Source organism: Acidovorax sp. FG48 (assembly GCF_057809085.1).
On the sequence record NZ_JBMDJH010000002.1, the window covers coordinates 335670 to 392930 of the forward strand.

At 66.1% G+C, this 57261-nt stretch carries 48 protein-coding genes (2 of these 48 running past the window's edge); 23 read left to right on the plus strand and 25 right to left on the minus strand.

What is annotated here, in order from left to right:
- Both ACODSU_RS04590 and ACODSU_RS04595 read left to right on the plus strand, forming a co-directional pair.
- Window positions 1-278, plus strand: the 3' portion of a protein-coding gene (locus ACODSU_RS04590) for a rhodanese-like domain-containing protein (RefSeq protein WP_015014056.1). 64 nt of this gene lie to the left of the window's left edge; the window shows 278 of its 342 coding nt (coding positions 65-342); its start codon lies beyond the left edge, outside the window; the stop codon is at window positions 276-278.
- Between the two features lie 102 nt (window positions 279-380).
- Window positions 381-1715, plus strand: a complete 1335-nt coding sequence (locus ACODSU_RS04595; protein WP_488840446.1) for a TolC family outer membrane protein — start codon at window positions 381-383, stop codon at window positions 1713-1715.
- Here the strand turns inward: ACODSU_RS04595 and ACODSU_RS04600 are convergent.
- Window positions 1693-2364, minus strand: a complete 672-nt coding sequence (locus ACODSU_RS04600; RefSeq protein WP_488840448.1) for a TetR/AcrR family transcriptional regulator — start codon at window positions 2362-2364, stop codon at window positions 1693-1695. The two genes, ACODSU_RS04595 and ACODSU_RS04600, sit on opposite strands and share 23 nt — an antisense overlap.
- 79 nt (window positions 2365-2443) lie before the next feature.
- Between ACODSU_RS04600 and ACODSU_RS04605 the strand changes: the two genes are divergently transcribed.
- A complete protein-coding gene (locus ACODSU_RS04605; protein ID WP_488840450.1) occupies window positions 2444-3175 on the plus strand; it encodes a DAPG hydrolase family protein in 732 nt (243 codons plus the stop codon).
- Window positions 3176-3230: 55 nt separating this feature from the next.
- Here the strand turns inward: ACODSU_RS04605 and ACODSU_RS04610 are convergent, their stop codons facing one another.
- Genes ACODSU_RS04610 through ACODSU_RS04620 form a run of 3 tightly spaced genes read right to left on the minus strand, consistent with a single transcriptional unit; the run spans window position 3231 to window position 6786 of the window.
- Window positions 3231-4601: a 3-deoxy-D-manno-octulosonic acid transferase gene (locus ACODSU_RS04610; protein ID WP_488840452.1), complete on the minus strand. Its 1371-nt coding sequence runs from the start codon at window positions 4599-4601 to the stop codon at window positions 3231-3233.
- On the minus strand, window positions 4598-5377 hold the full coding sequence (locus ACODSU_RS04615; RefSeq protein ID WP_488840454.1) for a carbon-nitrogen hydrolase family protein: 780 nt from the start codon (window positions 5375-5377) through the stop codon (window positions 4598-4600). The genes ACODSU_RS04610 and ACODSU_RS04615 overlap by 4 nt, the downstream gene beginning before the upstream one ends.
- 20 nt (window positions 5378-5397) lie before the next feature.
- Window positions 5398-6786 carry a phosphomannomutase/phosphoglucomutase gene (locus tag ACODSU_RS04620; RefSeq protein ID WP_488840456.1) on the minus strand — a complete coding sequence of 463 codons (1389 nt, stop codon included), beginning with the start codon at window positions 6784-6786 and terminating at the stop codon, window positions 5398-5400.
- 163 nt (window positions 6787-6949) lie between these two features.
- Between ACODSU_RS04620 and ACODSU_RS04625 the strand changes: the two genes are divergently transcribed.
- From ACODSU_RS04625 to ACODSU_RS04645, 5 genes are all read left to right on the plus strand, one after another.
- Window positions 6950-8578 (plus strand): DNA-3-methyladenine glycosylase 2 family protein, encoded by a 1629-nt coding sequence (locus ACODSU_RS04625; protein ID WP_488840458.1) that lies wholly within the window; start codon window positions 6950-6952, stop codon window positions 8576-8578.
- Between the two features lie 58 nt (window positions 8579-8636).
- A complete protein-coding gene (locus tag ACODSU_RS04630; RefSeq protein ID WP_488840459.1) occupies window positions 8637-9188 on the plus strand; it encodes a methylated-DNA--[protein]-cysteine S-methyltransferase in 552 nt (183 codons plus the stop codon).
- Window positions 9185-10111, plus strand: a complete 927-nt coding sequence (locus ACODSU_RS04635; protein WP_209819615.1) for a DMT family transporter — start codon at window positions 9185-9187, stop codon at window positions 10109-10111. Before ACODSU_RS04630 ends, ACODSU_RS04635 begins: the two co-directional genes overlap by 4 nt.
- Before the next feature lie 169 nt (window positions 10112-10280).
- The gene (locus tag ACODSU_RS04640; RefSeq protein ID WP_488840461.1) at window positions 10281-14099 is read left to right on the plus strand and encodes a sensor domain-containing protein; all 3819 of its coding nucleotides are present in this window, start codon (window positions 10281-10283) and stop codon (window positions 14097-14099) included.
- A gap of 97 nt (window positions 14100-14196) precedes the next feature.
- Window positions 14197-14643 carry a GNAT family N-acetyltransferase gene (locus ACODSU_RS04645; RefSeq protein ID WP_488840463.1) on the plus strand — a complete coding sequence of 149 codons (447 nt, stop codon included), beginning with the start codon at window positions 14197-14199 and terminating at the stop codon, window positions 14641-14643.
- Window positions 14644-14694: 51 nt separating this feature from the next.
- Here ACODSU_RS04645 and ACODSU_RS04650 read toward each other — a convergent pair whose 3' ends face one another.
- Window positions 14695-16680 (minus strand): propionate--CoA ligase, encoded by a 1986-nt coding sequence (locus tag ACODSU_RS04650; protein ID WP_488840465.1) that lies wholly within the window; start codon window positions 16678-16680, stop codon window positions 14695-14697.
- Between the two features lie 185 nt (window positions 16681-16865).
- Here ACODSU_RS04650 and chrA point away from each other — a divergent pair, with 185 nt between their 5' ends.
- The gene (gene chrA / locus ACODSU_RS04655) at window positions 16866-18218 is read left to right on the plus strand and encodes a chromate efflux transporter (protein WP_488840467.1); all 1353 of its coding nucleotides are present in this window, start codon (window positions 16866-16868) and stop codon (window positions 18216-18218) included.
- Window positions 18219-18304: 86 nt separating this feature from the next.
- Here the strand turns inward: chrA and ACODSU_RS04660 are convergent, their stop codons facing one another.
- The 4 genes from ACODSU_RS04660 to ACODSU_RS04675 all read right to left on the minus strand — a co-directional run bounded on the left by ACODSU_RS04660 (window position 18305) and on the right by ACODSU_RS04675 (window position 22813).
- Window positions 18305-18907 carry an isochorismatase family protein gene (locus ACODSU_RS04660; protein ID WP_137745505.1) on the minus strand — a complete coding sequence of 201 codons (603 nt, stop codon included), beginning with the start codon at window positions 18905-18907 and terminating at the stop codon, window positions 18305-18307.
- An 85-nt stretch (window positions 18908-18992) separates the two neighbouring features.
- Complete coding sequence (locus tag ACODSU_RS04665; RefSeq protein ID WP_488840470.1) at window positions 18993-19904, minus strand: ribose-phosphate diphosphokinase; 912 nt, start codon at window positions 19902-19904, stop codon at window positions 18993-18995.
- 2 nt (window positions 19905-19906) lie between these two features.
- A complete protein-coding gene (locus ACODSU_RS04670; RefSeq protein WP_309828836.1) occupies window positions 19907-21436 on the minus strand; it encodes a thymidine phosphorylase family protein in 1530 nt (509 codons plus the stop codon).
- Window positions 21437-21640: 204 nt separating this feature from the next.
- A complete protein-coding gene (locus ACODSU_RS04675) occupies window positions 21641-22813 on the minus strand; it encodes a PQQ-dependent sugar dehydrogenase (protein WP_488840472.1) in 1173 nt (390 codons plus the stop codon).
- 196 nt (window positions 22814-23009) lie between these two features.
- Here ACODSU_RS04675 and ACODSU_RS04680 point away from each other — a divergent pair, with 196 nt between their 5' ends.
- The gene (locus ACODSU_RS04680) at window positions 23010-23597 is read left to right on the plus strand and encodes a C40 family peptidase (RefSeq protein WP_488840474.1); all 588 of its coding nucleotides are present in this window, start codon (window positions 23010-23012) and stop codon (window positions 23595-23597) included.
- Window positions 23598-23641: 44 nt separating this feature from the next.
- Here ACODSU_RS04680 and ACODSU_RS04685 read toward each other — a convergent pair whose 3' ends face one another.
- Window positions 23642-24091 (minus strand): hypothetical protein, encoded by a 450-nt coding sequence (locus tag ACODSU_RS04685; protein WP_488840475.1) that lies wholly within the window; start codon window positions 24089-24091, stop codon window positions 23642-23644.
- Between the two features lie 160 nt (window positions 24092-24251).
- Between ACODSU_RS04685 and ACODSU_RS04690 the strand changes: the two genes are divergently transcribed.
- From ACODSU_RS04690 to ACODSU_RS04700, 3 genes are all read left to right on the plus strand, one after another.
- The gene (locus ACODSU_RS04690) at window positions 24252-24959 is read left to right on the plus strand and encodes an adenylate/guanylate cyclase domain-containing protein (RefSeq protein ID WP_488840477.1); all 708 of its coding nucleotides are present in this window, start codon (window positions 24252-24254) and stop codon (window positions 24957-24959) included.
- A gap of 83 nt (window positions 24960-25042) precedes the next feature.
- On the plus strand, window positions 25043-25294 hold the full coding sequence (locus ACODSU_RS04695) for a GlsB/YeaQ/YmgE family stress response membrane protein (RefSeq protein ID WP_015014032.1): 252 nt from the start codon (window positions 25043-25045) through the stop codon (window positions 25292-25294).
- A 96-nt stretch (window positions 25295-25390) separates the two neighbouring features.
- Window positions 25391-25906: a hypothetical protein gene (locus tag ACODSU_RS04700; protein ID WP_110958627.1), complete on the plus strand. Its 516-nt coding sequence runs from the start codon at window positions 25391-25393 to the stop codon at window positions 25904-25906.
- A gap of 79 nt (window positions 25907-25985) precedes the next feature.
- On the opposite strand, the gene ACODSU_RS04705 is transcribed toward ACODSU_RS04700, so the two are convergent.
- The 3 genes from ACODSU_RS04705 to ACODSU_RS04715 form a co-directional block, all read right to left on the minus strand.
- The gene (locus ACODSU_RS04705; protein WP_488840480.1) at window positions 25986-27665 is read right to left on the minus strand and encodes a DUF6351 family protein; all 1680 of its coding nucleotides are present in this window, start codon (window positions 27663-27665) and stop codon (window positions 25986-25988) included.
- 168 nt (window positions 27666-27833) lie between these two features.
- Entirely contained in the window at window positions 27834-28871 is a 1038-nt protein-coding gene (locus ACODSU_RS04710) for a Bug family tripartite tricarboxylate transporter substrate binding protein (protein ID WP_488840482.1), read from the minus strand.
- Window positions 28872-28941: 70 nt separating this feature from the next.
- Window positions 28942-29418, minus strand: coding sequence for a DUF3237 domain-containing protein (locus tag ACODSU_RS04715; RefSeq protein WP_056062938.1), 477 nt, complete (start codon window positions 29416-29418; stop codon window positions 28942-28944).
- Window positions 29419-29584: 166 nt separating this feature from the next.
- Between ACODSU_RS04715 and ACODSU_RS04720 the strand changes: the two genes are divergently transcribed.
- The 5 genes from ACODSU_RS04720 to alkB all read left to right on the plus strand — a co-directional run bounded on the left by ACODSU_RS04720 (window position 29585) and on the right by alkB (window position 36147).
- The gene (locus tag ACODSU_RS04720; RefSeq protein WP_295938949.1) at window positions 29585-30457 is read left to right on the plus strand and encodes a helix-turn-helix transcriptional regulator; all 873 of its coding nucleotides are present in this window, start codon (window positions 29585-29587) and stop codon (window positions 30455-30457) included.
- A gap of 39 nt (window positions 30458-30496) precedes the next feature.
- Complete coding sequence (locus ACODSU_RS04725) at window positions 30497-33307, plus strand: DEAD/DEAH box helicase (RefSeq protein ID WP_488840485.1); 2811 nt, start codon at window positions 30497-30499, stop codon at window positions 33305-33307.
- A gap of 227 nt (window positions 33308-33534) precedes the next feature.
- Window positions 33535-34668: a bifunctional DNA-binding transcriptional regulator/O6-methylguanine-DNA methyltransferase Ada gene (gene ada, locus ACODSU_RS04730; RefSeq protein ID WP_488840552.1), complete on the plus strand. Its 1134-nt coding sequence runs from the start codon at window positions 33535-33537 to the stop codon at window positions 34666-34668.
- Complete coding sequence (locus ACODSU_RS04735) at window positions 34665-35429, plus strand: 2OG-Fe(II) oxygenase (protein ID WP_488840487.1); 765 nt, start codon at window positions 34665-34667, stop codon at window positions 35427-35429. The genes ada and ACODSU_RS04735 overlap by 4 nt, the downstream gene beginning before the upstream one ends.
- Before the next feature lie 64 nt (window positions 35430-35493).
- Window positions 35494-36147, plus strand: coding sequence for a DNA oxidative demethylase AlkB (gene alkB, locus ACODSU_RS04740; RefSeq protein ID WP_488840489.1), 654 nt, complete (start codon window positions 35494-35496; stop codon window positions 36145-36147).
- A 25-nt stretch (window positions 36148-36172) separates the two neighbouring features.
- On the opposite strand, the gene ACODSU_RS04745 is transcribed toward alkB, so the two are convergent.
- Window positions 36173-37285 (minus strand): DUF3592 domain-containing protein, encoded by a 1113-nt coding sequence (locus tag ACODSU_RS04745; protein ID WP_488840491.1) that lies wholly within the window; start codon window positions 37283-37285, stop codon window positions 36173-36175.
- Window positions 37286-37599: 314 nt separating this feature from the next.
- Here ACODSU_RS04745 and ACODSU_RS04750 point away from each other — a divergent pair, with 314 nt between their 5' ends.
- A complete protein-coding gene (locus ACODSU_RS04750) occupies window positions 37600-38115 on the plus strand; it encodes an EVE domain-containing protein (protein ID WP_488840493.1) in 516 nt (171 codons plus the stop codon).
- A 31-nt stretch (window positions 38116-38146) separates the two neighbouring features.
- Here the strand turns inward: ACODSU_RS04750 and ACODSU_RS04755 are convergent, their stop codons facing one another.
- Window positions 38147-40951 (minus strand): PAS domain S-box protein, encoded by a 2805-nt coding sequence (locus ACODSU_RS04755; protein WP_488840494.1) that lies wholly within the window; start codon window positions 40949-40951, stop codon window positions 38147-38149.
- A gap of 122 nt (window positions 40952-41073) precedes the next feature.
- Between ACODSU_RS04755 and ACODSU_RS04760 the strand changes: the two genes are divergently transcribed.
- Window positions 41074-41577, plus strand: coding sequence for a flavodoxin family protein (locus ACODSU_RS04760; RefSeq protein ID WP_488840554.1), 504 nt, complete (start codon window positions 41074-41076; stop codon window positions 41575-41577).
- 111 nt (window positions 41578-41688) lie between these two features.
- On the opposite strand, the gene ACODSU_RS04765 is transcribed toward ACODSU_RS04760, so the two are convergent.
- On the minus strand, window positions 41689-42654 hold the full coding sequence (locus ACODSU_RS04765; RefSeq protein WP_488840496.1) for a class I SAM-dependent methyltransferase: 966 nt from the start codon (window positions 42652-42654) through the stop codon (window positions 41689-41691).
- Window positions 42655-42811: 157 nt separating this feature from the next.
- On the minus strand, window positions 42812-43909 hold the full coding sequence (locus ACODSU_RS04770; RefSeq protein WP_488840498.1) for a GlxA family transcriptional regulator: 1098 nt from the start codon (window positions 43907-43909) through the stop codon (window positions 42812-42814).
- Window positions 43910-44079: 170 nt separating this feature from the next.
- On the opposite strand from ACODSU_RS04770, the gene ACODSU_RS04775 reads away from it, so the two are divergent.
- Window positions 44080-46419 (plus strand): penicillin acylase family protein, encoded by a 2340-nt coding sequence (locus ACODSU_RS04775; RefSeq protein ID WP_488840499.1) that lies wholly within the window; start codon window positions 44080-44082, stop codon window positions 46417-46419.
- A 24-nt stretch (window positions 46420-46443) separates the two neighbouring features.
- Here the strand turns inward: ACODSU_RS04775 and ACODSU_RS04780 are convergent, their stop codons facing one another.
- Window positions 46444-47076 carry an NUDIX domain-containing protein gene (locus tag ACODSU_RS04780; protein ID WP_015014015.1) on the minus strand — a complete coding sequence of 211 codons (633 nt, stop codon included), beginning with the start codon at window positions 47074-47076 and terminating at the stop codon, window positions 46444-46446.
- Window positions 47077-47243: 167 nt separating this feature from the next.
- On the opposite strand from ACODSU_RS04780, the gene ACODSU_RS04785 reads away from it, so the two are divergent.
- Entirely contained in the window at window positions 47244-48005 is a 762-nt protein-coding gene (locus ACODSU_RS04785; RefSeq protein ID WP_488840501.1) for a DeoR/GlpR family DNA-binding transcription regulator, read from the plus strand.
- Between the two features lie 16 nt (window positions 48006-48021).
- Here the strand turns inward: ACODSU_RS04785 and ACODSU_RS04790 are convergent, their stop codons facing one another.
- A complete protein-coding gene (locus ACODSU_RS04790; RefSeq protein ID WP_015014013.1) occupies window positions 48022-48927 on the minus strand; it encodes a LysR substrate-binding domain-containing protein in 906 nt (301 codons plus the stop codon).
- A 149-nt stretch (window positions 48928-49076) separates the two neighbouring features.
- Here ACODSU_RS04790 and ACODSU_RS04795 point away from each other — a divergent pair, with 149 nt between their 5' ends.
- Window positions 49077-50042, plus strand: a complete 966-nt coding sequence (locus ACODSU_RS04795) for a DMT family transporter (protein WP_488840503.1) — start codon at window positions 49077-49079, stop codon at window positions 50040-50042.
- 114 nt (window positions 50043-50156) lie between these two features.
- Here the strand turns inward: ACODSU_RS04795 and ACODSU_RS04800 are convergent, their stop codons facing one another.
- The 6 genes from ACODSU_RS04800 to ACODSU_RS04825 form a co-directional block, all read right to left on the minus strand.
- Complete coding sequence (locus ACODSU_RS04800; RefSeq protein WP_488840504.1) at window positions 50157-51578, minus strand: aspartate kinase; 1422 nt, start codon at window positions 51576-51578, stop codon at window positions 50157-50159.
- Between the two features lie 165 nt (window positions 51579-51743).
- On the minus strand, window positions 51744-53351 hold the full coding sequence (locus ACODSU_RS04805) for a type I restriction-modification system subunit M (protein WP_488840506.1): 1608 nt from the start codon (window positions 53349-53351) through the stop codon (window positions 51744-51746).
- Entirely contained in the window at window positions 53348-54358 is a 1011-nt protein-coding gene (locus ACODSU_RS04810) for a virulence RhuM family protein (RefSeq protein ID WP_488840508.1), read from the minus strand. The genes ACODSU_RS04805 and ACODSU_RS04810 overlap by 4 nt, the downstream gene beginning before the upstream one ends.
- A gap of 11 nt (window positions 54359-54369) precedes the next feature.
- Window positions 54370-55434, minus strand: a complete 1065-nt coding sequence (locus tag ACODSU_RS04815) for an AAA family ATPase (RefSeq protein WP_488840510.1) — start codon at window positions 55432-55434, stop codon at window positions 54370-54372.
- Window positions 55431-56726, minus strand: coding sequence for a restriction endonuclease subunit S (locus tag ACODSU_RS04820; RefSeq protein ID WP_488840512.1), 1296 nt, complete (start codon window positions 56724-56726; stop codon window positions 55431-55433). The genes ACODSU_RS04815 and ACODSU_RS04820 overlap by 4 nt, the downstream gene beginning before the upstream one ends.
- Window positions 56719-57261, minus strand: the final stretch of a protein-coding gene (locus tag ACODSU_RS04825; protein WP_488840515.1) for a type I restriction endonuclease subunit R. 2556 nt of this gene lie beyond the right edge of the window; the window shows 543 of its 3099 coding nt (coding positions 2557-3099); its start codon lies off the right edge, out of view; the stop codon is at window positions 56719-56721. Before ACODSU_RS04825 ends, ACODSU_RS04820 begins: the two co-directional genes overlap by 8 nt.

Genomic DNA, 57261 nt, shown 5'->3' on the forward strand with positions numbered 1-57261 from the left:
GGCCCCTGGTGCTGGACGTGCGTGAGCCCTGGGAGCTGCAGACCGCCAGTGTGCGCGCCGACGGGTTTGAGCTGGTGGCCATCCCCATGGGCGAGTTGCCCGCGCGCCTGGCTGAGCTGGACCCCGCGCGTCCCATCGCCTGCCTGTGCCACCACGGCGCCCGCAGCCTGCGCGTGGCCTCGTTCTTGCAGCACCACGGGTTCGAGCATCTGGCCAATATCACCGGTGGCATCGACGCCTGGTCGCACGAAAGCGACCCGGCGGTGCCGCGCTACTGATGCCATGGGGTTGTATGGACCGCACTTTTCACCTTGTGGCCCCATGCTGCCCGCCGTTGCCCGCCCTGATTCGATTCGCAGACTCTTCCGAAGGACCCCCCGATGACACCGTTTAGGCCCCTGTCCCTGTCCATCCTGTCCCTGGCGCTGGGCGCAGCGCTGTGTGCGCCGGCCCAGGCGCAGAGCCTGCTGGAGCTGGTGGAATCCGCCCGTACCTATGACACGGCCTGGCAGTCGGCGCGTGCGCAGCTGGACGCCGCCGCCCGCAAGGCCGACCAGGCCCGCGCCGGCCTGCTGCCTTCGGCAGCACTGACCGGGGGCCTTACCCGCTCCGACGTGGAGCTGAGCAGACCCAAGATCGAGAACACCGGTACGGCGCAGACGGTGGGCATCAACGCCTCGCAGCCGCTGTACCGCCCCGCCAACCGCATCACGCTGGAGCAAGGCCAGCGCGGCGTGGACGTGGCCCAGGCGCAGCTGGACGCAGCCACGCAAGACCTGCTGGTGCGGGTGAGCCAGGCCTACTTTGATGTGCTGGCGGCGCAAGACACCCTCACCTTTGTGCAGGCCCAAAAGGCTGCCGTGTCCGAGCAACTGGCTGCCGCCAAACGCAATTTTGAAGTCGGCACCACCACGGTGACCGATTCGCGCGAAGCACAGGCCCGTTACGACCTGGTGATTGCCCAGGAGATCGCTGCCGAAAACGATCTGCGCGTGAAACGCCTGGCGCTGGACCAACTGGTCGGCATCACCGGCACCAAACCCCTGCCCCTGGCCCTGCCCGTGCAACTGCCCAGCGTGGTGCCTGACAACCTCACCACCTGGGTGGATACCGCCCGCGACCAGCAGCCCGGCGTGCGCCAGGCTGCCATTGCCCTGGATATTGCGCGACTGGAAACCAAAAAGGCCGAAACCGGCCACCTGCCCACGGTGGACCTGCAGGCGGGCTACAACGTCACGCGCAACCTGCACGGCACCATCACCTCGCCCGGCGTCACGGCCCGCAGCAATGCCGCCAGCGTGGGCGTGGCGCTGAACATGCCCCTGTTTGCCGGCTTTGCCGTGCAAAACCGCGTGAAGGAAACCCTGGCGCTGGAAACCAAGGCCGAAGCCGACCTGGAGACCGCCCGCCGCAACGTGGCCCAGGCCACGCGCGCCGCGTTCTACGGCGTGCAGTCCGGCCAGGGCCAGGTGCGGGCCCTGGAAGCAGCCGAAGCCTCCAGCCAGAGCGCGCTGGACGCCAACAAGCTGGGCTACCAGGTGGGTGTGCGCATCAACATCGACGTGCTCAACGCCCAAAGCCAGCTCTATCAGACCAAGCGCGACCTGGCCCAGGCCCGCTACAACGTGCTGCTGGGCACGCTCAAGCTGCGGCAGGCGGCGGGGACGCTGACGCAGGAAGACATCGAGGCCATCAACGCGCTGCTGGTGCGCTGAAACCTCCTGCCGGTGCAGCACCGGCGCCAAAAACTGCGGCCACAGCCGCGATTTCGCTCTTGTCATCCCAGGCGATGGTGGGGGCCACCACCACACGGGCGATCAGCAGCCCCAGGTTGAGCGACAGAAACTGGCGCACCAGCGCGGCAGCCTCCACGTCGCGGCGCAGGCGCCCTTCGTCCTGCAACTGCGTGAAAAGCGTATGCAGCGGCTCCCACACCGCATCCCGCCACGTGACGGCAAAGCGGCTGCGTGCCGCCTCGCTGCGCAGCACCTCCACAACCAGCAAGCGCACCAGGTCCGGTGCCTCTGACAGCATACGCAGGCGCTCGGTCAGCAGCGCGCGGTGCCAGGCCTGCAGGTCGTCGCCGCAGCGTGCGATGGTCGTGCGCAGATCAGCAAGCGACAGGGGGGCCAGGTGGGCCAGCACCACCTCATCCATGACTGCCTGCATCAGACCCTCCTTGGACGCGAAATGCTTGAACAGCGTGCGCTCGGTGGTGCCCGCCTCGGCGGCCACTTCCCGCGTGGTGGTCTGCGCCACACCCTGGCGCCCAAAGAGCTGGGCAGCCGTCCACAGGATGTGACCATGCAGCGCCTCATTGCGCGGGCGGCCCCGGCGCGGGGGAATGGGGAGTTCGGTGCTCATGCACATAAGTATTGCACACGCTTTACTTAATCATTGGAATTAAGTATAGTTTTTGCTATACCAATTTGAAAGCCATTCCATGATCTCCAGCTACCAGGCACTTCCCCTACCCCGCAGTCTTGTCACCGCCCTGCCTGCTGTGGTGCCGTCTTACCCTGTGCACAGGCGCATTCCCGCCGAGCCGCTGCGCCTGCCCTGGCCGCTCAAGGCGCTGGGTTCTGCCGATTCGGGCATAGACGTGCTGCCCGACGGGCGGCTGCGTTGCTGGATCCGCCACGAGGTGCTGCGCGGGGTCACGCCCACCATGCTGGCTTGGTGGTTTGCGCATCTGGAGGGCGATGTGGAGGTCTGCGGGCGGTGCATTGCCCGCTACCGGGTCTGGCACCCCTACGACCACGTGCACGCGGGCTATGCGCGTCGGCTGCCGGACGGCAGCGTGGGGCCGGGGGCCGTGTTGCGCATCAAGGAGTTTCTGGGCGGCGATCCCCGGTTCCTGGTCGATGTGGAGAGCGAGATCGAAAAGCTCGACGAGGAAGGCTTCATCCACAACCCCATCGTGCATGGCCTGCGTGGCATTGCACGCATGGAATACAGCTTCCGCGCCGTGCCCGGCGGCACGCAATATGAGAACTGCCTCATCGTCGGCCCGGACGCCCGCTGGGGCCGTGCGGGCCAGTGGCTGCAGCCGCTGGCGCAGCGGCTGGCCTTTCCGCCGGGCAAAGGCGACGCCTGGTTGCGCCACAACATCGAGGAGGTCGGGATGTTCGAGCACTTCCTGCCCGCGCTGTACCAGAGCGAGATGGAGTGTTGATGGACTATGTTTTTGATAGCTTTCAGCGCTTACTGAATAATCCCTGGAGGCTGATTTACCGGCCAGCGCCCTGCACCAGCAACTCCACCACTGCGGCTGCCGTTGCGGCAGCGCCACCGCGGTGTGTGGCGGCAAAATCCAGGGCCTGCGTGCGCGCCTGCGCCCGGCGCTCCGCATCCCCTACCAGCGCGCAAGCCGCTTCCACGCCCTCTGCCATGTCCCCCACCCGCTGCGCCGCCCCCGCCGCACAGGCCAGCTCCGCTGCCTCGGCAAAGTTGAAGGTGTGCGGGCCCAGCACCACAGGGCAACCGCAAGCGGCCGCCTCGATCAGGTTCTGGCCGCCCAGCGGGGCGAAACTCCCACCCAGCAAGGCCACATCGGCGAGGCCGTAATACAGCGCCATTTCACCGATCGAGTCCCCCAGCCACACGTCAGCCGCCCCAGGCGCTGCCGCCCAGGTGCTGCGGCGCGACACCGACAAACCTGCGCGCTGCAGCAGCTGGTGCACCTCGTCAAACCGCTGCGGGTGGCGCGGCACGATGAGCCACTGCACGGCGGGCAGATCATCGCCAGGCGCTTCACTATTGATAGCTGCCGAGGCATGATCCACTGGCGCTTGGGACGATTTTTGCCGTATTTTCTGGATCTGCTCCAGCCACATGGCCTCTTCGCCCTCGCGGCTGCTGGCCAGCAACACCACGGGGCGGCCGGTGCGGGTGCGCCACTCGCGGCCCCGCTCCAGCAGTTGTGCGTCGGGCACCACGTCGAACTTGAGGTTGCCCAGCACGCCACGCACCGGCGCGCCAATGGCTGCGAGCCGCGTGGCGTCCTCCTGGGTCTGGGCCCAGACGGCCGCGAGCCCTCCGTAGGCGGGTCGCGCCAGGGCCGACAGGCGCTGCGCCTTGCGCAGCGATGTTTCGTTGAATCGCGCATTCGCCAGCACCAGCGGAATGCGCCGCTGCCGGCAGCCCGCCACCAGGTTGGGCCACACCTCGGTTTCCATCAGGATGCCGATGGCCGGGCGGAACTTGCGCAGGAAGCGCCCCACCGCACCCGGCGTGTCCCAGGGCTGCCACACCTGCACGTCACCGGGCAGCAGCAGCTTTTCGCCCTCGGCCCGCCCCGTCGCGGTGCCGTGGGTGAGCAGCAGGCGCATGCCCGGCAGTTGCTCGCGCAACTGGGCCAGCAAGATGGCGGCGGCCCGGGTTTCGCCCAGCGACACCGCATGCACCCACACAAACCGGCCCAGCGGGTCGGTGCTGCTGTGGGGCATCAGGCTGTCGATGGGGGCCGGGTACCGGCCAAAGCGCTCGCCCACCGCGTGGGCGTACCCTGGCTCGGCCACCGCACGGCGCCGCAGCTTGCGGCGCAGCAGCGGCTGCGCGCTCCAGGTCAGCAGCGAATACAGGGCCCGCGCGACGTTCATGCGGGCACAGACACGCTGAGCACACCACCCGCCCAGCCGCTGTCGCTGCGCGCGGCCCAGACGATGCAGGGCGCGTCATCCGGCGCAGCCACCACACAGCGGCCACCGGGCGCCCAGAAGGTGCTGCGCCCCGCACTGACGTAGCCGCCGGAGGTGCCGCTGTAGTTGGCCGCGAGTACGGCCATGTCGTGGTCGCGCGCGTAGCCTTCCAGCAGGGCCGATTCCGCTGCGTAGGCCTTCTCAGAAATCAGCACGCCCGCCGCATACAGCGCTGCGCCAGCGCCACGGGCGGCCTGGGCATGCTCGGGGTGGGTGATGTCGGCGCACACGGCCAGTGCCGTGGGCTCGCCCGCCACCAGCTGCACCTGTGCGTCGTCCGAGCCCGCGCTGGCAAATTGTTCTTCGCTGTCGTGCAGATGGCGCTTGCGGTACAGCGCCACGCTGCCGTCCGGCCCCAGCAGCCAGGCTCCAATGGCGGGCCGTGCGCCTGCCTGCACCGGCGCTGCCGGAGCCCCCACCACCAGCGCCATGCCATGGCTCTGGGCCGCCTGGCGCAAGGCTGCCAGCACGGGGTGGTCGGCCGTCAGCACATGGTCGGCCATGAGCGAAGGCTCGTAGCCGATGAGCGACAGCTCCGGGAACTGCAGCAGTTGCACGCCCTGATGGGCAGCGGCCCGCACGCAGGCCAGGTGCGTTTGCAGGTTGCGCTGAAGATCGCAAGGCGCCGACGGCGTCTGGGCGGCTGCGACACACAGGGGGGTGGAGAGCGAGAGCATCGGGCGTGCGGCAGGCAATGTCAGTGGCTGGCTGCGCCCACATGGGCGTCGGGCTTGACCCGGTGCAGCAGCGCCAGCATGGCAGCCTCGATGCGGGCCAGGGCTTCGGGGGTGTGGCCCTCAAAGCGCAGCACCAGCACGGGCGTGGTGTTGCTGGCGCGGATCAGGCCAAAGCCATCGGGCCAGTCCACGCGCAGGCCATCGATGGTGCTGATGGCGGCGGGGGCGGCAAAGGTCTCTGCGGCCAGGGCCTGCAGCTCAGCCGTCAGGCGGTGTGGCTCGCCTTCTGCACAGGCCACGTTCAACTCGGGGGTCGAAAAACTGGTGGGCAGCGCGTTCAGCACGGCGCTCGGGTCGCTGCTGCGGCTCAGGATCTCCAGCAGGCGGCAGCCCGCGTAGGTGCCGTCGTCAAAGCCGTACCAGCGTTCCTTAAAGAAAATGTGGCCGCTCATCTCGCCACCCAGGGGAGAGTTCGTCTCCTTCATGCGCGCCTTGATCAGCGAGTGGCCGGTCTTGAACATCACCGGCACGCCGCCGGCCGCCGCAATCGCAGGCGCCAGGCGCTGGGTGCACTTCACGTCGAAGATGATTTCGCCACCCGGCACGCGGGAGAGCACGTCTTGCGCAAACAGCATCATCTGGCGGTCGGGGAAGATGTTGGTGCCGTCCTTGGTCACGATACCCAGGCGGTCGCCGTCGCCGTCAAACGCCAGGCCCAGTTCGGCGTCGCTGGTCTTCAGGGCCTCGATCAGGTCGCGCAGGTTTTCGGGCTTGCTCGGATCAGGGTGGTGGTTGGGGAAGTTGCCGTCCACCTCGGAGTACAGCTCGGTTACCTCGCAGCCCAGCGCCCGGAAGATGGCGGGCGCCGAGGCGCCCGCAATGCCGTTGCCGCAGTCCACCACGATCTTGAGGGGGCGGGCCAGCTTCACATCGCCCACAATGCGCTCGCGGTACGCGGGCAGCACATCCACATGCCTCACCAAGCCGCCGGGCACCAGCTGCCAGCTTTCTTGCTCCATGGTGCGGCGCAGGGCCTGGATCTCGTCGCCATAGATGGCGCGGCCGTTCAGGACCATCTTGAAGCCGTTGTAGTCCTTGGGGTTGTGGCTGCCCGTGACCTGGATGCCACTGCTGCACAGCGTGCTGGCCGCAAAGTAGAGCAACGGCGTGGTGACCAGGCCCACGTCGATCACCTCGATGCCCGCCTCCACCAGCCCCCGGATCAGCGCCGCCGACATCGCGGGGCCGGACAGGCGCCCATCCCGCCCCACCGCCACGGTGGTCTGCCCTTCTGCACGGGCTGCCGTGCCAAAGGCCCGGCCCAGGCCCAGGGCCACGTCTTCGTTCAGGGTGGACGGCACGATGCCGCGGATGTCATAGGCTTTGAAGATGGCGGGGGTCGGTTGCACGCAGGGGGGCCTTTCGCAGAGGGGTTGAAAAGTCCGCTGCATTGTAGGCGGCGGCCTCGCCGGTATTTGTCAGTCGATGCCGCAGGCGCCAGCCCCACACCCTCCCAAGGCACAGGTCCGAAAACGGCCAGTGGCCGGGCGCCAGACTCCTATGATCTGGCCCATGACCTCCACCGCCCTGCCCTCTAGCTCCATCGCCGACACGGCCGCCGACGAAGGCCGCTACCTGGCACTGCAGGCGCGCGACGCGCGGTTTGACGGGCATTTTTTCACCGGGGTGACGTCCACCGGCATCTACTGCCGCCCTGTCTGCGCCGTGCGCACGCCCCGGCGCGAGAACTGCCGGTTTTTTGCGCTGGCGGCGCAGGCCGAGAGCGCCGGGTTTCGCCCCTGCCTGCGCTGCCGGCCGGAGCTGGCCCCGCAGGCTATGGCGTGGTCGGTGCAAGACGCCAGCGGCATCCTGGTGCAGCAGGCCGTGCGCCTGCTGGATGCCCCCGACCTCTGGCCCACACCGGCTGTACCCGGCGAGGGCAGCGCCACCGTGGCCCGCCTGGCCGAGCGCTTGGGCGTGAGCGACCGGCACCTGCGCCGCATTTTTGAAGCCGCCTTGGGCGTATCGCCACTGCAATACCTGCAGACGCGGCGGCTGCTCACGGCCAAGCAGCTGCTCACCGACACCGCGATGCCCGTGACGCAGGTGGCACTGGCCAGTGGGTTTGCCAGCGTGCGGCGGTTCAATGCAGCCTTTGTGGGCCACTATGGCCTCAACCCCACCCAACTGCGCCGCCGTGGAGCCGCGCCAGTCCGCACAGACGGGCCTGGAGCCAGCAGCACGCTTCGCCTGGCGTGGCGGCCACCGTTCGATGTGGGAGCGCTGCTGGCGTTTTTTGAGCGGCGCCAGTTCCACGGGGTGGAATGGGTGCTGCCCCAGGAGGCCACCTTGCGCCGCACAGTGCGCCTGCAGCATCCGGCATCGGGCAGCGCAGGCCTCGCCCCGGAAACCACGGGCTGGTTCAGCGCCCGCTTTGACGTGGCGCGCAACCAGGTGCTTCTGCAAACCAGCGACAGCCTGTACCCAGTGCTGCCGCTGGTCATCCGCCGGGTGCGTGCCATGCTGGACCTGGATGCCGACCCGGCGGCCATCAACGCCGTGCTGCACACGCATTTCCCGGACGGCGACGGCCTGCGCGTGCCCGGCGCGTTTGACGGCTTTGAGCTGGCCGTGCGCGCCGTGCTGGGCCAGCAGATCACCGTGGCAGCCGCGCGCACACTAGGCCAGCGGCTGGTGGAGCGGCTGGGCGAGCCCATCGCCACGCCCTGGCCCGAGCTGCACCGGCTGTTTCCCACCGCAGCCACCCTGGCCCGCGCCGACGGCGACACGCTGGGCCAACTGGGCATCGTGCGCCAGCGGCAGGCGGCCATCGTGGCGCTGGCCCGCGCGGTGGACAGCGGCGCCCTCGCCCTGCATGCGGGCGCCGACGTGCCCAGCACCACCGTCGCCCTGTGCGCCCTGCCCGGCATTGGCGACTGGACGGCGCAGTACATCGCCATGCGGGTGCTGCGCTGGCCCGACGCCTTTCCGGCCGGTGACGTGGCGCTGCACAAAGCGCTGGGGGTACAGCAGCACAAAAACCCGGCACGCGCGGCGCAAGAAGCCTCGCAAGCCTGGCGCCCCTGGCGCAGCTATGCCGTGTTGCGCGCCTGGGCCGCTGGCAGCAGCGGTGCCGGCACGCCTGCACCTGCAGACGCCCAGAACTATCAAAACCATAGCGCCTCAGGCAATAGGCACTAGCGCATGGTGCCGATTTCGCCCCAAAACGTCCCCCATCACCCTCTAGCGACCGCTCCATATGCAGTTTCACCCCCTCACCGTGCAGGCACGGGCCGACACCCCGCTGGGGCCCGTGCGGCTGGCCGCCTCCCCCACCGGCTTGTCGGGCGTCTGGTTTGAAGGCCAGCGCCACGAGCCCACCGCCCAACTGCACGGCCCTAGCGCCTGGGCGTTGGGGCCAGGCCATCACCCCGTGTTGCAAAAGGCCGCGCACCAGCTGCAGCAGTACCTGGCCGGAGAGCGCCAGCACTTCGACCTGCCGCTGGATCTGTCCGGCGGCACGGCATTCCAGCAATCCGTGTGGCGCGCGCTGCTGCAGATTGGCCGGGGCCAGACCACCAGCTACGGCGCGCTGGGCCGCCAACTGCGCAACCCCAGCGCCGTGCGGGCCGTGGGCGCGGCGGTAGGCCGCAACCCGCTGAGCGTGGTGGTGCCCTGCCACCGCGTGCTGGGCGCCGATGGCAGCCTGACCGGCTACGCGGGCGGCCTCGATCGCAAGAGGGCTTTGCTGACGCTGGAGAATGCACCCCTTTTTGCCGCCGCCACCCCTCCCATGAAAGCCACTGCATGAACAGCCCCGCCACCCGGCCCGTCTCCACCTGGATCGGTGAATTCATCCTGCTGGCCGCACTGTGGGGCGCGTCGTTCCTGTTCATGCGCCTGGGCGCGTCCGACTTTGGCCCCCTGCCCACTGCCGGCCTGCGGGTGGCGCTGGCCACGGTGTTCCTGTGGCCCATCATGCTGCGCCAGGGCCACTGGCCTGCGCTGCGCGCGCACTGGCGGCCCATCCTGTTTGCGGGCGTCATCAATTCGGCGATTCCGTTCTCGCTGTTCTCGTGGGCGGTGCTGCACATTGCCACGGGCCTGACCTCGATCCTCAACGCCACCGTGCCGCTGTTTGGCGCGCTGATCGCCTGGGTGTGGCTGGGCGACCGCATCAACCGCCTGCGCTGGGTGGGGCTGGCGCTGGGTTTTGTGGGTGTGGCCCTGCTGGCCTGGCGCGCCCCCTCTGGCACCGGATTCAAGACCGACCATGCCCACTGGGCCATTGCGGCCTGCCTGCTGGCATCGGCGTTTTACGGCGTGTCGGCCAGTTTTGCGCGGCGCCACCTCACAGGCCTGCCGCCGCTGGCCACGGCCGCCGGCAGCCAGCTGGGCGCGGCGCTCGGTCTGGCGCTGCCCACGCTGTGGCTGTGGCCGGCCCAGATGCCCGGCGTACGCGCCTGGGCGGCCATTCTGGCCATTGCCGTGCTGTGCACCGGCATTGCCTACATCCTGTACTTTCGCCTGATCGAGCACGCGGGCCCCAGCCGGGCGCTGGCCGTCACGTTCATCACCCCCGTGTTTGCCGTGCTGTATGGCACGCTGTTCCTGGGCGAGAGCATCACGCCATGGATGGTGGGCTGCGCGCTGGTGATCGTGTGTGGCACCTTGTTGTCAACCGGACTTATCAGGACGCTGCGTCCCGCCCGGGCCGCCTCAGAACAGGCCTAAACTTGACACATGGTTTTTTTATCGGGTGCATGCTTTCTGAGGAAAGCCCCATGCGACACGGGTCGCGACATGCCCCCGCTCCTCCCGCAGGGTCGCCCGCCCGTCGTTAGCGCCCCTCCAGCTCTCTTCAAGGCGTGTTCGCGGCACCAGGCCGCCCAAGGAAAACGCCATGGGTAACAACACGCTGCTCGCAGGCACGGCCCTCATGCTGCTGCTGTTGGTGCCGGTCTGGCTGTCACCACAAGAGTCGCTGCACCCCTCCCGGCGCACGCTGATCCTGCTCGGAGTGGCGGGTGGGCTGGTCTCCATCGCCGCCTTTGAGGCCCTGCGCTGGAACGCGCCAGAGCTGCACATCGTGGCCTACCCCACCGCCACGGCGTTCATGGCGCTGTTCTTTGGCGTGCCGGCGGCGGCCATCACCGCCCTGCTGGCCTTGCAGGCGGCGCTCTGGACCGACACCTCGGCCGCCTGGCCCGCCACGTCAGTTCTGGGGGGCGCACTGGCCACTGGCTGGGGTTGGCGCAGCCTGGGCAGGCGCTGCGCCTGGCCCGACTGGGCACCGCTGGCGGGCCTGACCCTCACGCTGCCGCTGGTGGCGTCGCTGGTCACCACGGCCACCGGCGCGGCCCCCGAAGGCACCAGCAACCTGCACTGGCACCACGGCGCCGGGGTGTTGATGCTGGGGATTGGCTGGCTAGTGATCGCCGCCCGCTCCCGCGCCGAGCTGGCGCGCAGCGAGATCCAGCAGACGCTGGGCCAGCAAGAGCACCAGCTGCGCCTGGCGCTGGACGCCCTGGGGGGCGGCCGCTGGCAGTGGGATGTGGTGGAGCGCCAGTTTTCGTGTGACGGCCGGTTTTACGAGGCCTATGGCATCACCAGTGCCGACATGCAGTCGCCCGACCTCTGGCAACGCTGGTACGCCCGGCGACACCCGCTGGACGCCGAACGCAATGCCGCCAAGCTGGCGCGCGCCATGGACGGGCTGGAGGAAAGCTACGAGGCCGAGTTCCGCGTGATGGACACCAAGGGCCAATGGCGCTGGCTGATGTCGCGCGGCACCGTTGCCAAGCGCGACGCCCAGGGCCGCCCGGCCAGCCTGATCGGCATGGACGTGGACATCACCGCCCACCGCGAAGCCGAGGAGGCGCTGCAATCTGCCGAGGCCAAATACACCACCTTCTACCAGACGCTGCCCGACCCGGCAGGCATCACCCGCATCGCCGACGGGCGCTACATCGACGTGAACCCGGCGTTCTGCGAGCTCCTGGGCTTCAGGCGCGAGGAGGTTCTGGGCCGCACCTCGTCAGAGCTGCAGATCTGGGCCAACGAGCACGAGCGCAAGCGGCTGCTGGAGACCTACCAGCGCGAGGGCAAGGTGGACCGGTTGCCCCTGGTCGCGCAAAGCAAAGGGGTGCAGGTGCCGGGCCTGATGTCGGCACGCTCTGTGCTTGTGAATGGCGAAAACTGCTTTGTTTTCGTTTTCCACGACATGACCGAAGCCCAACGCACCAGCGACGAACTTCGGGCGCTGTACCACCAGTTGCAGCAAGCCGGCCGCCTGGCCCGGCTGGGCGCGTGGGAGGACGAGCGCGGGCGCGGACTGGTGTACTGGTCGGACGTGTGTTTTGACATCCACGGCCTGTCCCCCAACCAGCCGCCGCCCAGCGACTACATCGACCGCCATGTGGCCCCGCAGTACCGCGAGGCGCTGCGCGAAAAATTCCGCCAGAGCATCCGTTCGCGCACCGAGTGGAGCATGGAGATGGAGGTCTATCACGCCGACGGCCATCTGCTGTGGGTGCGCGCAAGCGGCGAACCGGTGATCGAGAACGGCCGCGTGGTCAAGGTGCGCGGCGTGATGCAAGACATCGACGAGGCCAAGCGCGCCGACCAGCGCCTGCGCCAGTCCGAGGAGCGCTTCTCCCGCATCTTCCACCTCATGCCCTACCCCATGGGCCTGTCGCACCGCAGCGACGGCCGCTATGTGGACATCAACCCCGCCTGGGTCGACATGCTGGGCATTCCCCGCGAGGAAGCGATTGGCCGCACCGCCGTGGAGCTGGGCATCTTCACGGCCGAAGACCGCCAACGCCTGATGGAGCAAGTCAGCCAGACCGGCCACCTCAGCGACTACGAAGTGACGCTGAACGTGCGCAATGGCCCCCGGCGTACCGTGCTGCAGTCGATGCGCGCCACCGAGTTTGACGGCGAGCCCTGCTGGCTGTTCTCGGTGCACGACATCACCGACCGCAAGCGCAACGAGGTACAGGTGCGTGAACGCGAGGCCCTGCTGTCGCTCACCATCTCCGCCGCATCGCTGGGCCTGTGGGACTGGGACCTGCAGACCGGCCTGGTCACAGGCGACCGCCGCTGGCGCGCCATGCGCGGGCTGGCGGCGACCGGCGACACCACGGCGGCCGTGCAATGGACCACGGCCATCGCCCCAGACGACATCGACCGCATCACTGCGGAATTGGCGCGCCACACCGCCCACCTGGGCACACCGTTCGACGCCACCTGGCGGCTGAACCAGCCGAGCGAACCGGTGCGCTGGGTGCGCAACCTGGGCAAGATCGTCGGCTTTGACGAGCAAGGCCGGCCAGCCCGCATGCTGGGTGTGGCCATCGACGTGACCCCACAGCGCGAGCAAGAGGTCATGCTGCAGCGCCTGGCGCTGTACGATGCCCTCACCGGCCTGCCCAACCGCGTGCTGCTGGCGCGCAAGCTGCAGGAATGCATGGCCCAGGCCCGTGACACCGGCAAGCAGCTGGGCGTGGCCTACCTGGACCTGGACGGTTTCAAGCCCGTGAACGACCGCCTGGGCCACGGCGCGGGCGACCGCCTGCTGGTGGTGGTGGGCGGCCGGCTCACACGCGCACTGCAACCGGTTGACACGGTGGCCCGGCTCGGGGGCGACGAGTTCGTGATCCTGATGCCCGGGCTGGAGTCGGTGGCCGACTGCGAGCGCATTCTGGGCCGCGTGATGGAAAGTGTCTCGGCCCCCTACACGCTGGACACCGAGCGCGTGGTCGTCACGGCCAGCATTGGCTACACCATCTTCCCGCAGGACGACGCCGACGCCGACACCCTGCTGCGCCATGCCGACCAGGCCATGTATGCCGCCAAGCAGGCCGGGCGCAACCGTTTTCACCAGTTCGACGCCGCCCAGGAGCGCGCCGTGCAACTGCTGCGCGCCCAGGGGCACTACCTGCGCGAGGCGCTGGCGCAAGCCCAGTTCACCCTGTACCTGCAACCCAAGGTGGACATGCGCAGCGGCACCGTGGTGGGCGCCGAAGTGCTCTCGCGCTGGCTACACCCCGAGCGGGGCCTGGTGCCTCCCGGCGAATTCTTGCCGCTGCTGGAGGGCACCGACCTGGAGATCGGCTTTGGCGAATGGGTGGCCGAGGCGGCGCTCACGGTGCTGGAGCAGTTGCAGGACCAGGGCATGCCCATGCCGCTGAGCATCAACATTGCCGCCCAGCACCTGCAGCAACCGGGCTTTGCCGACTGGGTGGCCGACTGCCTGGCGCGGCACCCCCGGGTGCCAGCGCACCTGGTCGAGATCGAGATCACCGAAAGCGCCGCCCTGTACGACCTGAGCGCCGTGGCCGACACCCTGAACGCCCTGCGCGCCATGGGCGTGACGGTGGCGCTGGACGACTTTGGCACCGGCTACTCGTCGCTGACCTACCTGCGCCGCCTGCCCATGGACACGCTCAAGATCGATCAGAGCTTTGTGCACGGCATGATGGGCGACCCCGGCGACCTGGCAATCGTGCAGGGCGTGATCGGCCTGGCCCGCTCGTTCGGCTACCGGGTGATTGCCGAGGGGGTGGAAACCGTCGAACAGGGGCAGATGCTGCTGCAGCTGGGCTGTTTGCAGGCACAGGGCTACTGCATCGCCCGGCCCATGCCGCTGGAGGACTTCATCGGCTGGACACCCCACTGGCAGCCCCCTGCAGGGTGGCAGCGCAACCGGCCGATTTGAAAACACTGAAATCACTGCCAAGCGCTAGTGCCATATGCGCTGGCAGCTATGGTTTTGGTAGTAACCAAGCATTCTCTTCGTCCCCTGGAGGCAGGCCTTGAACATCCGCGAACTCGGCGCCGAAGACCTTGCCCCTCTGCTTGGCCTGTACACCCACCTGCACGAGCATGACGACCCGCTGCCCTCTGGACCCGAGGTGCAAGCCGTATGGACCGAAGCGCTCGCCAACCCACGCATTCGGTACTTTGGAGGGTGGGATGAGGCCCTGTTGGTCGCGTCCTGCACGCTGACCATCATCCCCAACCTCACGCGCGCCTGCCGCCCCTATGGCGTCATCGAGAACGTAGTGACCCACGCAGCCCATCGCAATCAGGGCTGGGGGCGCGCGCTGCTGCAGCACACCCTGGCCCATGCCTGGCGAGAGCGCTGCTACAAGGTCATGCTGATGACAGGCCGCAAGGACGAACACACCCTGCGTTTTTACGAGCAGGCGGGGTTTGACCGGCACGGCAAACAGGCGTTTGTGGCCAAGCCACCGCAGTGACTCGGCAGGACCAGCACGGCGCCCGCCCTGCTGGTTGGCGCTGGCCTGCACTCAGCCCACCAGGTCCTTCACCTGCTGCAGCGCCGCCGGGTCTTCCATCGTTGTCAGGTCGCCTGGATCGCGCCGCTCGGCCACGGCCTGCAGGGCGCGACGCAGCAGCTTGCCGCTGCGGGTCTTGGGCAGCACGGTCACAAAGTACACGCGCGACGGCCGCGCCACGGCGCCGAGCTGGTGGTCCACCTGCTTCATCACCTCGCCTTCGAGCTTGAGCCGTGCAGCGTCATCGGTAAGCCCTGACGCATCGCGCGCCACGGCAAACGCCATCGCCACCTGACCTTTCAGGCTGTCGGCCACGCCCACCACGGCCACTTCGGCAATGTTGGGGTGGGAGGCAATGCTCTCCTCGATCTCGCGCGTGCCCAGGCGGTGGCCGGCCACGTTGATCACATCGTCCGTGCGGCCCAGGATGAAGTGGTAGCCGTCCGCATCGCGGATGCCCCAGTCGAACGTGCTGTAGATCAGGCGGCCGGGGATGCTCTTCCAGTAGGTGTTCACAAAGCGGGCGTCGTCGCGCCACACGGTCTGCATGCAGCCGGGGGGCAGCGGGCCTTCGATGGCGACCACGCCTTTCTGGTTGGAGCCTGTCAGCTCTTCCCCCGTGGCCTCATCGATCAGCTTCACGCCGTAGCCGTACATGGACTTGCCCGGGCTGCCGAAACGTGTGGTTTGTTTTTCCACGCCATTGGCCAGGGTCAGAATGGGCCAGCCGGTTTCAGTCTGCCAGTAGTTGTCAATGATGGGCACTTGCAGCGCGTCGCTGATCCACTGGGCGGTGGGCTCGTCCAGCGGCTCGCCCGCCAGCCACAGGGCCTTGAGGCTTTTCACGTTGTATTTGGCGAGGTAGGCCGGGTCCTGCTTCTTGAGCACCCGCACCGCCGTGGGGGCCGAGAACATGTGCGTGACCTGGTACTTCTCGACAATGCTCCACCACACGCCCGCATCGGGCCGCGTGGGCAGGCCTTCGTACATGATGGTGGTCATGCCCGCGATCAGCGGGCCGTAAACAATGTAGCTGTGGCCCACCACCCAGCCGATGTCACTGGTCGCGAAAAAGACCCCCACGCTCCGCCGCTCGCGCGGGTCGCTGCCCCCCGAGGGGGCCGCGTTTTCACCTTGGGGCGGCCCGGCGGTGAAAACCTCATCCCCCGCCTTGGCATCAAAGATGTGCTTCATGCTCGCCGCCAGCGCCACGGTGTAGCCGCCCGTGTCGCGCTGCACGCCCTTGGGCTTGCCGGTGGTGCCGCTGGTGTACAGCGTGTAGCTGGGGTGGGTCGATTCCACCCACTCGCATGGCACCACGGTGTTCAGGTGCTGCTCGCGCAGCGGCGCCCACTCATGGTCGCGACCCGCCTGCAGGTGCATGGGCGCCAGGCCCCGGTTCACCATCAGCACCGCCGCGGGCTTGTGTTTGGACAGCGCAATGGCTTCGTCCAGCAGCGGCTTGTACGGCACCACCTTGCCGCCGCGCGACCCGGCATCAGCACTGACCACGGCCACCGGCTCGGCATCTTCGATGCGCGAGGCCAGCGAGCCCGAGGCAAAGCCGCCAAACACCACCGAATGCAGAGCGCCAATGCGCACGCAGGCCAGCATGGCAAACGCGGCCTCGGCAATCATGGGCATGTAGATGAGCACGCGGTCGCCCTTCTTCACGCCCAGCGACAGCAGCACGGCCGCCATGCGCTGCACCTCGGCATGCAGCTCGGCAAAGCTGTAGCTGCGTTCGGTGTCGGTTTCTGTCGATATCGCCACCAGCGCCGCCTGGCTGGCGCGCGTGGCCAGATGGCGGTCTACCGCGTTGTGGCACAGGTTGGTGGTGCCGCCTACAAACCATTTGGCAAACGGCGGGTTGCTGTAGTCGCACACCTGCTGCGGGGGCGTCTTCCAGTCGATCAACTTCGCCTGCTCGCTCCAGAAGGTGTCGCGGTGCTCGATGGACTGGCGGTAGAAGTCGGCGTAGGTGCTGTGTGCGGTCATTGTGGGAGTCTCCTCGGCATCTCTCTCGCCCTGCCAGGACAGCAGGTTTTGAATTCATAATTATTCATGACGGGCTTGCGGCAAGCTGACGTGGCGTGCCTTGTTCGCTGCCACAAGGGTTCGAAGTGCCCCTGGAATATGGATATGTCGGCAAGCGTCACACAGGCCTGTCACACTCCGGGGCCATGCAAACAGCGCAGCCCCCGGCCCCCACCTCCGTCCCTTTCCGCGAAGCCTTTTTGTTCTGGCTCAAGCTCGGGTTCATCAGCTTTGGCGGGCCGGCTGGCCAGATCGCCATCATGCACGCCGAGCTGGTGGAGCGGCGCCGCTGGATCAGCGAAAACCGCTTCTTGCACGCCCTCAACTACTGCATGCTGCTGCCCGGCCCCGAGGCGCAGCAGCTGGCCACCTACATCGGCTGGCTCATGCTCCGCACCTGGGGCGGCATCGTGGCGGGGGCGCTGTTCGTGCTGCCTTCGCTGTTCATCCTGATCGGGTTGTCGTGGGTGTACCTGCGCTTTGGCGACGTGCCCGTGGTGGCAGGCATCTTCTATGGCATCAAGCCCGCCGTGACGGCGCTGGTGCTGCATGCGGCGCACCGCATCGGCACCCGCGCGCTCAAGAACGGCTGGATGTGGGGCATTGCTGCCGCGTCGTTTGTGGCCATCTTTGCGTTCGACACGCCCTTCCCGGCCATCGTGCTGGCGGCCGGGCTGATCGGCTACTTTGGCGCGCAGCGCTGGCCCGCCGTGTTTGCGCTGGGGGGCGGCCATGCCAACGCCCACCAGGGCTATGGCCCGGCCCTGATCGATGACGACACGCCAACGCCCACCCATGCGCGCTTCTCCCGCGTCCACCTGGTCAAGGTATTGTTGGCGGGGCTGGGGCTGTGGCTGGCGGCCATGGGCCTGCTGGTGGCTACGCAGGGCTGGCAAGGCACGCTCACGCAGATGGGCTGGTTCTTCACCAAGGCGGCCATGCTCACCTTTGGCGGCGCGTATGCCGTCCTGCCCTATGTGTACCAGGGCGCGGTGGAGCACTACCAGTGGCTCAGCGGCCCGCAAATGATCGATGGGCTGGCCCTGGGCGAGACCACGCCCGGCCCGCTGATCATGGTGGTGGCGTTTGTCGGTTTTGTGGGCGGCTGGCTGCAGCAGGTGTGGGGGCAGGACTCACTGTTCGCAGGCGCCGTGGCGGCGGCCACGGTCGTGACCTTTGTGACCTTTTTGCCCTCGTTCATCTTCATCCTGGCGGGCGGCCCGCTGGTGGAAGCCACGCACGGCAAGCTGGGCTTTACGGCGCCGCTGTCGGCGATCACAGCCGCTGTGGTGGGCGTGATCCTGAACCTGGCGCTGTTTTTTGCCTACCACCTGCTGTGGCCGCAGGGCTTTGGTGGCCGCTTTGATGCCGTGTCGGCCGTCATCGCGGTGGGGGCGCTGGTGGCGCTGTTCCGCTTCAAGCTGGGCGTCATGCCGCTGCTGGGCGGCTGTGCGGTGGCGGGGTTGCTGGTCAAGGTGGCCGTGCCCTACTTCGCCTGACCGGAATTCACACCAACCACTATGATTTTGATAGCTGCTAGCGCTTGAAAATCGTGCGCTAGCAGCCGATTTGGCTCAAAAACTGGTTATTTGATCAGCCCGAGCACGTCCTTGAACGCAGGGTGCTCGCAGCTGCCCAGCCATTCAAATGCCACCATCTCGGTGGTCACCAGCTCGGCACCTGCGCCGGCCAGGCGGTCGAAGGCGGCGTCGCGGTTGCGTTCGGTGCGCGAGCCGCAGGCGTCGGTCACCACCCAGACTTCAAACTCGTCGTCGATCAGGTCCAGCGCGGTCTGCAGCAGGCACACATGGGCTTCGCACCCGGCGATGACGATGGTGCCGCGCTCGGGCGCCTGCTGGGCGGGCTTTTGCAGGTGTTTGGGCAGGCTGCGTGCGTTGCCGCCCTGGGGCTTGGCCGGGGGGCGCAGCCATTCGCCCAGGCCTTCTTCGGCAGCGCTGAAGTGCATCTTGGCCAAGGTCTTTTGGCACAGGGCGCGGAGCGCTGCGTCGTTGGCGCCCAGTCGCGAGGGGTTTTGCTCGGTGCCCCATACGGGCACGTCCAGCATGCGGGCGATCTCGGCCAAGCGGCGGGCGTTGGCCAGCACGGCGGGGCCTTCGTGGATGGCGGGCATCAGGCGCTCCTGGTAATCGACCAGGACGAGTTGGGATTCGGTGGCGTCAAGCAGCATGGTGTGTTCGATCGTATGTTCTGGAATGCGCTGGCCGGGACGGGGCGCAGGGGAATGGCGCATTGTCGCAGCCCGGCGGCGCCGGTTATGCAGCCAGGACCGACCGCAGCGCCGCCGCCAGCGGCCCGGCCATGGCCACCGCGTTGCTGGGGTGCGGAATGCAGTCCGTGCTCCACACCTCCCCTACCCCGGCGTCGTGCATCGCCTGCAATGCATCGCCCGCAAACAACGCATGCGTCACGGCCACGTCCACCGAGGCGGCCCCCGCCTGCAGCAGCAGCCGGGCGGCCAGCGCCAGCGTGCGGCCGGTACTGGCCACGTCGTCCAGCAGCACCACGGCCCGGCCTTGGGCGTTGAGGGCGGGCAACTCTATAGCGACATTGCTGTCGCCATGGCGCACCTTGGTGCACACGGCATGGTCAAAGCCGTGGCGCGCGGCGGCCTGGGCAATCCATTGGGCGGATTCGCCATCGGGGCCCACCAGCAACGCATTGGGGCGGCGCTGGGCGATCAGGTCGGCCAGCGGCTCGGCGCCGCTGAGCACCACCGCCTGCGGCACGGGGATGGCCTGCTCCAGCCGGTCGATGCGGTGCAGGTGCGGGTCCACAGTGATGACGGCGTCAAACAGCCCGGCCAGAAACCCGCCCACCACCTGCTGGCTCACGGCCTCGCCGGGGTGGAACGCGATGTCCTGCCGCATGTAGGCCAGGTACGGCGCCACCAGCGTGAGGTGCTGCACGCCAAGGCTGCGGGCGGTGCGGGCAGCCAGCAGCAGCTCCACCAGTTTTTCGTTGGGCTGGTGCAGGCTACGCAGCAGCACGGCTTGGCGTGGCAACTGGCCTGCGGCATCCACGGGCAGGCGCAGCTTGAGTTCGCCATCGGGGAAGCGGTGGCGTTCAATGGCCTGGGCGGGCAGGCCTGCAGCCTGTGACAGGCGCAAGGCGGGTGCTTCTTCATCGTCAAAGTACAGCAGACAGGAGGCTTGTGGCGCAGACATGGTCAGAACTCCACAAACACGCGCGGCACCTCGTCGGCCGTGCCCAGGCGGTAGCCGCTGTCCCGCTCGCACGCGTGGCGCGCAAACTCCAGGTCGGCCGGGTAGCTGGCATGCACGCGGTACAGCAGGTCGCCAGCGGCCACGGTGTCGCCCAGCTTGTGCATCAGGTCCACCCCGGCGCCCGGCACCTTGGGCGCACCGGCCAGCCGCGCCACGCGGGCGATCTGGTAGTTGTCGATGCCCGCCACCACGCCGCTGGCGGGTGCCACCACATCCAGCGTCAGCGCACCCAACGCTGGGTGGTTGTGGTCAAACCCCGTGGCGCCCTGGGCGGCGATGATGGCGTTCATGCGCGCCAAGGCCCGGCCCGAGTCGAGGATGTCACGCGCAATCGCGTAGCCGTCGCCGCCGCGGACATCGGGGTCGCACTCGATCAGGCGCCCGGCCAGGCGCAGTGCCTTTTGCCGCAGGTCGTCGGGCGCGCGGGGGTCGTTTTGCAGCACACGCATCACATCGCGGGCCTCCAGCACCGGGCCCACGCCCTGGCCCACAGGCTGGCGGCCGTCGGTGATAACCACGTCCAGCGACAGGCCCATGCGCCGCGCCACATATTCAAACAGGCGGCGCAGGCGTTGCGCGTCGGGCATGGACCGCACCTTGGCCGTGGGGCCGATCGGGATGTCGAGCACCAAGTGGGTGGCCCCGGCGGCTACCTTCTTCGAAAGGATGGACGCCACCATCTGCCCGGCCGAGTCGATGGAGAGTGGCCGCTCCACCGAAATCAGCACATCATCCGCGGGCGACAGGTTGGCGGTGCCGCCCCAGGCCAGGCAGCCCCGGTAGTCGCGCACGATGTCGGCCAGTTGCTCCAGCGGCAGCTCCACCTTGGCCAGCACCTCCATGGTGTCGGCCGTGCCAGCGGGCGAGGTGATGGCGCGTGACGAGGTCTTGGGGCACAGCATGCCGTGCGCCGCCACGATGGGCACCACCAGCATGGTGGTGCGGTTGCCGGGGATGCCGCCAATGCAGTGCTTATCCACCACCAGTGGTTCGTGCCAGTCCAGGCGCCGGCCGCTGTTCACCATGGCGTCGGTCAAAAAGAAAACTTCTTCCCGGTCCAGCTCGCTGCGGTGGCAGGCCACCACAAAGGCGGTGAGTTCGATCTTGGAATACCGGTGGTCGGCAATGTCGCGCACGATGGCGCCAAAGTCCTCGCGCGTGAGGCGCTCGCTGGCAATCTTGCGGAACAGCGCACCCATGGACTCGGGCGGCTCGGCCTGGGCCACCGACACGGTATGGCCGTTGTCCACGCCCAGCTGGGCAAACGCGTCTTCCGACAGGCCCAGTTCATTGCAGCCCACGATGGCGAGGTCGTCCACCACGTTGACCGTGGCCAGAATGCGGCGGCCGTTGGCGCGCACCTCGATCTTGGACAGGGCCTGGAAGCCCTCGGCACGATATACGGCGCAGTCGCGGTGCAGGTAGGCGACGTTCTCGCGCCAGGTGTCTATGGCCACGCGGCGCAAGGCCAGCTGGGAGCGGGACTGCGTGCCTGCGGGGTCGGCCGAGGCGACGCTCGGGTTGACCAAGGGAGCGGTAGGTGACGAGGTGGTGGGCTCAGCGTGCATCGCACCAGCCTATACCGAAAATGCCCGCACAGGCTGCGGGATCACCCCGGGTCAGCGGGTTCGGGCTCTCATCTCCGGACTTGCTTGATGTGCGTCAAGCAAAACCGGTCACGGCGCCGCAGCGGGCTGCAACCGCAGCAAGCGCCCTTGCGGGCTGTCGGTCAACAGGTACAGCAGGCCGTCGGGCCCCTGGCGCACGTCGCGAATGCGCTCACCGTTGCCTTGCAACAGCCGTTCTTCCTTCTGCACCTTGCCACCCGCCACCTCCAGCCGGTGCAGGGTGCCAAACTTGAGCGACCCGACAAACAGGCTGCCCTGCCACGCCGCGCCGTAGCGCGTGCTGGTCAGGAACGCCATGCCCGAGGGGGCGATGGACGGTGTCCACTGGTGCAGCGGCTGTTCCATGCCTGCGCGCGTTGTGCCTTCGCCCATCTTGCCGCCGCCATAGTTCTCACCGTAGGTGATCACCGGCCAGCCGTAGTTGCGCCCAGGCTGGGGCAGATTGATTTCGTCACCGCCCTGCGGGCCATGTTCGTGCATCCACAATTTTCCGTCGGGACCTATCGTGGCGCCCTGGGGATTGCGGTGGCCGTAGCTCCAGATCTCGGGCAACGCGCCGGGCTGTTTCACGTAGGGGTTGTCGGGCGGCGCTGCTCCGCCCGGGGTGATGCGTATGACCTTGCCGTGGTGGTTGTCGAGCTTTTGGGCGTCGTCCTTGCGGTGGTAGCGCTCGCCCAACGCCACAAACAGGTTGCCATCACTGGCCTGGGCAATGCGGCAGCCAAAGTGCAGCGCGCTCTCGACCTTGGGCCGCTGGCTGAAGATGATGCGCATGTCCTGCAGTCTGCTGGCATCTGCCGACAGGGTGGCGCGCGCCACCGCCGCGCTGTTGCCCGCCGTGCCACCGACGGCGGGCTCGGCAAAACAGAAGTAGATACGGCGGGTGCGGGCAAAGTCGTTGTCGGTCACCACGTCCAGCAGGCCGCCCTGCCCGCCCGCTGCCACCGGCGGGACCCCTGCCAGCGCAGGCCCCACCTGCCCCGTTGCACTGACCACGCGCAGGCGCCCCGGGCGCTCGGTCACCAAAAACTGCCCGCCGGGCAAAAAGGCCACCGCCCAGGGATGCGCCAGACCGGTGGCAACGGGCACCAGCGACACCGATGGCACAGGGGCGGGCGCATTTTGGGCATGGGCGCCGGTCTGCGCGCCCGTCACTATCAAAAACAGAGCTAGCTGCGCTTTGTGCAACGGCGCTACCGGCCGATTTGGTGTCCAACCCATGCCTTCAACCTCCTTGTATTCCCGGGCCATGCTTTACGTCCTGCACCAGCGCGGTACAGCCCCCATCTGGCGCACATCTTGCGAGCTGCAGTTGCCTGTGAAAAGGCTGGAACCACCGATTTATCTGAATGAAATCAACAGCTTGTAAAAACGATTATTTTTTATAAATAACCATATCGTGGTACCCTTCGCCCCCATGTCCAGATGGTTATGCACCCTCATCCTTGCCTGCGCCAGCGCAGCGCATGCTGCGCCCCAGGGCACCAATTCTGACGATATGGACCGCTTGCTCGCGGACAAAGGGCTGTTTACCCGACTCGAAGACGTGAGCCACAAGGTGGCTGACAAGGCCCAGACCGTGGCGGGCCGCGCGGGTGACCTGGTGGTCAACGCCATGGGTTTTTTGGGTGTGCCCTACAAGCGTGGCGGCAACAGTGCCGAGACCGGCTTTGACTGCAGCGGCTTTGTGCGCGCTATCTACGAGCAGACGGTAGGGCTTTTGCTGCCCCGCCGTGCTGATCAGCAGGCAGCCGCCACCCAGGTCATCGACAAGAAAGAGCTGCAACCCGGCGACCTGGTGTTCTTCAACACCATGCGCCGCAACTTCAGCCATGTGGGCATTTATGTGGGGGACGGCAAGTTCATCCACTCGCCCCGCAGCGGCTCGGAGGTCCGGGTGGAAGACATGGGCGTCGCCTACTGGGCACGCCGCTTCAATGGCGCGCGCCGTGTGACGCCGGGCGAAGGTGTCGAGAGCGCCCAGGCGCCCCAGGCGCAGAAATAAATCGTAAAACGCTCCCGGCTTCCCCCATTGGCGGGCCGTGGTGATCAGGGCTTGACCACGTACACCGTCTCGGTGCTGCGGATCGGGCCGCCAGTCACATTGACCGGCCCTGCAGACGGATCGCCCCGCAGCAGTGCCTTGGCTGCTGCCATGTCCGACTGATATCGCGCCCGGGCCTCGGACTCACACCGCTTGCGCTCCGCCGTCGGTATGGCCCGGCACTCTTCCAGGCTTACCTTGAGCCCGCCCCCCGCTTCACGAATGGCCGACTGGTAGCGCTGCTGCGGCGTGGTGTCAGGCACGGCACCGCGCGCCAGGGATGCTTCGTCGCTTTGCGCCTGGGCGGCAGTAGGAAACGACAGTACACCGCCCAAGGCCATGGCGGCTACCAATACGGCGGCCGCGCGAGCCACCAACCGACTCCATAACGAGCGCTGGGCCCCAGCCGGTGCGACGGAGTACGAAATGAATGGGGTGGATGACATAGTGAACATGGTGGGTACACCTTTCTGTCTTGAGAGAAGTCTGCGGCAGTGGTGGGTACGACAAGCACCCCACCGCCCTTTACGAGCCTCACTGTAGCCCCGGGCGCAACCTGCGCGGCGCCAGCACCGGCCGCGCTACCATGTCGGACACCACCCACAGGGCGTTGCCATGCACCACACCCCCGCGCTGCCCCCCGATGCTGCGACTGCACACGACAAGGGCTATCTCCGGCGCCTGCTGTCAGAGCGCAACCAGACCCCAACCAGCGGCACCGGGGCGATTGACGCCGCCATTGAACAGGCGTTTGTGCGCAGTGTCGCCATCCTGGTGCTGGACATGTGCGGCTTCTCCCGCATCACCCAGCGCCACGGCATCATCCATTTCCTGGCGATGATTCACCAGATGGAGCAGGCGGCGCGCCCGGCCATCGAGGGCAACGGCGGCGAGGTCATCAAGCAGGAGGCCGACAACCTGTTTGCAGTCTTCGCCACGCCCGAGCAAGCGCTGGAGGCTGCCCTGGACACCCTGCGTGCCCTGAGCGCCATGAACACCGTGCTCCCCCCCGAGCGGGCGCTGAACGTGAGCGCAGGCATTGGCTTTGGCCCCACCCTGGTGATTGCGCGCGAAGACCTGTTTGGCCCCGAAATGAACTGCGCCTGCAAACTGGGCGAAGACATTGCCATGGCCAACGAGATCCTGCTCACCGAGGCGGCCTGGGGCAGCCTGCCCACGGGGCGCTATGTGTGCTCACGCACCGACCACCAGATATCGGGGATGGAATTGCACGCTTACCGCTTTGATCGCTGCCTTTTTGACCGCCCCTTGCATCCCTCGGCCGCCCCAAACCCCAGCCCATCCCCGCCTGCGGGACGCTGACAGGGGGCATTGTCCGACAGCATTTGGACTGCCCGATCTGTAAAGTGACTCCATCGTCTGAACCAACTATCAAGGGGAAAAACATGCTGTCATTGCTGGGGATGTTGCTGATTGGTTTGGTGGTGGGCCTGATCGCCCGGGCCGTCAAACCCGGGGACGACAAGCTGGGCTGGATCATGACGGCGTTGCTGGGTATTGCAGGCTCTTTTCTGGCCAGCTATGTCGGTATGGCCCTGGGCTGGTATGCGCAGGGGGACAGCGCTGGCTGGATTGCCTCGGTGCTCGGAGCCGTCGCCCTGCTGGTGGTGTATGGCCTGGTCAAGGGCAAGTCTTGAGACTTGATAAAACGCGCTGAGCTGCCCACATCGGTGCTTAGAACCTGTTCTTAAACACCCACGTTCGTCCACCCACCCTCTTTCAAATTGCCACCCATGCCCACCTCACTGCAAATGGCTGCCGGAGACCCTGAACTGGCTGCGGCCGTGCGCCGCGCCCGCAAGCTGCTGCACCGCCGCGCGGTGGTGGCAGCAGCGGCCAGCGTGGTGCCGGTGCCGGGGCTGGACTGGGCCGTGGATGCCGCCCTGCTCTCCCGCCTGATCCCCCAGATCAACGCTGAGTTCGGCCTCACAGCCGAGCAGATCGACCAGCTGGACCCCAAAAAGCGGGAGCAGGTGCAAAAGGCGGTGGGCTTGGTGGGGTCGGTGCTCATCGGCAAGCTGATCACCCGCGAACTGGTCCTGCGGGCCACCCAGACTGTGGGGCTGCGGCTGAGCACCAAGCAGGTCGCCAAATACGTGCCTTTGGCGGGCCAGGCAGTGGCGGCGACCATTGGCTACGCCACCCTGCGCTACCTGGGGGAGCAGCATTTGCGCGACTGCATCCGTGTGGTGCAGCAGGCCCAACTGCGCTTGCCGCCGCCGGCGTCAGCCTCTGCGGTAAAACACTGACTCCCCGAGCCAGGTGGCAACAAGAAAAAAGGGCCCGGGGGCCCTTTTTTCTTCGTAGCGACGCCGTACCGGCTGCACGTCAACTGGCCGAGCAGACAAAGCTGCTGGCATCTTCCACACTGCCCGAGCCCTTGTACTTGGCAAATTGCGGGTAGGGGCACAGCGGACGCGTGCGGTTGGGGAAGTCGGTGTTGGTGGGCAGCGCCTTGGCCGCAATGCTTTGCGGTGCGATGCCCTTCTCCACCCAGTCCACCATGGTCTGGATCGAGTCAAAGTTGTCGGTAGCCGGACCGCCCGAGCAGTGGTTCATGCCCGGCACCAGAAAGGTCCGCGCAAAGCTCTGCGTCGCCGCCACACCCCCGTTGTTGGCCGCCAGGCGTTCGTAGTAGTCCACGGTGTCAAACGCCGAGAAGATCGGGTCGGACATGCCGTGGATGAACAACAGCTTGCCGCCGCGCTGCTTGTAGGCCGCCAGCTTGTCGTCGGCGTAGGTGTCGTAGATGGCCGAGTATGCTGCCATGCGTGCAGGGTCGGTGTCGAAGTTGAACGCCAGCGGGTTGAACGACAGATCGGGCGGTGTGAAGAACTCGTTGACCAGTGCATCCACCATCAACGTGATGTAGCGCGCATCGGGCGTGGCCGTGGTCGAGTTGCCCAGCGTCCACGACCGCCAGCCCGGTGCCGCCAGCCCGGCGTCCCACGGTTGGCCGGTGTACAGCGCCTTGCCGGCAGAGTTACGGGGCCCGGCAAACACGCTCTTGAGCGCGCCCACCTGGGCAGACGATAGGCAGCTGTCGGTCTTGCCGCCCGTGCATTGCAGCACGGCGGGGTCGAACGCCTTGCAGGCATTGACGTTCTGGGCCAGGCCGTCCACCACGCCGTCGGCGGCGTCGCAGGTGGCATTGACTGCAGTGGCCACCAGTTTGAGGTCGCTGTTGCTGAAGGCCTTGGAGAGGATGCGGTTGCCACTGGCATCCTGCGGTGCAATCGCGTTGAACTGGATGGTGTTCCACATCGCGGCCACGGTGGCGCCGCTCGACACACGCATCGCGGGCGCCCCCGCGGTGATGCCGTCAAAGTAGTCCGGAAACCGCTGCGAAAACATCATGCCCTGGCGCCCACCGCCTGAGCAGCCCGAGAAGTACGAGTAGTCCGGCTTGCGGCCGTAGCGCGTGCTGATGAGCGACTTGGAGGCCACGGCTGTCTTGTCGTAGGAGTTGTAGGCATGGTCGATGCGCGCCTGCGGGTCGGCGCCAAAGCTGGCGCTGGTGCCGGTATGGCCCGCATCGGTGGACACCACCGCAAAGCCCTGCCCCAGCGGCGACGGCGTGCCGCCCGAAATGCTGGAGCTGAGCGAGGTGTCGCGCAGGACGCCGTCGTTGCCGCCCCCGCCGATGAACAGAAAGCGCCCGTTCCACCGGTCGGGCAGGCTGAGCTGAAAACCGATCGCATAGTTCTTGCCATCCACACCCGCACGCGGGTTGATGGCGCCCGTGACCACGCAGTGCCCGGGCAAAAAGTCGCCCGTCGCAGCGCCACCGGGGCGGCGCGTGCCGGGTGGCACATAGCTGGTGGACAAGCTGGTGTTGCTGAGCTGCGCGTTGGTGCTCAATGCGGCGCAAGCGGCGGCCGGGTTGGCGCTCTCGGTCACCAGCACGGCGTTACCGCCGCCGCAGGCACTGAGCAATAACGGCAGCAGCATGGCGGCGGGCAGCGCAACGCGTTGCGCGATGGGGGTGTCCAATGGCAGGGATGGCATGGTGGTCTCCTCGGTGAATCGGTCTTGTGGGGTTGAACCAGCGGCGCAGGAATTCCCGGCGACGGCCGTCAGGGCGTCGCAGAAGAAGGTGCGCTGATTTTTTGGAGGGCGAAGGGCCTTGCTGCTATCGCAGGGCTTTGCGCCCTGTGATAACGGGCCCGTACCGACTCAGTCGGCCTTGAAGCCCGTGGCGGCCACGGCCTTGCCCCAAGTGACCGTGTCGGCCGCGATGATGCGGGCGAACTCCTCGCGACTGGTCCCCGTCACGCGGAAACCGGCCTCTTCCATCTTGGCCTTGCCCTCGGGCGACTGCACGGCCTTGATGATGTCGGCGCTCAGCTTGGCGACGATCTCGGGGGGCGTCTTGGAAGGGGCCACGATGCCGAACCACGAGTTGAACTCCAGGCTGGGGTACCCCTGCTCCTTGATGGTCGGCACATCGGGCAGTGCGTTGGACCGGGTACCGCCTGTGGTGCCCAGCGCCACCAGCTTGCCGGCCTTCACGTTAGGGGCGGCCAGGCCCACGCTGGCAAACACGCCCTGCACGTCACCGCTGAACAGACCGCCCAGCGCATCGGTGGTGTTCTTGTAGTGCACCGGTTCGGGCTTGAGCTTGACTGCCTCGCCAAACATGAAGGCGCCGAAGTGACCCGGCGTGCCCGCGCCAAAGGTGGCCAGGAACAGGCCCTTTTGTTGCTGGGTCCAGGCCACAAAGTCCTTCACATTGCGCGACGGCACCTTTTGCGGGTTGACCAGCAACGCAAAGTCAGCGGTGACCACCTGGCTCACGGGGGCAAAGTCCTTTTGCGGGTCGTACGGCAGCTTGTTGTAGCTGCTGGGCGCAATGCTGAGCTGGCCGGTTTCGCCCAGCATCAGTGTGTAGCCATCGGGGGTGGCGCGGGCGGCCTCGGTCGCAGCGATCAGGCCACCGGCGCCGGGCTTGTTGTCCACGATCACGCCCAGGTTGCCCCAGCCTTCCGACAGCTTCTGCGCCAGCAGCCGCGCCACGATGTCCGGCCCCGTGCCCGCCGGAAAGCCCACGATGATGCGCACCGGCTTGTTGGGGTAACTTGCCGTCTGCGCCAGGGCGCCGGTGGCAGGGGCCAGGCCCGCCACCACCGTGGCTGCCAGGCATACGCTGCGCAGGGCATGGCGGCGGGAGAGTCCACGAGACAGGGTGCGGGTGAGCGTGGAAAAAGAGGTCATGACAAGGTCTCCAGGGTGTTGTTGTGTGCTGTCGGTCATCAAAAAAAGGAATAGCAGGACTGCGGTGCGGCTACATCAGCTCCCAAAACCGCATGGCCACGGCGTCCGGGAACCGCGCCCCGGTGCCGGTGAACATGCGCTCCCCGATCCAGCGCAGCGCGGGAGACGCTGTCTCGAACTGGGGGCTGCAGCGAAAGTAGATCTGCGCTGGGTCGACCACCTCGCCACGCACCAGGCGGGCCATCAGCTCCGGCGGGCCGGACCGCACAGCGCGGTTTTGCACATAGATCAGGTCGCCGCCATCCGCCTCCAGCGTGTAGCGCGCGTCCAGCTCGGCCAGGGTGTCGCTCACGATGAGCTGAAAATCCGCCCCGCCAGGCATCACCCGGGCCTGCCAGCCATCGCCCTGGGCCTTCCCGCCCAGGATGGGGATGAGCCGGCGCAGGCCGTGTACGGTGCGGCCCACCTCCTGGGGCACGCCCACCTCCACGCGCAGGTCGGCAAAAAATCGCAAACGGGGTTCCACAAAGGGCACGGGTTCGGTCATGGGCTCCATCTTTCGGGTGTCTGGCAAGGGGATGGCGCATGCTGGACGGCTTGCACCCAGCCTGCTTGCGGGGTTGCACCTAGCGTAAATCCCGTGGTGCTTGACCCCTGTCATCCCTGAAGATGACAGCCATGACAACGCCCACCCGGCACACCCCGCGCGATTCATGAGGCACTGGCTCCCTGCAAGCACCTCGGGCAGCGGCATTGCCCCCACGCCCAACCTCACGGGCTCGGCCCTGGGCGCCATGGTTCACCAGCTGGGCGACGACGGGTTTGCCTGCGGCATGCTGCAAGAGCTGGCCCCCGTGCTGCCCGCAGCGTCGTGGTCGGTGTACCGCACCGGGCGCCATTGCAAACCCACCTTGTTCATGTCGGCCAGTTACGGCATCCCCGACACCACACAGGACTGCTGGTGGGCCTACCTCTCGGGCCCCTACCGCACCGACCGCACCTGGGGCCGCTCGCTGGACGAAGCTGCCCCGGCCGAAGCACCCACCCAGTTGTGCCACCTGACGGCGCCCGAGGTAGATGCGGAGCACCGCGCCCGCGTTTACGAGGCCCATGGCGTGGCCGAGCGGGTGTCGGTGGTCGAACACGAGAGCGATGGCTCGGTCTTTGCCGTCAACTTCTACCGCCACCAGCACCAAAAGCCCTTCCAGGACCGGCAGATCAGCGACTTTGAGGGCATGGCCCCGGTGCTGCTGGCGCTGACCCGCAAGCACATCGCCTTGGCCCAGCGCCCCGGCGTGCTGCAACCCGCACTGCAGCCCCCGGCGCAGGCCACGGTGCCCGCACTGTCCCACAGCCTGCCTGCGCTGCGCGAACGCCTGCTGCGCGCCCACCCAGGGCTGACCGAGCGCGAGCTGGACGTGTGCGCCCGCCTGCTGCAAGGCATGACGCAAGAGGGCATTGCTTGCGACCTGGGCCTGAGCCTGCCCACCGTCAAAACCTACCGCAACCGCGCTTTCAGCCGCCTGGGCATCCACTTTCGCAACGAGCTGTTTGCGCTGGCGCTGGGCACCCAACGCAACGCTTAGCGTCCAGCGCCGCACTGCGCATGGGCACAATGCCAGCCCATGCCCAGCCTGCCGCCGTCACCCGTTCCACCCACGCCCCCCGCAGGCCGTGCCCACGTGGTCGCGCAATGGGCCCAGGCCTTGCGCAACCGGGCTGACAGCGCCGCCCTGCAGCAGCTGCCCCCGCTGACCGATGCCGAGGCCGCGCAGGTCATGGCCCAGCTGCGGGGCGATGGCAGCCACCCGCCGGGCCGCAGCCCGGTACCCAACACAACCGATGGCGTCGTCCCCGGCCACTTCCGCCCACGCATCACACTCATGACCCTGGGCCGGGGCGACGGCCTGCTGGGCATGGCGCCCCAGGGCAAGCTGGGCCCGCGCGGTGACAGCGTGACGCTGGTGCAGATCGACTGGACTTACCGCACCGACAGCGGCGCCACCTGGCAGACGCCGGCTCCCACCTCCATCCTCAACGCCCGCCCGGCTCTGGTGCAAGACCTGTTCGACACCGGCGGCCCGGTGGTGCGCATGCAGCGCAACCTGGCCGCCGAGGCCGATGCCATGGACCGTGTGTGGGACTTGGGACTGACTCCCGTGGACGCCAAAAACTTACAGTGGCGCCACCGCGCAGCCGCTGCCACCCTGGGCCCTGTGTGGACCCTGGCGCAAGAGGCGCACTTTGGCGACTTCTGGGCCGACGTGGTACCCCAGCTGCGCGCCGAAGGCTGGAGCGTGGTGGTGCACCCCGGCTTTGCGCACGAAAGCGTGCCCGTGTTGCGATGGAAGCTGCTAATTGCCCCCGACACCGGCGAGTTGCTGGGCAAGGAAGTGGACGGCCCGATGGCCCCGCGAGAGCGCCCCGTGCAAAAGCTCATGCTGCCCGAGCGCGAGGGCGCCTGGCTGCTCAGCCTGGGCATCGAGATCGATGGGCAAACGCTGGACCTGGCCCCCATGCTGGCCGACCTGCTGCGGCGCGACGCCCGCTGGCTCAACGCGCGGCAGATGGCGGCCATCGATGACATCGCCATCATTTCGCTGCGTGCGCCCGGCGGCAAGCGCATCGAGGCGCCCGCCGGGCCGCTCAAGGCCATCGTGGGCGCCATGGTGGACCTGCTGACCGACCCCACCCGCAGACAACTCAAGGATGGCGACCCGCTGCGCCTGGGCGCCTGGGAGGCCCGCCGCATCGAGGCCCTGCGGGCCGGGTTGGTGCAGGCGCACCGCGTGGGCACAGTGAACGGCTGGAACAACGACTGGCAGTTGCAGGGCGATGCGGGCCTGGCACAACTCGCCAAGCGCCTGCGCTCCATCGGCACGCCCCAACCGGTGGCCGCCCCGCAGGGCCTGCAGGTGCAACTGCGCCCGTACCAGCTCGAAGGGCTGGCCTGGCTGCAATACCTGCGCGCCCAGGGCCTGGGCGGCATCCTGGCCGACGACATGGGCCTGGGCAAAACCGCACAGGCGCTGGCCCACGTGCTGACCGAAAAGGAGGCCGGGCGCCTGAAGCGCCCGGCGCTGGTGGTGCTGCCCACCTCGCTACTCTTCAACTGGCAGGCCGAGGCCGCGCGCATGGCGCCCAGCCTGCGCGTGCTGGCCCTGCATGGCGCGGACCGTGGCAAACGCTACCTGCACATCGCAGACCATGACCTGGTGCTGACCACCTACCCGCTGCTGTGGCGTGATGTGGATGCGCTGGCCGCGCAGCCCTTTCACCTGCTGATCCTGGACGAAGCCCAGATGGTGAAGAACGCCGGCAGCCGCAGCGCCCGCGCCCTGCGCAAGCTGCAGGCACCGCACCTGCTGTGCCTGACGGGCACGCCGCTGGAGAACCACCTGGGCGAGCTGTGGGCGCAGTTTGACTTTTTGATGCCCGGCTTTTTGGGTGATGTGCGCAGCTTCAACGCCCGCTGGCGCAAGCCCATCGAAGAAAACGGCGAAACCCTGCGCGCCCAGCTGCTGTCGCAGCGCGTGCGCCCCTTCATCCTGCGCCGCCGCAAGCAGGACGTTGCCACCGAACTGCCACCACGCACCGAAACCATCCTGCGCGTGCAGTTGCAAGGCAAGCAGCGCGAGCTGTACGAGGCCGTGCGCACCACGGCCGACAAACAGGTGCGCCGTGCGCTGGAGCGCCAGGGCTTTGAAGGTTCACAAATCGCCATCCTCGATGCCCTGCTGAAACTGCGCCAGGTCTGCTGCGATCCACGCCTCGTCAAAGGAACCACGAAAACCGCCCACACCATGGAGCGCGCCAAGCTCGAACTGCTGGCCGACCTGCTGCCCGCCCTGGTCGATGAAGGCCGCCGCGTGCTGGTGTTCTCGCAGTTCACCGAAATGCTGGCGCTGGCGGGCGAGCTGCTCGACACCCTGGCCCTGCCCTACCTCACCCTCACAGGCCAGACGCCGCCCCGCCAGCGCGGCGCGGTGGTGCGACAGTTCCAGGCGCAGGGCGACGCAAGCGCCGCCATCCTGCTGGTAAGCCTCAAGGCCGGTGGCCTGGGCCTGAACCTCACCGCCGCCGACACCGTGATCCACCTCGACCCGTGGTGGAACCCCGCCGTCGAAGAACAGGCCACCGCCCGCGCCCACCGCATCGGGCAGGACCAGCCGGTGTTCGTCTACAAGCTGGTGGTGGAAGGCAGCATTGAGGAGCGCATGCTGGAACTGCAGGCCCGCAAGGCCGCGCTGGCCCAGGGCGTGCTGGGGCACGATGCCGAAGGCGCAGTCAAGTTCAGCGAGGCCGACCTGCACGCCCTGCTCGCACCCCTGAGCGAACCCGCCAACAACCCGCTGGGCATCCCCGGCGAAGACGCGCTGCGCTGGGGCGGCACAGGCAAACGGCGGCCCCGGCCGCTGCAGCCACCGGAAACCTGATTTTTGGGCGTTTTTGCCTTGTAGCGCTGGTAATTCATGCGCTGACAGCTATCAATAGATGAGCACTCTCATCCGTGCGGTGAGCCTTGCGCAAAAGCGCAGAATTCAAAAGCAAGCTTCGGAGTGCGCCTCACAGCCTCCGTCCCTAGAGTGCATGGCATTGCAACCCACCTCGTGAGCCGTGCACCATGATGAACGTGTCCACCCTTCTGCCCCACAGCGCCCCCATGCCCACCCGCCACCGCCCCAACACCAAAGCCGCGCAGGCCGCCGCCACCCAGGCCGACCCGCGCTGGGCGGCGGTGGTGGCGCGCAGCACTGGGGCCGATGGAACGTTCTGGTACTCGGTGCAGACCACGGGCGTGTACTGCCGCCCCAGCTGCGCGTCGCGCACACCCCGGCCGGAGAACGTGCTGTTCCATGCCAGTTGCGATGAAGCAGAGCACGCCGGGTTTCGCCCCTGCCAGCGCTGCAAGCCGCGCCAGGCCACCGCGCTGTCGCACCACGCGGCCCTTGTGACCGAGGCCTGCCGCATCATCGAAAGCGCCGCACCCGGAGACGCCCCCACGCTCGATGCACTGGCAGCGCGCGTCGGCCTGAGCGCCTCGCACCTGCACCGCATCTTCAAGCAGGCCACGGGCCTCACCCCCAAGGCCTATGCAGTGGCCCAGCGTGCGCAACGGCTGCGCAGTGCGCTCGACAGCCCGACCACGGACTCGGTGACGGACGCGATCTATGGCGCGGGCTACCAGTCCAGCAGCCGGTTTTACGAACAGTCGGCCCAGGTGCTGGGCATGCGGCCCAGCCAGTACCGTGCGCGGGGTGCGTCGCAAGACATCCGCTTTGCCATCGGCCAATGCTCGCTGGGCGCGATTCTGGTGGCGCAGAGCGACCGGGGCATCTGCGCGATCTTGCTGGGCGACGACCCCGATGCGCTGCTGCGCGAGCTGCAGGACCGGTTTGCGCAGGCCCGCCTGATCGGCGGCGACGCCGCGTTTGAAGCCCTGGTGGCGCAGGTGGTGGCGTTTGTCGAGGCGCCCGGCCTGGGGCTGAACCTGCCGCTGGATGTGCGCGGTACCGCCTTCCAGCAGCGGGTGTGGCGGGTGCTGCAGGCCATCCCGGCCGGGCAGACGGCCAGCTATGCCGAGGTGGCTCAGCGCATTGGCAGCCCCAAGGCCGTGCGGGCCGTGGCCCAGGCCTGCGCGGCCAATGGGCTGGCCGTGGCCATTCCCTGCCACCGGGTGGTGAAGAGCGATGGCGCGCTGTCCGGCTACCGCTGGGGCGTGGAGCGCAAACGTGCCCTGCTGGCGCGCGAGTCCGACGTAGAGGCGGCCCCGCTGCCGGCGGAGAAGGTGGCATGAGCTTGGCGACTCTTTCGACTCTTTCAACATCCGGCACGCCAGCGGACGGCCTGTGGCACCAACGCGCGGCCGCTATCGATTGGCAAAGCACCACCGACGCCCTGCACCAGCATGGCAATGCCGTGCTGCACCAACTGCTGGACGCCACCGAATGCGCAGCGCTGGCCCGGATGTACGGGCACGCGCCAGAGGGCACGTTTCGCAGCCGCGTGGTGATGCAGCGCCATGGCTTTGGCCAGGGTGAATACCGGTACTTCAGCTACCCTTTGCCCGATCTTGCGGCAGGTCTGCGCGAGGCGCTGTACCCGCATCTGGCCCCCATCGCCAACCAATGGAACGCCGCGATGGGCATCGACGTGCGCTACCCCGCGCAGCATGCCGACTTCATCGCCCGTTGCCACGCGGCAGGCCAAGTGCGCCCCACCCCGCTGTTGCTGCAGTACGCTGCGGGCGACTACAACTGCCTGCACCAGGATCTGTATGGCGCGCATGTATTTCCGCTGCAGGTGGCCATCCTGCTGTCGGAGCCGGGGCGCGACTTCTCCGGCGGCGAGTTCGTGCTGACCGAACAGCGCCCGCGTATGCAGTCGCGGGCCGAGGTGGTGCCGCTATCGCGCGGCGACGCCGTGGTGTTTGCCGTGCACCACCGCCCCGTGCAGGGCACGCGCGGGCCGTACCGCGTGCAGATGCGCCATGGCGTGAGCCGCCTGCGCAGCGGGCAGCGGCACACGCTGGGCATCATCTTTCATGATGCTGAGTGACGCTGCGCCCACAGTGCCCGCAGTGCCCTTGCAGGCAGCACACTCGCCCACAACGACCCATGCCATGACCGCCAGCCTGTTCGACGACCCACCCCAGCCTGCCGGGCCACCCGAGGTGCTGGAGCCCGGCGCCGTGGTGCTGCGCGGCTTTGCGCTGGCCCAGGCGACGGACTTACTGGCTGCGGTGCAGCAGATCACCGCCCAGGCGCCCTTCAGACATCTGGTGACCCCCGGAGGCCTGACCATGTCGGTAGCCATGACCAACTGCGGCGCGTTGGGCTGGGTAAGTGACCGCAGCGGCTACCGCTATGACCCCATCGACCCGCAGACCGGCCAGAGCTGGCCGACCATGCCGCTGCTGTTTCGCCAACTCGCGCGCGAAGCAGCTGAAACGGCTGGCTTCGCCGGTTTTGCGCCCGACGCCTGCCTCATCAACCGCTATGCCCCCGGCGCGCGCCTGTCACTGCACCAGGACCGTGACGAAGGCAACTACGCCCATCCCATCGTGTCCGTGTCGCTGGGCGTTCCGGCGATGTTTCTGTGGGGCGGCGCGCAGCGGGCGGACAAGACCCGCCGCATCGCGCTGCTGCACGGCGATGTGGTGGTGTGGGGCGGACCGGCGCGCTTGCGCTTTCATGGCGTGCTGCCCCTGCCCGAGGCGCACCACCCGTTGACGTGTGCGCACCGCATCAACCTCACCTTCAGAAAGGCCGGTTGAGGTCGTCTCGGCGACTCTGCTCGACTCAACGCGTGGCGTAGCCTGTCCAGCCGCCAATCGATGCCAACAGTTTGTCGGCCTGGGCGCGCCCTTTCAGGTCCTGGGCGATGGTGAGCTGCCGCCCGCCCCGCAGCTCGGCTGTGATGCGGTAGTAAACGTCGCGTTTGCTGTTGCTCTCCACCGTGTAGCTCTCCACCACCCGCAGTCGGGCAATGTCGTGCGGGGGCACCTGGTGCCAGCGCAGCATCAGGCCCAGCAGACGCCGCTCGGTGCGCAGGCCGTTGTGGTCCAGCTGCACACGCAGGCTGTTGGCCAGGGCGTAGAAGCTGCCCAGCAGCACCATTCCACCCACACCGCCGAACAGCAGGCGAAACAGCCACGGCCCGACCTCGCCCGAGGACTCCTGCTCCCAGGGCACCAGTGCCCCGACGGTCAGAAACACGGCCCCCATCACTGCCAGCGCCAGCTTGAGTCCCCACCACCGGCCCGCCGGAAAGTACATGGCCACCCCGCCGGGTATGCGCTCCACCCGCCCGGGCATGCCCGCCGTCAGGGGCTGGCTGCTGCTGCCCGCACTGCCCTGCGCGGCGAGGGTGGGGCGCAGCACATGCACCAGCAGACCCACGCCCACGCCGCCAAACACCACCACAAACACCATCTTCAGGGCCAGGAGGCCGGGCCGCAAGCTGCGGTCAATGACGGACTCCGACGGGTCCGACGGACTGACCCACACCTGGACGCGCGCGCCATCGCGCAGCGCCTGCTCCAGCCGCGCACCCAGCGCTTCCTGAAAATCGCCCACGTTGTCGCCCCCGCCACTGATCGCGACGCGGTCCCCCTGGTACTCACGCCCCGCCACCTGGTAACGGTAGCTGGCCTTGACGGTGTAGGAGCTGGATTTGCTGCTGCGGCTGGTCTCCAGGCGCGCCGCCACCAGCGCGGCGGGCACGGGTTGCCACCACTGCATGCGTGCCCAGTCGTACAACGTGGGCAGCACGCTGAGCAGCAGCATGCCCACCCCCACAGCCGCAAATGGCAGGGCAAACAAGCCCAGCAGCCAGCCGCCGGCGCGCTGGGTGTTGCCTGCAACCGAGCTGGGCGTGCGTTGCGCGGCGGGTGTGGATGAGTGTCTGGCCATGAATGAACGGGGAAAAAGACGCTGCCCACTGGCGGGCTGAGAATGCCGGGGGATTGGCTGCCTGCCGGCCGATGGAGGCCACGAACCTTGCCATGCCAGATTCTGCGGCGCGCTCTGGCACAGCGCAATCCGCCTGTGCGGGTGGCGGGCCCCATGCGATGGGCTTACGGGTCTTTTGTGGTGTTTTGGGCCACAAGCGCTAGTCGAACATACCCAAATAGCTATCACTTGTATAGCAAAAACCATCCATCAGCAGAGCCTCCAGACCCGCCGCCACCGGCCATCACCCGCTCCATCTTTGACAGAATGCGTGCATGGTCACTGCCCCTTCCCCCTCCAGCATCGCCCCCAGCGCTCGGCCCGCCCAGTTCTGGCTCATGAAGTCCGAGCCGGACGAGTGCTCCATCGACGACGCTCTGGCCGCGCCCGGCGCGACTGTGCCCTGGACCGGCGTGCGCAACTACCAGGCCCGCAACTTCATGCGCGATGCGATGCAGGTGGGTGACGGCGTGCTGTTCTATCACTCCAGCTGCCCCGAGCCCGGCATTGCCGGTCTGGCCCGCGTGGCCAGCGGCACCCGCGCCGACCCCACCCAGTTCGACCCCGCATCGCCTTACCACGATCCCAAGTCCCCGGCAGACAACCCTCGCTGGCTGTTGCTGGACGTGCAGGCCGTTCGCAAGACGCGGCCGATCAGCCTGGCCGAGCTGCGCGCCCACCCGGCACTGGCGGACATGCGGGTGCTGCAAAAGGGCAGCCGCCTTTCGATCACGCCGGTGGAGGCGTCTGAGTGGGACTACATCACTGGGGTGCTGATGCAGGGCGACTGAAAGGTATTGGTGCAGTGGGGCCCAGGAAGGGTCACAAGCTGCGCTCGGCCGACACATGCCCCTTGTCGGCGTACATGGCCTGGTCCGCCGCACGCAGCAGCTCGAAGCTCGTGGTGCCGTCGCGGGGGTAAAGCGCCGTCCCCACGGCTGCTGACACACGGACCACGCGGCCCCCGCCCAGGTCAATGGGTTGTTCAATGGCCGCCATCACCCGGCTCAGCGCCTGGTCCACCTCGGCCGGGTCCTTCACGGCGGTGAGCACCAGCACAAATTCATCCCCCCCGATGCGGGCGGCCGTGTCGTTGCCCCGCACCTGCTCCAGCAGGCGGCGGCCAGTGATCTTGAGGACCTCGTCGCCCATGTCGTGCCCGTAGCGGTCATTGATGGGCTTGAAGCCGTTGAGGTCGAAATAACACACTGCTGCCTGGGTCTGGGTGCGGTCGCTCAGCGCAAAGGCCTGGGTCATGCGGTCGGCCAGCAGCAGCCGATTGGGCAGGTGGGTGAGCGCATCATGGAACGCGATGTGCTCCACCTGCTCCTGGTACTGCTTCATGGCCGTGATGTCCTGCATGAGCCACAGCGACTCGCCCTGCCCCTCCAGCAACACCCCGTTGACGTCGATCCACACGATCTCGCCCGTCACCTTGCGCATGCAGCGCTGCTGCCGATAGTGCTGGCCGGAGGCCAGCACCGCATAGGCGTCGCGGCCAAAGGCCAGAAAGTCTTCCTGGTCCACGTACATCTCTTCGGTTGTGCGCCCCTGCAGCGTGCCGGGCGCATAACCAAAGATGCGTTCCAGCGCAGGGTTGCGCCAGACGATGACGCGGTCCTTGACCTTGGCAATGCCGATCAGGTCGTTGTCCAGCATTGCCTGCTGCTCCAGGTTCAACGTGTGCAGTTGCTGGCGCGCGGCGTGCAGCTCGCTCACGTCGTACATGATGGAGCGGCTCATCACGTAGTCGCCCTGCGCATTGAGGATGGCGGTGGACGACACGCTCACCCGGCGCTGCTCACCGCCCCGGCCGCACAGGTTGAACTCCAGCGGCCCGATCTTGCCGTTCTGCAAGAACACCGGGAAACACGCGTTGAACAGTGCCTTGCCTTCGTCGTCAAAAAAGTCGGCCGGCCCCAGCTTGCCAATCACCTCCTCGCGCGGCAGGCCCAGCCATTGCAGGGTCAGCAGGTTCAGGTGCACGTACTTGCCTTGGCGGTCGAGCGCGTAGTACCCGCAGGGGGCGTGGTCATACAGGTCCTGGAACCGCTCGGAGGCCTGTGCCAGCTCGGCTTCGAGCTGGCGGCGCTCGGTCACGTCACGCCCTACCGACTGCCACTCCACCAACTGGCCGTCGTCGTCATACAGGGCCCGGTTGCTGAATTGGCACCAGCGGATAGCGCCATCGCCCGCCACCACGCGGTTTTCCACCACCACCACGGGCTGGGCGGGGCTGACACCCTGCAGCGCCCGCGTGACCATAGGCAGGTCGTCCGGGTGCACGATAGGCGCCCACACCTGGCCCACGACCTCGTCGCGGCGCAGGTGGAACAGCCGGCAGAACGCCTCGTTCACAAAGGTCATGCGGTTGCCGGCGTCAAACCGGCAAATCATCTCGGTCTGGTCCTCCAGGATGGAGAGGTACCGCTGCTCGCTCTGGTGCAGGGCCTGCGTGCGCTCGGCCACGCGCTGCTCCAGCTCGGCATTGGCGCTTTGCAGCGCGGCACGCCCCTCCAGCAGGCCTTGCGCCATGTTCTCCAGGGCCGAACGCAGGTGCTGAAACTCCAGCGTCTTCACATCGACGTGGAGTGCAGCCAGTTGCCCAGTGGCTTGCACCTCTTGGGCGGCCTGGGCCAGGCGCTCCAGCGGCTGGCTGAATCGCCGTGCCACCCAGTACGCCAGCCCGGCCAGGAGCGCCGCCATCAGCCCCAGCAACAGCGCCAGCAGGGTGTGCAGGCGGCTGATGGGCTGCAGGGCCATCTCCAGCGGCTGCCGCGTGACCAGCAGCCAGCCCAGGTCGGTGGCGGTCTGCGCGCGCACCGACACCACCGCCGTCAGGTACGGCTGCGGGGACGCACCGCCCCACGACATCACGCGGAAAGCGCCGGGCTCTGGCAGGATGGGCAAGGACGCACGGGGCTGATCCACCGCACCTTCGGTGTTGATCACGCCATCCTTGTTGACCAGCATCACCTCCAGCCCGTTCGCCAAGGGCGAGGCCGGGCTGGCGCGCTGGATGATGTCCTGCACCCAGGCCCAGTTCACATGGGCCGCAATGACGCCCTTGAAGGCCGAGTCCTGACCACGCACCGGCGAGGCATAGTCCATGAAGCGCAATTGCACCTGGCTGCCCGGCGCGCGCAGCAGCTTGTCCAGCAGCACCGCGTCGTGCGCATCGCCCACGTAGGGGCCCTGGCCGCCCGCGCCAAACCAGGGCCGCTGGGACACATCCTGGCCCTGCAGCAGATTGCCTGTGGCTACCTGCACCACGCCCTGGGTGTCGGTCACGCCGATCCATGAATAAAACGGGTACGACTGCCGGATCTGCTCCAGGTGGGCCTGCAGTTGCGGGTCGTAGCCCGAGCCCTGGGTCAACATCGGCAAGTGGCTCAGCAGAGAAATTTCGCGCTCGCGCTCTTGCATGCCCTGGGCCAGTGCCAGCGCAATGGGCTGGCTGGAGTTCATGAGCGACTGCCCGCTCAGGTCCGTGAGCTGGCGCGTCAGCAGCTCGTCGGCCAGCAAGCCCACCGCCAGGCCGGTAGCCACTGCAGTGCCGCCAAACAGCAGGGTTAGGCGCGCTCGCGTGGTGTGCAGCCAGCGGGACACGGAGGAAGTCAGACGCATGGAGTCGGGAAATGCAGGATTCAGAACGCCTCCATTCTGTCAGCGAACCCTGCGCCGCATACGCTGTGTGGCGCAAAGCAGCGCGGGGAGAAACCCGCATGCATGTCCTCTATGCTGGCGCCATGCACGCCACCAAAACCCTGCTCATCGTCTACCACTCCCACACCGGCGGCACCCGCCAGATGGTGGAGGCCGCCGTTGCCGGCGCCCAGGCGGGTGACAGCGGGGTGGAAGTGCGGCTCTTGCGTGCGCCCGAGGCCCAGATAGCCGATGTGCTGGCGGCCGATGGCTACCTGTTTGCCACGCCTGAAAACCTGGCGGCTGTCAGCGGGCTGCTCAAGGACTTTTTTGACCGCACCTACTACGGCGCACTCGACCAGATCAATGGCCGCCCCTATGCCAGCCTGGTCTGCGCTGGCAGCGACGGCACCAACGCCACCCGCCAGATCGCACGCATCGCCACTGGCTGGCGCCTGCGGGTGGTGGCAGACCCACTGATCGTATGCACCCAAGCGCAAACGCCCGAGGCCATCCTGGCCCCCAAGCAGATTGGCCCGGCCGACCTGGAGCGCTGCCGCGCGCTGGGTGAGGCCATGGCGGCGGGGCTGGGGATGGGGGTGTTTTAGAGCGGCTAACAAGACTCTTCTGGCGTCGTTGCTGTATCTTGTCGTACTGCTCGTACTGCCTGCGACACAGCGCCTAGCCAGAACCGGTTCGCTGAGTTTTTTCAGCCGCTCTTAGGCTGCCGTCGCCAGTTCAGGCGCTTGGTACACCAGCACCTTCAGCGCGCGCTGCAGGTCCACATCGGCAAACACGGGGGGATTGGTCACGCGCTCCACAAACCGCAGATCGGGCGCCAGCTCCTGCATCTGGTCCTGCAAAAAGTCCAGACCCAGCTCCGGCGCATTGAGGCACAGCAGCGCGTGGCCGCCGGGGGCCAGCAGGTCGGGCAGGCGGCGCATCAGGCGGGCGTAGTCCTTGGTGGCGACAAAGCTGCCCTTCTGGTAGCTGGGTGGGTCCACGATGACCAGGCCGTAGGGCCCACTGCGGTTGATCTTGCCCCAGCTGCTGAAGATGTCGTGCGGCAGGAAGGTGGCGCCCGAGGTGATGCCGTTGAGCTGGTGGTTCTGCTGCCCGATGCCAATGGCGCCATGGCTCATGTCCACATTGACCACCTGCTTGGCCCCCGCCTGTAACGCTACTACCGAAAACGCACAGGTGTAGGCAAACAGGTTCAGCACCTTAAGGCCGTAGCGGTCCTGGCTGCGCGCGGCAGCGTAGTCATGCACCCAGCGGCGGCCTGCGGCCATGTCCAGGAACAGGCCGTGGTTCTGGCCGCGCAGCACATGCACGCGGTAGCGCATGCCCGCTTCGGTGACCACATGCGGGTCGGGCACGGCGCCGGCCATCAGGCGCGTTTCGCTGCGCCCTTCGATGCGCAGCGCCTCGCCCCGGTGCTGGAAGACCCAGTTCAGCGGCTGGCCTTCGGGCGCAATATGCGACCAGCGTGCCTGCAGCGCAGCGCCGATGGCCTCCAGCTCGGCGTCGCTGGCTGGCGCAAAGCTGGTCAGCACCAGCACCGGCGGGTACGCGTCCAGCACCCACTGCTCGCAGCCCGGAAACAGCCCACCCCGACCGTGGAAGACGCGCTGGGCGTCGGTGGGCAGGGGCATGATGGCAATGGCGTCGAGCAGGGCTTGCATGGAGAAGAATGGCGGCAAAAAACAGTTTGAAAATCAAAACGGCACCAAGCGCTAGTAAATCGTGCCTGAGCAGCTATTGATTCAATAGCAATGCCGCATTATCGCCGCCGGCACTGGCGCTAACACCCACCAGCGACTGCGAATGCCATCGGCCTGCCTAGACCAGCGAATCGTCGCCAGGCAGCCCCTGCCGCCCTAGCCACTGCTTGCGCGATGTACGCAGCTTGAAGCGCTGGCGGTAGGCCCCTGGCGTCACCCCCGCCACGCGGGTGAACACCTTGCGAAAACTGCCCGTGTCGTTGTAGCCGCATTGCTGCGCCACATCGTCCACCGTCAGGTAGGTGGTCTGCAGCAGCGCCTGGGCCTGGGCCGTGCGCAGCCGGTGCAGGTAGTCCTGCGGTGTTTCGCCGTGCACCTGGGCAAACCAGCGCAGCAAGGTGCGCGGGCTGGTGGCGGCGGCCCGGGCCGTGGCCTGCAGGCTGTAGGGTTCGTTGCGGTGGTCCTGCAGCCAGCGCCGCGCCTGCTCCAGCGCGCCCGCCGCCAGGGGGTGGCCCGTAGGGGTCTCCATGGCGGTGGTGGCGGTCAGCTGGCGCTGGGGGTCGAACAGCAGCGCGTGCGATGCGGCCTGCGCCAGCTCGGCCGCCGGTGTCTGGGCCAGCAGGTCCAGCATCGCCGCCAGGGTGTCTTGCAGCGAGGCCGTGGTCCACAGGGCGCCATCGCGCTGCCAGGTTCGCTCCCGCTGCCAGATCACTTCCGCCACATCGGCAGTCTTGGCGCCGCTCTCGCTGGACTGCAGCACGATGGACGGTGCAAACACCCAGGGCAACGCCGCCTTGCGCCCCGCCAGCAGGCCACAGTGCGCCAGCAGGCTGGACCCGTTGAAAAGCGCCGCCACCAGCCCGCCCCGCTGCAGGTGGCCCCGCAGCATGGCGCCAAAGTGCTGGCTGTAGCGTTGACTGATCTCGCGCAATTGCGGCCCGGTGGGGACCAGCCAGCCGGGGATGACGACCACATCCAGTGCATCAGGACCCAGGTCTGCGCCGGGCACCGGCGGCGGTGTGGCATCGCGCTCCTGCGGCACGCGCAGCCAGAACCAGCGCACCACAGGCTGCGCGCCCCCGGGGCGCATCGCCGCCAGCATGTTCATGGCGCGCAGGGCGTCCACTGCAGCGGCGGCGGTGCTGGCAATGCTGCCGTGCCCCCAGAGGATGCCCACGTTCAGGCAGGACGGCAGTGCAGTTTTGGCAGTAGGCATGGTGGCGATCTTGCCACCCTTTGTGGCCAAACAACCACCGCCTTGCAGTGTTACCGGGCAGTAGCATGACCGTGCGACGACAGCGCCCCGCAGCCATTGCCTGCGTTGCGGGCCCACACAAACGGAGACACCCACCTATGCACGAACCCTCAACCCACCGCAGCCTTTCCATGGCCCTGACCACCCTGGCTGCAGCCTGCACCGCCCTCTTCCTGGCGGGCTGCACCAGCCAGCCAGGCGCTGCAGGCACAGACCGCAGCGTGACCATTGAGCGCACCGCCTACGGCATTCCGCACATCACCGCGAACGACCCCGAATCCCTGGCCTACGGCGTGGCGTACGCCTACGCGCAAGACAACGTCTGCATGACGGCCGACCAGCTCGTCACAGCACGCGGCCAGCGCAGCAGCACCTTCGGCGCGCAGACCATCGGGCTGCTGGGCCGCCGCTACATCCCCAACGCGCAGATCGACCTGTTCATGGCCGCCCACATGGACGACGCCATGCTGGAGCGCGCCTGGGCCCAGACCAGTTCCGAAACGCAGGCCCTGGCGCGCGGCTATGTGGCGGGCTACAACCGGTTTCTGGCCGACAACGCCGCCACCCTGCCCGAGGCCTGCCGGGGCAAGCCGTGGGTACAACCCATGACCATGGCCCAGTACCGCCGCATGGCCGAGGTGGTGGCCGTGCAGGCCGGCATCGCCGCGCTGGCCGACGGCATGCTGGGCGCCCAGCCCCCTGCCACCAAGGCGGCGCAGGCACCCGCCGCTGACGTGAACCTGGCCGATGCTGCCCAGGCGCTGCGCGATGTGGGCCTGCTCGACTCGCCCCTGGGCTCCAACGCCTGGGCCTTTGGCAAGGACGTGACGGCCAACGGCAGCGGCATGCTGCTGGGCAACCCGCACTTTCCGTGGAGCGGCCCCAACCGCTTCTATGAAATGCACCTCACCATCCCCGGCCAGATGGACGTGATGGGCGTAGGCATCGGCACCTACCCCATGGTGTCCATCGGCTTCAACAAGGACGTTGCCTGGTCGCACACGGTATCCACCGGCAAGCGCTTTACGTTCTACGAAGTGACGCTGGCCGAAGGCGACCCCACCACCTATCTGGTGGACGGCAAGCCCGAGAAGATGACCGCCCGCAAGATCAGCGCCCAGATCCCCGGCCCGGACGGCAAGCTGCAGACGCAAGAGCACACCGTGTGGTCCACCCGCTGGGGCCCGCTGGTGGTGGTGCCCCGCGCGGGCCTGACCTGGAACGCCAAGACCGCCTACGCCCTGCGCGACGCCAATACCGGCAACACCCGCATGATGGATGCAGCCCTGGCCTTTGCGCGTGCGCGCTCGGTGCAGGACTTGCACAAGGCCCACGCCAACCTGGGCCTGCCCTGGGTGAATACCCTGGCGGCGGACCGCAGCGGCCAGACCATGTATGCCGACGTGAGCGTGGTGCCCGATGTGGACGCCGCCCAACTCGCCCGTTGCGCCCCCAGCCAGCCCGCCGCCGCACTGCGCGCTGCAGCCAGCCTGGTGGTGCTGAACGGATCACGCGCCGAGTGCGACTGGCGCCGCGACAGCGCATCGCCCGTGCCGGGACTCATCCCCATCGGCCGCATGCCGGTGGCCTTCCGCACAGACTGGGTGCATAACAGCAACGACAGCTTTGTCTACACCCACCCCGGCCAGAAGTTTGACGGCATCTCGCCCCTGGTGGGCGACGCCAGCCTGACCCGGCCACGCACCCGCGCCGGTCTGGCGGAGATTCCTGAAATGCTCAGCCGGGGCAAGGTCACGCTGCAGGCCATCCAGGGCCAGTTGTTCGAGAACCGCAACTTCATGGCACAAGTGGTGGTGCCCGACCTGCTGGCCGCCTGCGACAAGGCGCCCACGGCCGAATCGCGCGACGGCTGCGCGGCCCTGAAAGGCTGGGACCGCCGCAGCAACGTCGATGCCCGCGGCGCCCATGTGTTCCGCGAGTTCTGGCGCACCGCGCGCAACATCCCCGGCGTGCACCGCGTGCCCTTCGACCCTGCGCAACCCGTGGCCACCCCGGCAGGCCTGAAGATGGATGACGCCACCACCGCCGCAAAGGTGTGGGAGGCGCTGGACGGCGCCGTCAAGGCCATCCGCACCAGCGGCTACACGCTCGACGCCACGCTGGGCAGCGTGCAGCGCCCCGCCATCACCGAAGAAGCGATTGCACTGCACGGCGGCGAGGAGTTTGAAGGCGTGCTCAACAACCTGGGCCGCCAGGAGCCCGCGCCCATCAACAAGGCAGGCTTGCGCATCGACTACGGCACCAGCTATGTGCAGACCGTGACCTTCGACGCCAGGGGCCCAGTGGCCCAGGCCATCCTGACCTATGGCCAGTCCACCAACCCCGCGTCGCCCCACGCCAACGACCAGATGCGCGAGTTCTCGGCCAAGCGCTGGCACACCCTGCCCTTCCACCGCGACGATGTGGTGAAGGCGCGCGTGGGCGAGCCGCTGCGGCTGGTACGGCCTTGAGCGCCTGCGAGCACTGCGCCTTTTTTACAGGGCGGTGCCTCGCAGGTGCAAGGCCACATGCTGCAGCAGCATGATGGTCTTGCCGTCCTGGATCGTGCCGTTGGCAATGCCGGCCAGGGCGTCGGCCAGCGGCATCTCGATCACCTCGATGTCCTCGCCCTCTCCCTCCAGGCCGCCGCCGCTGCGGATGCGGTCGCCGGGTTCGTATTCGGCCACGAAAAAGTGCAGCTTTTCCGTCACCGAGCCAGGGCTCATGTAGGCCTCGAACACCTTGCACGGCTGGCGCACGCGGTAGCCGGTTTCTTCCTCGGCCTCGCGGCGGATGCAGGTTTCGGGGTCGTCACCGTCGAGCAGGCCCGCGCAGGTCTCGATCAGCAGGCCGTCAGCGCAACCGTTGAGAAAGGCGGGTAGCCGGAACTGGCGCGTCAGCACCACGGTGCTGCGACGCGGGTCGAACAACAGCAGTGCGGCACCATTGCCCCGGTCATAAGCCTCGCGGCTCATCGTCTGCCATTGGCCATCGCGCCTGCGCAGCGAGCAGGTGACCTTGCGCAGCACATACCAGTTATCGGAGAGCACCTGGACGTCCAGCAGCTTCACATGCTCGGTGCGGGCGTTCAGCTCGGCGATGGGGACATCGGGCACGGGGCGGCTCATGCGAGGCTCCCTTTTGGCTGGCTTGGCTGGCTTGGGTGGCGACACACGGCGGGCGCCTGCGGGAAGGCAGTGGGGTCTGGTGGTAAGCGCATGGTTTTGACAAGATTGATTTGCGCAATATCATGCACAAACATGCAAATTCGTGCAATCACCGGATTTAACCCTTCATGCTGACCATCCAACGCAAACAGCTCCTGCTCGCTCGACTTCAGCAGGACGGCCAGATCGTGGCCAAAGCCTTCAGCGAGGAGCTGGGCATCTCGGAAGACACCGTGCGGCGCGACCTGCGCGAGCTGGCAGATGAGGGCCGCTTGCAGCGTGTGCATGGCGGCGCCCTGCCCGCCTCGGCCGCTGTGGGCAGTCTGCAAGTGCGTGAGCAGCTGGCCCCCGAAGACAAACGCGCCCTGGGCCGCACCGGGGCCGCGCTGGTGCTGCCCGGCCAGGTGGTGATCCTGGACGGGGGCACCACATCGCTGCAGGTGGTGCAGCACCTGCCGCTGGACTTGCGCGCCACCGTGGTCACGCACAGCCCCACCGTGGCGGTGGCGCTGGCGGGGCATGCGCAGGTGGAGGTGCTGATGCTGGGCGGGCGCTTGTTCCGCCACTCCATGGTGAATGTGGGCGCCAGCGTGGTCGAGGCCGCCGCCCAGTTGCGGGCCGACCTGTACCTGATGGGTGTGACCGGCGTGCATGCCCAGGCTGGCCTGACCACGGGAGACTTTGAGGAAGCCGCTGTCAAGCGCGCCCTGCACCAGCGGGCGGCAGAGACGGTGGTACTGGCTTCGCTTGACAAGCTGGGCACAGCATCGCCGTTCAGCGTGGCCCCCTTGCGCGAACTTGCCGCATTGGTGGTGCCTGCCGCCACGCCCCAGGCGCTGCGCAAAAAGCTGCAGGCCGGTGGGGCCAAGGTAGAGATTGCTGCAGGCTGATCCTGCAATCAGGCAATCAGGCAGTAGCGGTGCCCGCGCCCTGGCGCAGGTGCGCGACCAGGGCTGCGGCAAAGCCCGTCAGCACCGCGCCCTTGCGCACGCAGATTTGCAAGTCGCGCTGCGCCCACGGTTCGTCCAGCTCCACCAGCACCGGCGGCTCGCTCAGGCCCGCCACCTGCAAGGCCGCGCCCCGGGGCACCAGGCCGATACCCACGCCCGCGCCCACCATGCGGCACACGGCTTCAAAGCTGCGCACCTGAATGCGCACATCCAGATGCCGCCCCAGCGCGGCGGCGGCATTGGTCGTGAAGGTGTGGATGGCCGAGCCCGCGTGCAGCATCACAAAGGCCTGGTCCAGCACCTCGGCAAAGCCCACCCGGCCGCACGCCGCCAGCGCATGGCCTGCGGGCACGATGAGCACCAGGCGGTCCTGCCGGTACGGCGACAGCTCGACCCCAGCGCCTGTGCCACTGTCTGCCAGCACGCCCACCTCGATCTCGCCGCTGGCCACGGCCACCACAATTTCGGCGCTGGTGCGCTCTTCCAGGCTCACGCTGACATGGGGGTGCCGCTTGAGAAAGCCCGCCAGGTCATCCGGCAAAAAGGTGTGGGTGGCATGCGTGTTGGCCCACAGGCTCACATGGCCGCGAATGCCGGTGGCAAAGGGGGAGAGGTTGGCATGCATTTGCTCGATGCTGGCCAGCACCTGGCGGGCGTTGCGCAGCAGGGCCTCGCCCGCGCGGGTCAGCGCCACGCCGCGCGTCTGGCGCTCAAACAGCGAGGTGTTCAGCGCCTCCTCCAGCCGCCGCAGCCGGTGGCTGGCCGACGACGGCGCCAGGTAGGCACGCGCGGCGCCGCGTGTGAGGTTGCGCTCTTCGGCAATGGCGACAAACAGGCGCAGGTCGGTGAGGTCGTAGTTCAAAGCGGGCCCCTGGCGTTCGTCATTAACGAACGCATGGTTGCTGGATCAGCAATTGTGCCTTGCAGCATTCAAAGGCAGGATGCCAGCCTTCCCGATACAAAGTATGCAAATCGTTCGGCCAAACCGCACGAAACGCGCAAACCTACTCCATGCCCTGGAAAAACTGGTCTTCCGAACGCCTTGGTCTCGCCCTCGCCATCCTCGCGGCGCTGGGTTTCTCGTTCAAAGCCATCTTTGTGAAGCTGGCCTATGCCGTGCCCCAGGCGGCACCGGTGGATTCCGTCACCCTGCTGTGCCTGCGCATGGCGTTTTCGGTGCCCGTGTTCGCCTGGGTGGGCTGGCGCGCCAGCCGCAACCTGGCCCCGCTGGCGGGGCGCGACTGGCTGGCCATCGTGGCACTGGGCCTGCTGGGCTACTACGGCGCGAGCATTCTCGACTTCATCGGCCTGCAGTACATCACCGCCAGCCTGGAGCGGCTGATCCTCTTCACCTACCCCACGCTCACCATCGTGATCGGTGTGCTGTTCATGGGCAAGCGGGCCTCTCGCCGGGAGCTGGGTGCGCTGTTGTTGTCCTACGCGGGCATTGGCTTGGCCTTTGCGCACGACCTGCATGTGGCGGGCGATTCGCACGCCGTGTTGGTGGGCGCAGGGTTTGTGTTTGGCTCGGCCGTGTCGTATGCGTTCTACCAGGCAGGCAGCGAGCCCGCCATACGCCGCATGGGCGCGGCGCGCTTCACGGCGCTGGCGATGCTGGTCTCCACGGGCGCTACGCTGCTGCATTTTGTGGTGTCGCAACCTGCGGGTGCGCTGGTGCAGCCCGCGCCGGTCTACCTGCATGCGCTGGGCATGGCCGTGTTCTCCACCGTGTTGCCCGTGTTCATGACCTCGGCCGCCATCCGCCGCATCGGTGCCTCTAAGACCGCGCTGATTGGCACGCTGGGGCCTATCCTCACGATCTTTTTTGGCGTCTGGCTGCTGGATGAACCGTTGACCTGGTGGCAGATGGGTGGTGCGGTGCTGGTGCTCGCGGGGGTGATGCTGATCAGCAAAATCAGCATACGGCCGGGCTTCATGGGGTTGATGGACAGGACTTTTCTGCTCTACAAAAAGTAGTACAGCACTCGTCTCCCACGATCTGCCGATACACTGCGCTCCAGCGCCCGATACCAGACGTGGACGCAAAAAAGCCCGCACGGAGCGGGCTTTGAGCCGAAGGCGAAAACCTGTTCAGGCACGCGGAATTGGCGCACCCGAGTTCACACACAGCGCCATGTTCAGCGCCTTGATCGCAGTCTTATAGTCCTCGCGTTCGATCACGAACTGCATGTTCACCTGGCGCAGTGTCTGGGACACGCAATTCACGTTGACCCGCGCATCGGCCAGCGCCTGCGCGGCCTTGGCCAGCACGCCAGGGATGCCGATGTTGGAGCCAATGGTGCACACGATTGCGCTAGGCTTGATCGTCACGACCTGGTAGTCCTTCTGCAGCTCGGCCACCAGCTCGGGTGTGACCTGGTTGTCCCACACCAGATGGGCGATGGAGTTGGCGTTGGTGGCCTTAAGGATGTAGCTCACATCGTGCTTGCAGAACACGTTCATCAGGCCCGCATCAAAGCCCACGGTACCCACCATGCTGGGGTCGTGGATCTCGATCAGCGTGACCTTGTCGGTGCCCGTGACGATCTCCACGCGCGCGCGCTCGCCCACGAAGTCCTTGGTGATCAGAGTGCCTGGGTGGTCGGGCTCAAAGGTGTTCTTCAGGCGGATCGGGATGCCTGCAAGCTCCATGGGCTTGGCGGCCTTGGGGTGGATGGCCTCCATGCCCACGTCGGCCAGCTGGTCGGCCACGTCGTAGTTGGTGGCGCCCACCACGATGGCGTTTTCCAGGCCCACCAGGTTGGGGTCGGCGGACGACAGGTGAAATTCCTTGTGGATCACGGCCTCGGCGGGGCGCACTTCCACGGCGATCTTGCTGAAGGTGACCTCGGAGTAGCCCCGGTCAAACTCGCGCATGATGCCTTCGGTGCCCTTGGTGTAGCCCGTGGCCACCACCACCTTGTCGCTCAGGTCCAGGCCCTTGAAGCTGTTGGCAATGCGCTCGTCAATCGTCCAGGCTTCGTTGTCGTCAAAACCGGCCAGGTCCATCAGCAGGGCATTGACGCCATTGGCCTTGAGGATCTCGACAGAGTTGAACGCGCTGTGCGACTCGCCAATCGAGGCCAGCACTTCGCGCGCCGCGAGCAACACGTCCTTGCGGCTCAAATAGCCGCTGGCCAGCACGTGCTGCATGGCGTTCAGATATTCGCGTGCCTGGGCAATGCGCTGGTCAATAAAGGCATCGGCCACATCCAGCGGCAGGCCCAGGTCGGCATAGCCTGCGTTGAGCTTTTTAAGGCTGGCAGCCAGTTGCGTCAAAGCATCCTGGTAACCCTTGCCTTCGGCAAACAGGGCATAGATGCCGCGCTCACCCGTCTTCTTGTGCTCCAGCAACTGGTTCGTCACGCCCGAGTAGGCGGACACCACATAGATCCGGCCGTTAATGCGCTTGGGGTCGTGCAGCACGATGTGGCGCAACACATCGCCAAAGGCGGTCATGGAGGTGCCGCCGATTTTCTCGACAGAGATCTTGGAGGAGTGGACGTCTGACATGGACAGGCTCAGGGGAGCAAAAGGGTTAGAAGGCCGGGCGGATCTGCTGCCACGGGCATGTGGCGACAAACCCGGTATTTTCCATCACTTTTGTGAGGGCTCCTTGAGCCACCCCAACGGCTGCCCTGCAGCGCGGCCCCACGGCGATGGGGGACGAACCGGCGACTACGGCAGTAGCTTCAAGCCCAGCTCATTCAAAAATTCGTTGTGCTTGGCCTTTGCTGCGACAACTGCCTTCTCAATGTCCACCAATTGCTGATGCGTGTCGTCCAGATCAATCTCAGCCTCGCCCACCGCCGTGCTGATGTAGCGCGAGATGTTCAGGTTGAAATCATTCTTCTCAATCTCCGCCATCTCCACCCGGCGTGAATAGCGGGCTTCTTCCTCGCGGAACTGGTAGGTCTTGATGATCTTGGCAATGTGCTCATCGGTGAGCTGGTTCTGGCGCTTGCCTTTGACGAAATGCTCTGCGGCATTGATGAACAGCACGTCATCCGGCTTCTTGCACTTCTTCAGCACAAGGATGCACACCGGAATACCGGTCGAATAGAACAGGTTGGATGGCAAACCAATCACCGTGTCGATGTGCCCGTCCAACAGCAGCTTTTTGCGAATGCGCTCCTCTGCTCCACCCCGAAACAGCACCCCATGCGGCAGGATGATGGCCATCACGCCCTCGTCTTTGAGGAAGTGAAAGCCGTGCAGCAAAAAGGCAAAGTCGGCGGCGGACTTGGGCGCGAGGCCGTGGCTTTTGAAGCGCACATCGTCCGCCATGGCCTCGCCCGGCTCCCAGCGGTAGCTGAATGGCGGGTTGGCCACGATGGCATCGAACGCGGGCTTTTTGGCCGGGTTCGGCTCGCGCAGCATGTCCCAGTCGTTGGCCAGCGTATCGCCGTGGAAGATTTCAAACTCCGTGTCCTTCACCCCGTGCAGCAGCATGTTCATGCGCGCCAGGTTGTAGGTGGTGATGTTCTTCTCTTGCCCGTAAATCTTGCCAATGCCATGCGGCCCCATGCGCTTGCGCACGTTCAAAAGCAGCGAACCCGAGCCACAGGCAAAGTCCATCACGCTATCGAGCCGCTGCCGCGCGCCCGTGCGCGGCTCCTGGCTGTCCAGCGTGACGATGGCCGAGAGGATGTCCGAGATCTGCTGCGGCGTATAAAACTCGCCCGCCTTCTTGCCCGAGCCCGCCGCAAACTGGCCAATCAGATACTCATACGCATCGCCCAGCGCGTCCATCTCCTTGGAGAATTCCGCCAGTCCGTCGGCGATCTTCTGAATGATGGCGCACAGCTTGGCATTGCGCTCCGTGTAGTTTTTGCCCAGCTTGGGCGAGGCCAAGTCGATTTCCGAGAACAAGCCCTGAAACGTGCTCTGAAACGATTCGGTCTCGATGTATTTGAAACCTGCCTGCAAGGTGCGCAGCAACTCGGCATCTTGCGTCCGGGCCATGTTGGCAATGCTGCTCCACAGGTGCTGCGGCTCAATCACGTAATGCACCTTGCGGCGCATCTGCTTTTCAAACTCGGGCACATCGGCCAGGTTGCCTTCGTACCAAAGCTGCAAGGGGGTCGATACCGAACTGTCGATCTGTGCGGGGTAGTCGCTGCCCAGTTCCTTCTTGGCCGCCGCCTCGTAGTTGTCCGACAGATAGCGCAAAAACAGAAACGACAGCATGTAGTCGCGGAAATCGTCCGCGTCCATGGCCCCTCGCAGTTGGTCGGCAATGGCCCACAGGGTTTTGCCCAACTTGGTTTGGTTTTGTTCAGTCATTTTTTAGGGCGATTTTTGATGGTGTTTGCCAGCGCCTTGAGTTCAGCTTCATCCTGGGCATCCGCAGCACGCGCTTCTTCAGCCTTTCGGCGCTGGTCAAAGTCCAGATACAGCGGTTCCAGCTTTTGCTCCATGCGGGAGTGGCTGACGGTGCCTGCCCCGCTGAGCAACGGGAACCCGTTGGACACGATGATCTGCCCCACGTTCTCGCGCCAGAATCCCATGCTGGTCAAGGTTTGCCGCTTGGCGCGCAGCTCTGCCGTTTCCAGAAAGATCACCACCAGCCGGTTCAGGGTGTCCACCTCGTCTTCGGTCAGGTAATTTTTGGCGACCACAATGTCCTGCTTGCGCACCTGGGTGCCCTTCCAGGTCAGCAGGCCGAAATGCTGGTCGGCAGGGTTGGCGCGGCTCACGATGAGTTCTGCCGCCGTCTTTTGCGTCACCGCATACAGCAGCAGGTTTTGCACCGTGGCAAAAAAGGTCTGCGTGGCTTCATCCGATTTGTCGTAGTCTGCCGCCAGGGCAAACAGGTCGCGCACCTTTTGGTAGAAGCGCTTTTCCGAAGCCCGAATGTCCCGGATGCGCGCCAGCATCTCGTCAAAGTAGTCCGGGCGGCCGTCGGGGTTCTTCAGCCGCTCGTCGTCCAGCACAAAGCCCTTGACCAGATACTCCTTGAGCACCGTGGACGCCCAGCGGCGGAACTGCACGCCACGCGGCGAGCGCACGCGGTAGCCCACGGCCAGGATGGCGTCGAGGTTGTAGAGCGTGACAGGCCGCTGCACCTGGCGCGTGCCCTCGGTTTGAACTGTCAAGGATTCCTTGATAGTTGCCGCCGAGTCCAATTCGCCGTCCTCAAAGATGTTTTTGAGGTGCAGCGAGATGTTTTGCTTGGTGGCGTCAAACAGTTCGGCCATCTCTAACTGGGTGAGCCAAACCGTACCTAGGTCAGCGCGCAGTTGGATCTGGCTCTTGCCATCGTCGGTGGTGTAGAGGATGAGTTGCATCATGATCAACTCATTCATACATTAAATTTGTACTTATCAAGCAGCTTGTCCAAAACATCTCTGAAAACCGTTTGGACTGCAGGAGGCATCAAGTCGCTTTGATAGTAGTAAGCATCTTTGTGCGAGAGTGAATTGATGGTGTTCGCTGCACTTTCAGCATCTGCCACTCCGATCTGAGTCAGCACAAACCCAATATTCCCCCGCCCCAAGAAGGAAGCAACGTTTTCTAGCACCTGTCGCAACATCACGATGTGATGCGCATACAGCTCGCTTCGACTGGCCTCAACCAGTAATTGCAGAACATGCAAGTGAAAGAGAAAAACGCCGTTCCTCGGCGTATCCAAAGAAAGTGCGTCTCCATTTTTTGTGAGGATGCACAACTTCGTCAGATTTTTATAGCGGTCGCTCTTGCTGCCCTTGGTGAGGCGATCCGCCAATATTGAAAATAGTCCAATGTGATGGGTCGTAACAACCACCCTCTTTTTGAGATAGTGGGTCTCGACAAGTTGAAAAATGGACTCGGCAGTAACGTAAATATTGTGCTCATCCAAGCTGGAAACGGGATCATCGATGAAGATGTGTGCATCTTGTTCGTTCGCCCAACCGTCGACGTCCAGCAAAGCCAAGAAAAAGCACCAAACAAAAATTCGCTCTTCTCCGCGCGATATCTTTATTGGTCGCTTATCGGTCTCATTTATGAAAAACCTGATAGACTCAATACCATTTTCCAAATTCTGGTGAGCCACGAGTTCAAAAATGTATTTCGGCGCATACATTGCCAGCTTGTCTAGAACAGCTTCACGGTTTTCATACAAAAAACTATGGAATTGGTTCAGGCTGCTTTGGCGTATTGTTAACTTTATGTCTGCGCCATCATTTTCTTCATCGTTATCCCAAACAAACAGGTCTTCACTGAACGCGTTGTAGTACACGCCAGCATGCCGTCCATTGTTGGATTTTTTAGTTTCATCTTTATATGCAACTGAAAGTCTTGTTTTTCCGGTCGCATTAAACGCATAAACAATGACAATATTCTCGTCCGACTCATTGATTTGCTTGGCTATCTCGTTGATGCTCATAGTGGCGCCTCGTCCAAAACGGGAAACAGCTGTTTCATCAATCCCTTCTTGTGGGTCTTGAGGGTTTCGAGTTCTTGGGCGGCGGCGGTGATGAGGGTGTCGAGGGAGGTGAGGCAGTCGGCAATGCGCTGTTGCTCCAATTCTTCCACCGGATAAAAAAATGGAAATTCACGAATAAGCGCTTGGCTCAGGTTCTCTTGTCCACCGCTGTTGCTGAGCTTCCTCAATTCGTCATACCTACCAGCCAAGTTGGAAAAAACGAAATACGGATTTATGCCGTTTTTGGGAAGAACAGCAGCGCATGCTTGATTGGTTGTGGCCTCAACGCCTAACAAAGCAACTTGACCGCGCGTTTTCCCTTGCCCATACATCGCAATCAAAACGGTTCCTTTCGGCAAAAGTTTGGCAGAGGAGTTTTTTAGGCCCACTTGGCTGATGTATTCCCCTGCACTAGTGATGACCTCAAAATTCACCAAGGATGTAGTGATCCAAGGAATATCTCCATCCCAATAGCTGGCCTCGGAGCGGTTTGGGGTGCCTCCAGACGTAGTCTCAAAAATAGCCCCTAGCGGGCCACACTCCCACTCCCCTGCATCCCGAAATTCAGGAAACCGCAGACGCGGTTGGGTTTCGCCTTCGCGGGGGAAAAGCTTCTGCATCAGCCCTTTTTTATGGGTCTTGAGCGCATCCACTTTGCGGGCTTGCGCGGCGATCAGTTCGTCCAAGGAACTCAGGCAGTCGGCAATTTTTTGTTGTTCGGCGACCGATGTGTCACCTGACGGAACTGGAACAGGCAGTGCCATCAAATCACTGTCATTGATGCTCAGAGAGCCGTGCGCCCGAGCACCCACCTGAATGAACTTGCGCAGCCAGCGACCGTGTAGGTTGTCGGCAAACTGGTAGTTCAGAAAGCGTACATCTGGCGACTCACCATTGATACGAAAGCAGGTGAAGATGCTGTTCGGGACTGCGGCCAGATCAGTGCCCGAGTACAAGGCGAGGAAACCTTCGGGATACTCCTTTGTAGCGCTCTTGTTGTAGGCAAATTCGTTGGGTTGCAAGAGCAAGTAGTTTTTATATGAGTCGCCAGCGATCACGCGACCAAACTTTTCCTCTTGGCTCACTAGGCCTACGCCCGACGTGATACTCATCGGCACACAAACGCTTTTACCGACCTTTTGCGTGCTGATGGTCGCTACCGTACCAAGCTGCTCTGTCGTCCACGCTCCAGCACTTTGAAACTCAGGAAACCGCAGCTTAGGCACCAGCGCAGCCTTATCCACATTACTCATACGCACTCAACCCCGAAATATCCCGCCCCTGCGCGCGCTTTTGCAGCAACGGCACCAGCTCTTTCATCAGCGCCGTTTCTGCCTGCGCCCTGGCCTTCCAGCCCAAGTCCAGCGGGGCCATCAAATCGCTCAGCGCCTCGCCATCAAAAATCATGCGCTGCAAGATGCCGTCCACAAAGGTTTGCAGCGCAGCGGGGGCCAGTTGGTGACGGGTGGCAATGTCGGAAAGCTCGGCGCTGTCTTTTTCCTTCTTGAATTTTGTGTAGCCCTCGCGGATGGCGACCTCGCTCAGGCCCTCGCCGGGTTTCAAGGTGTGGATGTAGGCGGCGATGTCTTCACGCTCGTTCATGAATTTGGCGTCGGACAGGATCAAGCCCAGCAGCTCGTCTCTGGTCATCTTTTGTTTGCCGCCGCCCTGCAGCCCCTGCTGTGAGAAGCGCGACATGAGGCCCATGATGTAGTCGTAGTCGATCACGCTGCTGGCAAACAGCACAAATTCAAAGTCGAGCTGATCTACTGCATCGGTTGCTGCGCC

Coding starts and splice junctions, on each gene's coding strand:
- ACODSU_RS04595 (WP_488840446.1), top strand. CDS start 381: ATGACACCGTTTAGGCCCCTGTCCCTGTCCATCCTGTCCCTGGCGCTG.
- ACODSU_RS04600 (WP_488840448.1), bottom strand. CDS start 2,364: ATGAGCACCGAACTCCCCATTCCCCCGCGCCGGGGCCGCCCGCGCAAT.
- ACODSU_RS04605 (WP_488840450.1), top strand. CDS start 2,444: ATGATCTCCAGCTACCAGGCACTTCCCCTACCCCGCAGTCTTGTCACC.
- ACODSU_RS04610 (WP_488840452.1), bottom strand. CDS start 4,601: ATGAACGTCGCGCGGGCCCTGTATTCGCTGCTGACCTGGAGCGCGCAG.
- ACODSU_RS04615 (WP_488840454.1), bottom strand. CDS start 5,377: ATGCTCTCGCTCTCCACCCCCCTGTGTGTCGCAGCCGCCCAGACGCCG.
- ACODSU_RS04625 (WP_488840458.1), top strand. CDS start 6,950: ATGACCTCCACCGCCCTGCCCTCTAGCTCCATCGCCGACACGGCCGCC.
- ACODSU_RS04630 (WP_488840459.1), top strand. CDS start 8,637: ATGCAGTTTCACCCCCTCACCGTGCAGGCACGGGCCGACACCCCGCTG.
- ACODSU_RS04635 (WP_209819615.1), top strand. CDS start 9,185: ATGAACAGCCCCGCCACCCGGCCCGTCTCCACCTGGATCGGTGAATTC.
- ACODSU_RS04640 (WP_488840461.1), top strand. CDS start 10,281: ATGGGTAACAACACGCTGCTCGCAGGCACGGCCCTCATGCTGCTGCTG.
- ACODSU_RS04650 (WP_488840465.1), bottom strand. CDS start 16,680: ATGACCGCACACAGCACCTACGCCGACTTCTACCGCCAGTCCATCGAG.
- chrA (WP_488840467.1), top strand. CDS start 16,866: ATGCAAACAGCGCAGCCCCCGGCCCCCACCTCCGTCCCTTTCCGCGAA.
- ACODSU_RS04660 (WP_137745505.1), bottom strand. CDS start 18,907: ATGCTGCTTGACGCCACCGAATCCCAACTCGTCCTGGTCGATTACCAG.
- ACODSU_RS04665 (WP_488840470.1), bottom strand. CDS start 19,904: ATGTCTGCGCCACAAGCCTCCTGTCTGCTGTACTTTGACGATGAAGAA.
- ACODSU_RS04675 (WP_488840472.1), bottom strand. CDS start 22,813: ATGGGTTGGACACCAAATCGGCCGGTAGCGCCGTTGCACAAAGCGCAG.
- ACODSU_RS04680 (WP_488840474.1), top strand. CDS start 23,010: ATGTCCAGATGGTTATGCACCCTCATCCTTGCCTGCGCCAGCGCAGCG.
- ACODSU_RS04685 (WP_488840475.1), bottom strand. CDS start 24,091: ATGTTCACTATGTCATCCACCCCATTCATTTCGTACTCCGTCGCACCG.
- ACODSU_RS04690 (WP_488840477.1), top strand. CDS start 24,252: ATGCACCACACCCCCGCGCTGCCCCCCGATGCTGCGACTGCACACGAC.
- ACODSU_RS04695 (WP_015014032.1), top strand. CDS start 25,043: ATGCTGTCATTGCTGGGGATGTTGCTGATTGGTTTGGTGGTGGGCCTG.
- ACODSU_RS04700 (WP_110958627.1), top strand. CDS start 25,391: ATGCCCACCTCACTGCAAATGGCTGCCGGAGACCCTGAACTGGCTGCG.
- ACODSU_RS04705 (WP_488840480.1), bottom strand. CDS start 27,665: ATGCCATCCCTGCCATTGGACACCCCCATCGCGCAACGCGTTGCGCTG.
- ACODSU_RS04710 (WP_488840482.1), bottom strand. CDS start 28,871: ATGACCTCTTTTTCCACGCTCACCCGCACCCTGTCTCGTGGACTCTCC.
- ACODSU_RS04715 (WP_056062938.1), bottom strand. CDS start 29,418: ATGACCGAACCCGTGCCCTTTGTGGAACCCCGTTTGCGATTTTTTGCC.
- ACODSU_RS04720 (WP_295938949.1), top strand. CDS start 29,585: ATGAGGCACTGGCTCCCTGCAAGCACCTCGGGCAGCGGCATTGCCCCC.
- ACODSU_RS04725 (WP_488840485.1), top strand. CDS start 30,497: ATGCCCAGCCTGCCGCCGTCACCCGTTCCACCCACGCCCCCCGCAGGC.
- ada (WP_488840552.1), top strand. CDS start 33,535: ATGCCCACCCGCCACCGCCCCAACACCAAAGCCGCGCAGGCCGCCGCC.
- ACODSU_RS04735 (WP_488840487.1), top strand. CDS start 34,665: ATGAGCTTGGCGACTCTTTCGACTCTTTCAACATCCGGCACGCCAGCG.
- alkB (WP_488840489.1), top strand. CDS start 35,494: ATGACCGCCAGCCTGTTCGACGACCCACCCCAGCCTGCCGGGCCACCC.
- ACODSU_RS04745 (WP_488840491.1), bottom strand. CDS start 37,285: ATGGCCAGACACTCATCCACACCCGCCGCGCAACGCACGCCCAGCTCG.
- ACODSU_RS04750 (WP_488840493.1), top strand. CDS start 37,600: ATGGTCACTGCCCCTTCCCCCTCCAGCATCGCCCCCAGCGCTCGGCCC.
- ACODSU_RS04755 (WP_488840494.1), bottom strand. CDS start 40,951: ATGCGTCTGACTTCCTCCGTGTCCCGCTGGCTGCACACCACGCGAGCG.
- ACODSU_RS04760 (WP_488840554.1), top strand. CDS start 41,074: ATGCACGCCACCAAAACCCTGCTCATCGTCTACCACTCCCACACCGGC.
- ACODSU_RS04765 (WP_488840496.1), bottom strand. CDS start 42,654: ATGCAAGCCCTGCTCGACGCCATTGCCATCATGCCCCTGCCCACCGAC.
- ACODSU_RS04770 (WP_488840498.1), bottom strand. CDS start 43,909: ATGCCTACTGCCAAAACTGCACTGCCGTCCTGCCTGAACGTGGGCATC.
- ACODSU_RS04775 (WP_488840499.1), top strand. CDS start 44,080: ATGGCCCTGACCACCCTGGCTGCAGCCTGCACCGCCCTCTTCCTGGCG.
- ACODSU_RS04780 (WP_015014015.1), bottom strand. CDS start 47,076: ATGAGCCGCCCCGTGCCCGATGTCCCCATCGCCGAGCTGAACGCCCGC.
- ACODSU_RS04785 (WP_488840501.1), top strand. CDS start 47,244: ATGCTGACCATCCAACGCAAACAGCTCCTGCTCGCTCGACTTCAGCAG.
- ACODSU_RS04795 (WP_488840503.1), top strand. CDS start 49,077: ATGCCCTGGAAAAACTGGTCTTCCGAACGCCTTGGTCTCGCCCTCGCC.
- ACODSU_RS04800 (WP_488840504.1), bottom strand. CDS start 51,578: ATGTCAGACGTCCACTCCTCCAAGATCTCTGTCGAGAAAATCGGCGGC.
- ACODSU_RS04805 (WP_488840506.1), bottom strand. CDS start 53,351: ATGACTGAACAAAACCAAACCAAGTTGGGCAAAACCCTGTGGGCCATT.
- ACODSU_RS04810 (WP_488840508.1), bottom strand. CDS start 54,358: ATGATGCAACTCATCCTCTACACCACCGACGATGGCAAGAGCCAGATC.
- ACODSU_RS04815 (WP_488840510.1), bottom strand. CDS start 55,434: ATGAGCATCAACGAGATAGCCAAGCAAATCAATGAGTCGGACGAGAAT.
- ACODSU_RS04820 (WP_488840512.1), bottom strand. CDS start 56,726: ATGAGTAATGTGGATAAGGCTGCGCTGGTGCCTAAGCTGCGGTTTCCT.